66 protein-coding genes (2 of these 66 running past the window's edge) are annotated in these 53,477 nt (G+C 61.1%); 18 read left to right on the top strand and 48 right to left on the bottom strand.

The features are described from left to right. Positions 1 to 721: the final stretch of an ArnT family glycosyltransferase gene (locus F550_RS0113580; RefSeq protein WP_018149120.1), read on the top strand. Its footprint begins 1,088 nt before the window's first position; 721 of the gene's 1,809 nt are visible here — the last part of the coding sequence; its start codon lies beyond the left edge, outside the window; its stop codon occupies positions 719 to 721. Between the two features lie 3 nt (positions 722 to 724). Here F550_RS0113580 and F550_RS0113575 read toward each other — a convergent pair whose 3' ends face one another. From F550_RS0113575 to F550_RS0113520, 13 genes are all read right to left on the bottom strand, one after another. Further along, positions 725 to 1,087 carry a hypothetical protein gene (locus F550_RS0113575; RefSeq protein WP_018149119.1) on the bottom strand — a complete coding sequence of 121 codons (363 nt, stop codon included), beginning with the start codon at positions 1,085 to 1,087 and terminating at the stop codon, positions 725 to 727. 51 nt (positions 1,088 to 1,138) lie between these two features. After that, complete coding sequence (locus F550_RS0113570; protein ID WP_018149118.1) at positions 1,139 to 2,815, bottom strand: formate--tetrahydrofolate ligase; 1,677 nt, start codon at positions 2,813 to 2,815, stop codon at positions 1,139 to 1,141. Positions 2,816 to 2,939: 124 nt separating this feature from the next. Continuing rightward, positions 2,940 to 3,158, bottom strand: a complete 219-nt coding sequence (locus tag F550_RS0113565) for a hypothetical protein (RefSeq protein ID WP_026180780.1) — start codon at positions 3,156 to 3,158, stop codon at positions 2,940 to 2,942. Between the two features lie 201 nt (positions 3,159 to 3,359). Beyond that, positions 3,360 to 3,734, bottom strand: a complete 375-nt coding sequence (locus F550_RS0113560) for a hypothetical protein (protein WP_018149116.1) — start codon at positions 3,732 to 3,734, stop codon at positions 3,360 to 3,362. Positions 3,735 to 3,909: 175 nt separating this feature from the next. After that, positions 3,910 to 4,374: a phage tail protein gene (locus F550_RS0113555; protein ID WP_018149115.1), complete on the bottom strand. Its 465-nt coding sequence runs from the start codon at positions 4,372 to 4,374 to the stop codon at positions 3,910 to 3,912. Positions 4,375 to 4,718: 344 nt separating this feature from the next. Further along, complete coding sequence (locus tag F550_RS0113550) at positions 4,719 to 4,943, bottom strand: SlyX family protein (protein ID WP_018149114.1); 225 nt, start codon at positions 4,941 to 4,943, stop codon at positions 4,719 to 4,721. A gap of 69 nt (positions 4,944 to 5,012) precedes the next feature. Then, complete coding sequence (locus F550_RS0113545) at positions 5,013 to 5,453, bottom strand: hypothetical protein (protein WP_018149113.1); 441 nt, start codon at positions 5,451 to 5,453, stop codon at positions 5,013 to 5,015. Between the two features lie 709 nt (positions 5,454 to 6,162). After that, positions 6,163 to 6,219, bottom strand: coding sequence for a hypothetical protein (locus F550_RS19230; RefSeq protein ID WP_233349063.1), 57 nt, complete (start codon positions 6,217 to 6,219; stop codon positions 6,163 to 6,165). A gap of 222 nt (positions 6,220 to 6,441) precedes the next feature. Continuing rightward, entirely contained in the window at positions 6,442 to 7,392 is a 951-nt protein-coding gene (locus tag F550_RS0113540; protein WP_156807944.1) for a hypothetical protein, read from the bottom strand. Positions 7,393 to 7,403: 11 nt separating this feature from the next. Further along, complete coding sequence (locus F550_RS0113535) at positions 7,404 to 7,958, bottom strand: DUF6932 family protein (protein WP_156807943.1); 555 nt, start codon at positions 7,956 to 7,958, stop codon at positions 7,404 to 7,406. Between the two features lie 67 nt (positions 7,959 to 8,025). Continuing rightward, a complete protein-coding gene (gene thiC, locus F550_RS0113530) occupies positions 8,026 to 9,966 on the bottom strand; it encodes a phosphomethylpyrimidine synthase ThiC (protein ID WP_018149110.1) in 1,941 nt (646 codons plus the stop codon). Next, complete coding sequence (locus F550_RS19225; protein ID WP_156807942.1) at positions 9,963 to 10,544, bottom strand: hypothetical protein; 582 nt, start codon at positions 10,542 to 10,544, stop codon at positions 9,963 to 9,965. The genes thiC and F550_RS19225 overlap by 4 nt, the downstream gene beginning before the upstream one ends. A gap of 256 nt (positions 10,545 to 10,800) precedes the next feature. Then, on the bottom strand, positions 10,801 to 11,184 hold the full coding sequence (locus tag F550_RS0113520) for a hypothetical protein (RefSeq protein WP_018149108.1): 384 nt from the start codon (positions 11,182 to 11,184) through the stop codon (positions 10,801 to 10,803). Positions 11,185 to 11,248: 64 nt separating this feature from the next. On the opposite strand from F550_RS0113520, the gene F550_RS17915 reads away from it, so the two are divergent. Further along, on the top strand, positions 11,249 to 12,121 hold the full coding sequence (locus tag F550_RS17915; protein WP_018149107.1) for an arylamine N-acetyltransferase family protein: 873 nt from the start codon (positions 11,249 to 11,251) through the stop codon (positions 12,119 to 12,121). Here F550_RS17915 and F550_RS0113510 read toward each other — a convergent pair. Continuing rightward, on the bottom strand, positions 12,118 to 12,840 hold the full coding sequence (locus tag F550_RS0113510; RefSeq protein WP_018149106.1) for a hypothetical protein: 723 nt from the start codon (positions 12,838 to 12,840) through the stop codon (positions 12,118 to 12,120). The genes F550_RS17915 and F550_RS0113510 overlap by 4 nt on opposite strands. Before the next feature lie 120 nt (positions 12,841 to 12,960). Here F550_RS0113510 and F550_RS0113505 point away from each other — a divergent pair, with 120 nt between their 5' ends. Then, positions 12,961 to 13,947: an acyl-CoA thioester hydrolase/BAAT C-terminal domain-containing protein gene (locus F550_RS0113505; protein WP_018149105.1), complete on the top strand. Its 987-nt coding sequence runs from the start codon at positions 12,961 to 12,963 to the stop codon at positions 13,945 to 13,947. On the opposite strand, the gene F550_RS17910 is transcribed toward F550_RS0113505, so the two are convergent. Continuing rightward, positions 13,944 to 14,648 (bottom strand): aspartate/glutamate racemase family protein, encoded by a 705-nt coding sequence (locus F550_RS17910; protein WP_018149104.1) that lies wholly within the window; start codon positions 14,646 to 14,648, stop codon positions 13,944 to 13,946. The two genes, F550_RS0113505 and F550_RS17910, sit on opposite strands and share 4 nt — an antisense overlap. A 47-nt stretch (positions 14,649 to 14,695) precedes the next feature. Next, positions 14,696 to 15,130: a DUF1801 domain-containing protein gene (locus F550_RS17905; protein WP_018149103.1), complete on the bottom strand. Its 435-nt coding sequence runs from the start codon at positions 15,128 to 15,130 to the stop codon at positions 14,696 to 14,698. Positions 15,131 to 15,192: 62 nt separating this feature from the next. Between F550_RS17905 and F550_RS0113490 the strand changes: the two genes are divergently transcribed. Further along, positions 15,193 to 15,954, top strand: a complete 762-nt coding sequence (locus tag F550_RS0113490; protein WP_018149102.1) for an SDR family NAD(P)-dependent oxidoreductase — start codon at positions 15,193 to 15,195, stop codon at positions 15,952 to 15,954. A 110-nt stretch (positions 15,955 to 16,064) separates the two neighbouring features. Here the strand turns inward: F550_RS0113490 and F550_RS0113485 are convergent, their stop codons facing one another. After that, a complete protein-coding gene (locus F550_RS0113485; RefSeq protein ID WP_018149101.1) occupies positions 16,065 to 16,817 on the bottom strand; it encodes a dienelactone hydrolase family protein in 753 nt (250 codons plus the stop codon). Between the two features lie 147 nt (positions 16,818 to 16,964). On the opposite strand from F550_RS0113485, the gene F550_RS0113480 reads away from it, so the two are divergent. Then, entirely contained in the window at positions 16,965 to 18,689 is a 1,725-nt protein-coding gene (locus F550_RS0113480; protein ID WP_018149100.1) for an alpha/beta hydrolase, read from the top strand. Here the strand turns inward: F550_RS0113480 and F550_RS0113475 are convergent. From F550_RS0113475 to F550_RS19345, 3 genes are all read right to left on the bottom strand, one after another. Continuing rightward, positions 18,686 to 19,123: a hypothetical protein gene (locus F550_RS0113475; protein WP_018149099.1), complete on the bottom strand. Its 438-nt coding sequence runs from the start codon at positions 19,121 to 19,123 to the stop codon at positions 18,686 to 18,688. The genes F550_RS0113480 and F550_RS0113475 overlap by 4 nt on opposite strands. A 123-nt stretch (positions 19,124 to 19,246) precedes the next feature. After that, positions 19,247 to 19,795 (bottom strand): pseudouridine synthase, encoded by a 549-nt coding sequence (locus F550_RS0113470; protein WP_018149098.1) that lies wholly within the window; start codon positions 19,793 to 19,795, stop codon positions 19,247 to 19,249. 100 nt (positions 19,796 to 19,895) lie between these two features. Continuing rightward, on the bottom strand, positions 19,896 to 20,669 hold the full coding sequence (locus F550_RS19345; protein ID WP_026180777.1) for an EF-hand domain-containing protein: 774 nt from the start codon (positions 20,667 to 20,669) through the stop codon (positions 19,896 to 19,898). Between the two features lie 170 nt (positions 20,670 to 20,839). Here F550_RS19345 and F550_RS17900 point away from each other — a divergent pair, with 170 nt between their 5' ends. Next, positions 20,840 to 21,232, top strand: a complete 393-nt coding sequence (locus tag F550_RS17900) for an MAPEG family protein (RefSeq protein ID WP_018149097.1) — start codon at positions 20,840 to 20,842, stop codon at positions 21,230 to 21,232. A 13-nt stretch (positions 21,233 to 21,245) separates the two neighbouring features. Here the strand turns inward: F550_RS17900 and F550_RS0113455 are convergent, their stop codons facing one another. Next, complete coding sequence (locus F550_RS0113455) at positions 21,246 to 21,590, bottom strand: ArsC/Spx/MgsR family protein (protein WP_018149096.1); 345 nt, start codon at positions 21,588 to 21,590, stop codon at positions 21,246 to 21,248. Between the two features lie 171 nt (positions 21,591 to 21,761). Between F550_RS0113455 and F550_RS0113450 the strand changes: the two genes are divergently transcribed. After that, positions 21,762 to 21,974, top strand: a complete 213-nt coding sequence (locus F550_RS0113450) for a hypothetical protein (RefSeq protein ID WP_018149095.1) — start codon at positions 21,762 to 21,764, stop codon at positions 21,972 to 21,974. Here F550_RS0113450 and F550_RS0113445 read toward each other — a convergent pair. From F550_RS0113445 to F550_RS0113420, 6 genes are all read right to left on the bottom strand, one after another. After that, complete coding sequence (locus F550_RS0113445) at positions 21,971 to 22,183, bottom strand: helix-turn-helix transcriptional regulator (protein WP_018149094.1); 213 nt, start codon at positions 22,181 to 22,183, stop codon at positions 21,971 to 21,973. The genes F550_RS0113450 and F550_RS0113445 overlap by 4 nt on opposite strands. Beyond that, complete coding sequence (locus F550_RS0113440; protein WP_018149093.1) at positions 22,176 to 22,613, bottom strand: hypothetical protein; 438 nt, start codon at positions 22,611 to 22,613, stop codon at positions 22,176 to 22,178. The genes F550_RS0113445 and F550_RS0113440 overlap by 8 nt, the downstream gene beginning before the upstream one ends. A 70-nt stretch (positions 22,614 to 22,683) precedes the next feature. Next, positions 22,684 to 22,923 (bottom strand): DUF2164 family protein, encoded by a 240-nt coding sequence (locus F550_RS0113435; RefSeq protein WP_018149092.1) that lies wholly within the window; start codon positions 22,921 to 22,923, stop codon positions 22,684 to 22,686. Then, positions 22,920 to 23,648: a phosphodiester glycosidase family protein gene (locus tag F550_RS0113430; protein ID WP_018149091.1), complete on the bottom strand. Its 729-nt coding sequence runs from the start codon at positions 23,646 to 23,648 to the stop codon at positions 22,920 to 22,922. The genes F550_RS0113435 and F550_RS0113430 overlap by 4 nt, the downstream gene beginning before the upstream one ends. Positions 23,649 to 23,819: 171 nt before the next feature. Further along, on the bottom strand, positions 23,820 to 25,700 hold the full coding sequence (locus F550_RS0113425) for an ABC-F family ATP-binding cassette domain-containing protein (protein WP_018149090.1): 1,881 nt from the start codon (positions 25,698 to 25,700) through the stop codon (positions 23,820 to 23,822). Between the two features lie 32 nt (positions 25,701 to 25,732). Next, positions 25,733 to 26,614: an acyl-CoA thioesterase gene (locus tag F550_RS0113420; RefSeq protein WP_018149089.1), complete on the bottom strand. Its 882-nt coding sequence runs from the start codon at positions 26,612 to 26,614 to the stop codon at positions 25,733 to 25,735. A gap of 137 nt (positions 26,615 to 26,751) precedes the next feature. Here F550_RS0113420 and F550_RS0113415 point away from each other — a divergent pair, with 137 nt between their 5' ends. Further along, positions 26,752 to 28,536, top strand: coding sequence for a long-chain-acyl-CoA synthetase (locus tag F550_RS0113415; protein ID WP_040501114.1), 1,785 nt, complete (start codon positions 26,752 to 26,754; stop codon positions 28,534 to 28,536). Positions 28,537 to 28,662: 126 nt separating this feature from the next. Here F550_RS0113415 and F550_RS0113410 read toward each other — a convergent pair whose 3' ends face one another. Further along, the gene (locus tag F550_RS0113410; RefSeq protein WP_026180776.1) at positions 28,663 to 29,895 is read right to left on the bottom strand and encodes a polyhydroxyalkanoate depolymerase; all 1,233 of its coding nucleotides are present in this window, start codon (positions 29,893 to 29,895) and stop codon (positions 28,663 to 28,665) included. Between the two features lie 67 nt (positions 29,896 to 29,962). Then, entirely contained in the window at positions 29,963 to 30,607 is a 645-nt protein-coding gene (locus F550_RS0113405) for an SCO family protein (RefSeq protein WP_018149086.1), read from the bottom strand. Positions 30,608 to 30,696: 89 nt separating this feature from the next. Here F550_RS0113405 and F550_RS0113400 point away from each other — a divergent pair, with 89 nt between their 5' ends. Both F550_RS0113400 and F550_RS0113395 read left to right on the top strand, forming a co-directional pair. After that, entirely contained in the window at positions 30,697 to 32,094 is a 1,398-nt protein-coding gene (locus F550_RS0113400) for an ActS/PrrB/RegB family redox-sensitive histidine kinase (RefSeq protein ID WP_156807939.1), read from the top strand. 2 nt (positions 32,095 to 32,096) lie between these two features. Next, positions 32,097 to 32,669 (top strand): ActR/PrrA/RegA family redox response regulator transcription factor, encoded by a 573-nt coding sequence (locus tag F550_RS0113395; RefSeq protein ID WP_018149084.1) that lies wholly within the window; start codon positions 32,097 to 32,099, stop codon positions 32,667 to 32,669. A gap of 147 nt (positions 32,670 to 32,816) precedes the next feature. On the opposite strand, the gene nth is transcribed toward F550_RS0113395, so the two are convergent. Next, positions 32,817 to 33,539 carry an endonuclease III gene (gene nth / locus F550_RS0113390; RefSeq protein ID WP_018149083.1) on the bottom strand — a complete coding sequence of 241 codons (723 nt, stop codon included), beginning with the start codon at positions 33,537 to 33,539 and terminating at the stop codon, positions 32,817 to 32,819. A 79-nt stretch (positions 33,540 to 33,618) separates the two neighbouring features. Here nth and F550_RS0113385 point away from each other — a divergent pair, with 79 nt between their 5' ends. Together F550_RS0113385 and F550_RS0113380 are read left to right on the top strand one after the other, a co-directional pair. Then, positions 33,619 to 34,104 (top strand): DUF2244 domain-containing protein, encoded by a 486-nt coding sequence (locus F550_RS0113385; protein ID WP_018149082.1) that lies wholly within the window; start codon positions 33,619 to 33,621, stop codon positions 34,102 to 34,104. A 103-nt stretch (positions 34,105 to 34,207) separates the two neighbouring features. Beyond that, complete coding sequence (locus F550_RS0113380; RefSeq protein ID WP_018149081.1) at positions 34,208 to 35,539, top strand: cytochrome P450; 1,332 nt, start codon at positions 34,208 to 34,210, stop codon at positions 35,537 to 35,539. A 79-nt stretch (positions 35,540 to 35,618) separates the two neighbouring features. On the opposite strand, the gene F550_RS0113375 is transcribed toward F550_RS0113380, so the two are convergent. From F550_RS0113375 to F550_RS17890, 3 genes are all read right to left on the bottom strand, one after another. Then, positions 35,619 to 36,389, bottom strand: coding sequence for an SDR family NAD(P)-dependent oxidoreductase (locus tag F550_RS0113375; protein WP_018149080.1), 771 nt, complete (start codon positions 36,387 to 36,389; stop codon positions 35,619 to 35,621). 60 nt (positions 36,390 to 36,449) lie between these two features. Next, positions 36,450 to 36,617 carry a YdcH family protein gene (locus F550_RS17895; protein WP_018149079.1) on the bottom strand — a complete coding sequence of 56 codons (168 nt, stop codon included), beginning with the start codon at positions 36,615 to 36,617 and terminating at the stop codon, positions 36,450 to 36,452. A 117-nt stretch (positions 36,618 to 36,734) separates the two neighbouring features. Continuing rightward, complete coding sequence (locus F550_RS17890) at positions 36,735 to 37,436, bottom strand: GGDEF domain-containing protein (RefSeq protein WP_018149078.1); 702 nt, start codon at positions 37,434 to 37,436, stop codon at positions 36,735 to 36,737. Positions 37,437 to 37,544: 108 nt separating this feature from the next. Here F550_RS17890 and purE point away from each other — a divergent pair, with 108 nt between their 5' ends. Both purE and F550_RS0113355 read left to right on the top strand, forming a co-directional pair. Next, a complete protein-coding gene (purE, locus tag F550_RS0113360; protein WP_026180775.1) occupies positions 37,545 to 38,036 on the top strand; it encodes a 5-(carboxyamino)imidazole ribonucleotide mutase in 492 nt (163 codons plus the stop codon). Then, positions 38,033 to 39,106, top strand: coding sequence for a 5-(carboxyamino)imidazole ribonucleotide synthase (locus F550_RS0113355; RefSeq protein WP_018149076.1), 1,074 nt, complete (start codon positions 38,033 to 38,035; stop codon positions 39,104 to 39,106). Before purE ends, F550_RS0113355 begins: the two co-directional genes overlap by 4 nt. 34 nt (positions 39,107 to 39,140) lie before the next feature. On the opposite strand, the gene F550_RS0113350 is transcribed toward F550_RS0113355, so the two are convergent. From F550_RS0113350 to F550_RS0113340, 3 genes are all read right to left on the bottom strand, one after another. Further along, positions 39,141 to 39,596 (bottom strand): helix-turn-helix domain-containing protein, encoded by a 456-nt coding sequence (locus F550_RS0113350; protein ID WP_018149075.1) that lies wholly within the window; start codon positions 39,594 to 39,596, stop codon positions 39,141 to 39,143. Positions 39,597 to 39,742: 146 nt separating this feature from the next. Further along, positions 39,743 to 40,681, bottom strand: coding sequence for a DUF481 domain-containing protein (locus F550_RS0113345; RefSeq protein ID WP_018149074.1), 939 nt, complete (start codon positions 40,679 to 40,681; stop codon positions 39,743 to 39,745). A 41-nt stretch (positions 40,682 to 40,722) separates the two neighbouring features. Continuing rightward, on the bottom strand, positions 40,723 to 41,358 hold the full coding sequence (locus F550_RS0113340) for a COQ9 family protein (RefSeq protein ID WP_018149073.1): 636 nt from the start codon (positions 41,356 to 41,358) through the stop codon (positions 40,723 to 40,725). 77 nt (positions 41,359 to 41,435) lie between these two features. Here F550_RS0113340 and rpsU point away from each other — a divergent pair, with 77 nt between their 5' ends. Next, complete coding sequence (gene rpsU, locus F550_RS0113335) at positions 41,436 to 41,693, top strand: 30S ribosomal protein S21 (protein ID WP_051076837.1); 258 nt, start codon at positions 41,436 to 41,438, stop codon at positions 41,691 to 41,693. 292 nt (positions 41,694 to 41,985) lie between these two features. Here rpsU and F550_RS0113325 read toward each other — a convergent pair whose 3' ends face one another. Together F550_RS0113325 and F550_RS0113320 are read right to left on the bottom strand one after the other, a co-directional pair. Further along, a complete protein-coding gene (locus F550_RS0113325) occupies positions 41,986 to 43,443 on the bottom strand; it encodes an ABC transporter permease (protein WP_018149070.1) in 1,458 nt (485 codons plus the stop codon). Next, positions 43,440 to 44,402 carry an ABC transporter ATP-binding protein gene (locus F550_RS0113320; protein ID WP_018149069.1) on the bottom strand — a complete coding sequence of 321 codons (963 nt, stop codon included), beginning with the start codon at positions 44,400 to 44,402 and terminating at the stop codon, positions 43,440 to 43,442. The genes F550_RS0113325 and F550_RS0113320 overlap by 4 nt, the downstream gene beginning before the upstream one ends. A 102-nt stretch (positions 44,403 to 44,504) precedes the next feature. Between F550_RS0113320 and F550_RS17885 the strand changes: the two genes are divergently transcribed. The 3 genes from F550_RS17885 to F550_RS0113305 all read left to right on the top strand — a co-directional run bounded on the left by F550_RS17885 (position 44,505) and on the right by F550_RS0113305 (position 46,471). Then, entirely contained in the window at positions 44,505 to 44,759 is a 255-nt protein-coding gene (locus tag F550_RS17885; RefSeq protein ID WP_156807938.1) for a TraR/DksA family transcriptional regulator, read from the top strand. Positions 44,760 to 44,789: 30 nt separating this feature from the next. After that, the gene (locus F550_RS0113310) at positions 44,790 to 45,209 is read left to right on the top strand and encodes a GFA family protein (protein ID WP_018149067.1); all 420 of its coding nucleotides are present in this window, start codon (positions 44,790 to 44,792) and stop codon (positions 45,207 to 45,209) included. 152 nt (positions 45,210 to 45,361) lie between these two features. Continuing rightward, a complete protein-coding gene (locus tag F550_RS0113305; protein ID WP_018149066.1) occupies positions 45,362 to 46,471 on the top strand; it encodes an HPP family protein in 1,110 nt (369 codons plus the stop codon). 10 nt (positions 46,472 to 46,481) lie between these two features. Here F550_RS0113305 and F550_RS0113300 read toward each other — a convergent pair whose 3' ends face one another. The 10 genes from F550_RS0113300 to F550_RS0113255 all read right to left on the bottom strand — a co-directional run. Next, on the bottom strand, positions 46,482 to 46,802 hold the full coding sequence (locus F550_RS0113300; protein WP_018149065.1) for a DMT family transporter: 321 nt from the start codon (positions 46,800 to 46,802) through the stop codon (positions 46,482 to 46,484). Between the two features lie 97 nt (positions 46,803 to 46,899). Further along, positions 46,900 to 47,862 (bottom strand): acetyl-CoA carboxylase carboxyltransferase subunit alpha, encoded by a 963-nt coding sequence (locus F550_RS0113295; protein WP_018149064.1) that lies wholly within the window; start codon positions 47,860 to 47,862, stop codon positions 46,900 to 46,902. 33 nt (positions 47,863 to 47,895) lie between these two features. Next, a complete protein-coding gene (locus tag F550_RS0113290; RefSeq protein ID WP_018149063.1) occupies positions 47,896 to 48,444 on the bottom strand; it encodes a GNAT family N-acetyltransferase in 549 nt (182 codons plus the stop codon). Continuing rightward, complete coding sequence (locus F550_RS0113285; RefSeq protein ID WP_018149062.1) at positions 48,441 to 48,818, bottom strand: nuclear transport factor 2 family protein; 378 nt, start codon at positions 48,816 to 48,818, stop codon at positions 48,441 to 48,443. The genes F550_RS0113290 and F550_RS0113285 overlap by 4 nt, the downstream gene beginning before the upstream one ends. Before the next feature lie 58 nt (positions 48,819 to 48,876). After that, positions 48,877 to 49,311 carry a hypothetical protein gene (locus tag F550_RS0113280; RefSeq protein ID WP_018149061.1) on the bottom strand — a complete coding sequence of 145 codons (435 nt, stop codon included), beginning with the start codon at positions 49,309 to 49,311 and terminating at the stop codon, positions 48,877 to 48,879. A 35-nt stretch (positions 49,312 to 49,346) separates the two neighbouring features. Continuing rightward, on the bottom strand, positions 49,347 to 49,913 hold the full coding sequence (locus F550_RS0113275; RefSeq protein WP_026180771.1) for a TonB family protein: 567 nt from the start codon (positions 49,911 to 49,913) through the stop codon (positions 49,347 to 49,349). Positions 49,914 to 49,976: 63 nt separating this feature from the next. Continuing rightward, entirely contained in the window at positions 49,977 to 50,531 is a 555-nt protein-coding gene (locus F550_RS0113270; protein WP_018149059.1) for an energy transducer TonB, read from the bottom strand. A gap of 107 nt (positions 50,532 to 50,638) precedes the next feature. Continuing rightward, positions 50,639 to 51,880, bottom strand: coding sequence for a cation:proton antiporter (locus F550_RS0113265; protein WP_018149058.1), 1,242 nt, complete (start codon positions 51,878 to 51,880; stop codon positions 50,639 to 50,641). A gap of 145 nt (positions 51,881 to 52,025) precedes the next feature. Beyond that, positions 52,026 to 53,081 carry an HpcH/HpaI aldolase/citrate lyase family protein gene (locus tag F550_RS0113260; protein ID WP_018149057.1) on the bottom strand — a complete coding sequence of 352 codons (1,056 nt, stop codon included), beginning with the start codon at positions 53,079 to 53,081 and terminating at the stop codon, positions 52,026 to 52,028. 84 nt (positions 53,082 to 53,165) lie between these two features. Further along, on the bottom strand, positions 53,166 to 53,477 hold the 3' portion of the coding sequence (locus tag F550_RS0113255; RefSeq protein ID WP_018149056.1) for a YceI family protein. 321 nt of this gene lie beyond the right edge of the window; only the last 312 of its 633 coding nucleotides appear in the window; the start codon falls outside the window, past its right edge; the stop codon is at positions 53,166 to 53,168.

Raw genomic sequence — 53,477 nt, 5'->3', positions numbered from 1 at the left:
GGTTTCGCGCTATCTCTCCACCGCGCTCTTCCTGATCGGCGGCGTTGCGCTCGTGCTGTTCACCTCTCCATGGGCGGTCGAACTGCTTCAGGCCGACAAGGCGGGCGATTTCCGCACCACAACCGAAGAAACCGTCATGGCGCAGTGGCAGGGCGCAAGCGACTTCCCGCTTTGGCTCTGGGCACCCGGCGCATTGCTCGTCTTAGTGGCAGCAGGCGCGATGATCTTCCGCAAGATCGGAATTGCGATTGCGGGCGGGGTTCTCGCCGCCCTGCTCCTTGGCTGGCAGGCACGGATTTTTGTCCTGCCGACGCAGACCTGGATACAGGCAACCGAAACCGGCAAGCTCGCGCTCGGTGAAGTCTGCGGCATCCCCCGCAGCGATTGCGGCGACACGCAAGCGCCGGACCGTGTGCTGGCGCTGGGCTATGCAGAGCCGTCCTATGTACTCACCCTCGGGACGCAAAATTTGCATCCACCGGAAACCCCAACTGAGTTGCCTGCGGACGATGCTGCCTATCCGGTCGTCTACCTCGTCAATTTCGAGGATGAGGGCGCAGCGGCAGATTTCAAGGCTGTGCAGAAATCGGCTGAAGACATGGGCCGGTGCGAGACGCGGTCTGAGCCCTATTACGCGCTCAACTATTCGAATAACGACCCAGTGGCGTTCATTGCGGTGCGGTTCGAGGCGAGCTGCGAAGGCGCTCCTGCCCCGGAATAAGGCTCAGCCCTTTTTCTTCGGTCCGGCATAGCCTCTCTTGCGTTCATCATCGCTGAGGCTCGCCCACCAGTCGGAATAGCTCGACTCCTGCGGCGCCTTCATCGTCTCGTCCGGCGCGCCATCATCCCACCAGACGGGGCCGCGCTCGCCAAGGGCTTCCTTGGCGGCGTTCACCTGCCTGCGGGCAGCTTTCAACTTGGCCTCATTATTCTGGACTTCCTTCACCTTGCGGCGGGCCGCCCTCAGCCTCGACGTCAGGCCTTTGAGGCCAGCAGGCGTCAGGCGCGGGTCAGAGCGGCGCCAGAGCTTTCCGGCGGCAACGAAATAGCGCCCATCGGGCGTCTGGGGATAATCCTTGGAAGACATGGATTGGCCAAGTGGGCGCGGGAGGCCGATCCGTCAAGGCGGCCTCAGCCGTCAGGACAGCCCCTCGATATTGCCTTCCGCATCTAGCCCGATCGATTCCGCAGCCGGCACGCGCGGCAGGCCGGGCATGGTCATGATCTCACCGCAAAGGGCGACGACGAAACCTGCGCCCGCCGAAAGACGCACATCGCGAACCGGCAGGACAAAGCCGCTCGGCGCGCCGCGAAGTCCAGGATCCGCCGAAAAACTGTTCTGCGTCTTCGCCATGCAGACCGGCAGGTGACCATAGCCATCGGCCTCCCACCGCTTCAGCCTCGCATGAACCGACGGATCGGCGGAGACGGCGCCTGCACCGTAAATTTCTGTGGCGATCGTTTCGATCTTGTCCATAAAGCCTAGCTCGTCGCGGTAGATTGGCGCGAAACTCGCTTCTCCTGAATCAGCGAGGGCGACGACTTTCTCAGCGAGCTCGAGCGTGCCTTTGCTGCCGTCAGCCCAATGTGTGCAGACGACGGCTTCGGCGTCTTTGCCCGCAACGTATGCCCGGATCGCATCAATTTCGGCATCTGTATCGCCGTGGAAATGGTTGATGGCGACAATCACCGGCACGCCGAACTTGCGCATATTGTCGATATGGCGGCCGAGATTGGCGCAGCCCTCAACGACAGCGTCCGGGTTCTCAATCGGCAGATCCGCCAGCGTCACGCCGCCATTGAGCTTCAGCGCGCGGCTGGTCGCGACGACGACGATGGCAGACGGCGACAGTCCCGCCTTGCGGCATTTGATGTTGAGGAATTTCTCCGCGCCAAGATCTGCGCCAAAGCCCGCCTCGGTGACGACGTAATCAGCGAGCTTCAGCGCCGTCTTCGTCGCGATGACCGAATTGCAGCCATGCGCGATATTCGCGAATGGGCCGCCATGGACGAAGGCCGGATTGTTCTCCAGCGTCTGGACAAGATTGGGCTGCAACGCATCGCGCAGGAGTGCCGTCATCGGCCGATCCGCCTTGATGTCGCGGCAGAAGACCGGTGAGCGGTCGCGCCGGTAAGCGACGATGATATTGCCGAGGCGCTTTTCGAGGTCTGCGAGGTCTTCGGCAAGGCAGAGGATCGCCATGACTTCGGAGGCAGCCGTGATGTCAAAACCCGCCTCTGCCGGAAAGCCATTGCCAGGCCCGCCGAGTGAGGTCACGACCGAGCGAAGCGCCCGATCATTCACATCGAGCGCGCGGCGCCAGCTGATCCGGCGTGTATCGATGCCGAGCTCATTTCCCCAGTGGATATGGTTGTCGATCATCGCCGAGAGGAGGTTGTGCGCCGCCGTGATGGCGTGAAAGTCGCCGGTGAAATGAAGGTTCATCTCCTCCATCGGCACAACTTGCGCATAGCCACCGCCAGCCGCGCCGCCCTTCATCCCGAAACAGGGGCCGAGCGAGGCTTCGCGGATGCAGATCGCGGCTTTCCTGCCAATGGCATTCAGACCATCGCCAAGGCCAACCGTGGTGGTCGTCTTACCCTCGCCAGCGGGGGTCGGATTAATCGCCGTGACGAGGATCAGCTTGCCATCCGGGCGCCCATCAAGAGAGCGGATAAAGTCCCGCGAGACCTTGGCCTTGTCATGGCCGTAGGGGATGAGGTCGCCCGGCGGGATGGCGAGCTTCTCACCAATGTCCTGGATGGGCCGCTTCTTCGCGGCACGCGCAATCTCGATATCGCTCTTGTGGCTCATACGCTTTCAAGGCCCTCCCCGGCTCGCGCCTCAGTTAGGGCGCAAGAGGCGCCGCGGCGAGGCGCGTGACTGTTTTTGCTCTCCTATCAGAAGCTTCGTCGAGGGAAAGGGCAGATGCGTGCCTCTAGTGCGGTGTCTCCATTTTTGGCCGCGCGCGTCCCATCGTCCAGTTCGACTGGCCGCGCACTTTCGGGTTCGGCGCGCACCAGATTTCGCCGGTCGCGGTGATCATCGTTACCCAGATGAGATTATGCTCCTGGCCGTAATCAATGACGCCGATGGCAAAGCCGTCCCCCTTGTCGGTCACCGTCATCGGGATGGGGGGATTGAGCTGGGTAAACATCTGGAATGCTGCGCTTTCTGCATGGGAGTCCGAGAACAACAGCGCGGCGCGAGATTTGGTTGCCGTGTCTGAGCATCGACAAATCGAGCGACCACCCGCGCGATAGCATCGATCATGCAGAGGCGCGCCAGCACGGGCGCCCGCAAGCCCGGATGGACTGCGGCGGAAACGCAATTTGCGATGCAGCTGGCGCCCAGCCAGCTAGGAGGGCGCGAAGGGCCGCAAGAGTGTGTGGCGGGTGCACCGGCGGTGTTCTGGCGGTGTCTGGGCGGTGTTCTGGGAATCCCCGCGCGCGGCGGCGAGCGACGGGGCGGCAGAGGCCCCGGTTTCGAGGCGGGACCACGGCGCGCAGGCCGCGTGCGCGGTCAGGCTCGCCGCGCTTCCCCGCGCGGCCGGATAATAACCGTCGAGCATGATCCGGCCTTGCGGGGTGACGCCGAAGACGAGCATTTCGCCTGGCGCGACCGGGCCGGTCTCCAGCCATGTCTTCAGCGCATAGAGCTCTACCAGAAAGACCGGCCACCAGTAGACTGGCAGCTGGCTGAGAATCTTGAGGACCCATTGGCGCGTAATCATGGCCTTCAGGAGAGCATGGCACGCGCCGGGGGCGGACGGATTTCTTTTGTCCGTCGGTTTTCGACGGCGTCATCCCGGTTTGTGCGTCAGTGCAAGACCGAGACCCAGCCCATGCCTTGCGCTTCGCTTTAACTGGGTCCCGGCTCTCCCCCGGCCCGCCGGGATGACGAAAACCCTAGTTGCGCGAGGGGAAAATCCCTTGTGCCACAACACAGTGTTTCACAGCGAGGTAGGGCGGCATGGTGCTGGCGCCTTCCGGCACTTCGTTGCGCAGGCCCGCGCCCTCTCCGGCGAGTTTGCTTTCAGTCTTGAGCGCCTCTGCCCCGCCGCGCGCGCCCTGCCTGCGGGGTGTGAGGCCCGGCCCGTCGCCTGCCCCGATCATGGTCCGGCCGCGAAGGTCCGGCAGGGCGAATGTGGAACGGCCATCGCCGCCATAGGTCGTGCCGAGCAGCGAAAAGAGCGCGCTGTTCTCACTGATGGCAAGGATGCGGCCATCCGCCTCCAGCGTGCCGCGCGGACAGTATGTCGACGCCATTGTGACGATCTCGCCGAGATACTCATCCGGCCCGGCATAAGCGGCGGGCGCAGCGGTCATCGCAGTTGCGGCGAGTGCGGCGGCGGTTGTCGATATTTTCAGCATGGCAGTGTCCCCTCTGGTTCTGAAGACGGCAGCTTAGGCAGGCGGGAAAAGGCGGCAAGCTAAATCCTTCTCCCTTCTCCTTGGGGAGAAGGTGCGAAGGACGAAGCATCGCACTGCGATGCGCCGGAGCACGGGATGAGGGGGCGCAATGCTGCGGCAGGCGGTGATGTCTCAGCGACCCAATGCCGTCATCCCGGTTTGCGCGTCAGCGCAAGACCGGGACCCAGCCCATGTCTTGCGCTTCGCGTCAACTGGGTCCCGGCTCTCCCTCCGGTCGGCCGGGATGACGAAAATAGGAAAGGGGTCGCGCTCAAGCTTCTCTGCGGCCGGGCCGCGAGTGGGTGTCAATAATGCGGCGGGGGCCTGTTCACGGGGTCCGCTTGCCCGGCGGCCTGTTCGCTGTCGGCCACCCGTTCGCCGAGTCGCGTGACACGGGCCTCCAGCCGCTCGATCAGCTTCCATTGCGCCGTGATGGCGGCGTTCAGGTCCTCAATCGTCTGGTCCTGATGGGCGATACGGATTTCAAGCTCATCGAGGCGGGTGGAGTCGTCTGGTGCGCTGTCGGTCATGGGGGCGGGATATAGCGGGCATTTGCGGGAAACAAAGGGGTTTGTCTGTCGCCGGGCCGCGCCGCTTCGCTAGTCTGCCTCCGTCGCCGTCACCGGCCCGGTATTGCTCGAAAGGTTCGTCTTTCGCGCGCGGAAGAAGAACGCTAGGGAGCCGACATAGGCGGCAAGGGTCATGGTCAGCACCATTTTGGGGATGAAATACATCGGCTCTCCCCCCACCGCGACCGGGCCGAACCAGCCGAGATCACTGTCCGGCAGCTGGCCGCGCTCGGCCAGCAGCAGGCCGAGGCGGGCAAAGTCACTATAGGACTGGAAGATCTCATTGCAGAAGCCGAGCGCGAACATGGAATAGATGATGAGCGCGATCCACATCATCACGCGGTCGAGCCGGTGGGCGGCGAGATAGCTGGTGACCAGCATGCCGAAGACCAGCGTCATGTAATTCGCCATCGTGCCATTACCGACCTGGATGGCCTCATAGAAGAGATAGGTGAGTTCGTAATTCGTCATGCGTGTCCCCCGCGGCGTGACTGGCCGACGGGGAGCTTAGGCGCAATTGCGATGCGGGTGAAGCACGCGGGCCCTGGTGGCGGTATGGGGCTGTCGTCTGGGTGAACCCGGAAAGGTACCCGGCCTCTCGTCCTTCGACTTCGCTCAGGATGAGAGGCCGGGATCCATCGTGCCATCCATCACTGCACGCTGACGGTTCCGACGAAGCCCCATGGAGCCCAGTTTTCACGAGGGGTCTTCGGACATCCTGCGTGAAGGTTGAAACGGGGCGCCTCACCGTGGCTTGACCACGGTGCCCATCTCCTGACGTTGCACCTGGTGGCGCGGGCGGGAGATGGATCCCGGATCACGTCCGGGATGATCGGATGAATTGAGAGGGCGGCGAGTTTGCGCCCCCTTCTCCCGATTGCGGGAGAAGGGCCGGGGATGAGGGCTGGAACACTTCAATGACCCGTGACGCCTCGCCAAACACAAACTTCGGTGCCCTCACCCCTACCCCCTCTCCCGTAATCGGGAGAGGGGAAAACGCGAACTGCCAAGGCGGCGCGTGTCCGATCCTCTTTTTCCAGTCAAGGGCGCGTCGCGTCCGCAGGATTACACCCTTGACTGGAAAAAGAGGATCGAAACAGGCTGGCTATGGCCAAATGGCAGAACCTGCCATTTGGCCTGAAGGTACTTACGGATAGCGCTCCAGCCGCCCGATCAGCTTTCACTGCGCCGTGATGGCCGCGTTCAAATCGTCAATCGTCTCATCCTGAGGGGCAATACGGATTTCAAGCTCATCGAGGCGGTTGGAGTCTGTCGGGGGCGCTGTCGGTCATGGGGCCGGATTAGCGGTGGGGGTGGGCAATGGAGCAATGATTTAGCATTAGTCGCACCTCTATCGCAGGGCCCGGCAAACTCATCAGGTCTGAATGCTCTAGTGAGCTGCGCCGAGTATCGGTAAGACGTCAGTCCTCCGACAACAAAGGCTGCAATCCAAACTTTCCTAAAATTGGCCCGCTTCGGCGGCGTCATTCAGTCTTTTCAAAGTGTAGCTTTCGCGTACGACAGCGCCATTGCGCAGTATTTTTTTAGTTTCAATCTGAGCGAAAACTTGCGAGTTGGTGAAATCTCTATTGAAGCGCTGGATATCATTTGAGGATAGCTCTGGGTCGATACGGCCCGTCATCAACTCTTCGTTCTCGGCTAGTTTCAATTCGAATCTGTGAGATTCCGGCAGACCGCCCAAAAATATGGCCTCTACGGTATTTATTTCTAGCTCAACTCGCGATTCTTTAGCCCGCTCAACTGCACGCTCAATTGCAGCTGATCCGTAGCTGTTGTCGCTATTGCCAGCGACCAATCTAAACGTTGCCCCGCTCTTTTGAATAAGGTCGAAAAAACCTGCTGCCGCTTCCAATACACGCTGGTCGACCTCTTCTAATTGGGCTGCAAAGTTTTCGTCATCTTCGGACGAATATGCGGACAGTAGTTTTGCAGCACCACGAACAGTATCTGAAAGAAGCGTCGGCACCATCTCTCGTTGTTCCGCTGCTTGCTCGAAAAGAAATCCGAAAGACCCACGAACAACGTTAGTGATATGAAGAGTGGACTCTTCTTTTCGGGGCACGACCCCGCGCCTACCTAACTGCCCTACAGATTGTGCTGCGAACTTTGCAATCAGGTCTTGGAAGCTTCGAGAAATTTCGCCAGCGAATTCTGCTTCGATCCCTCGGTCAGCAATTACCGGGCGACCGCCGAAAAATAGCGCAGCCGACGCCGTCCCATCCTCGACCCGGTCATCATACTGAGCCACCTGATCCAGAAGCTCATCTCGTCTCTGCTGAAGAGTAGCTCTTGAAACAAAATCGCTATCTGAAAGCGCAGCCAACATTTCGTCGACGTTGGCTAAGTCTGCCAACGTACGATCACGTTCCATTTTTGCTAGCATACCCATGGAAAATCTAGTCAGCCAATCTGGTTAAGAAAGTTTAGTGCAGCGTCATCGTTGTCAGCCGCACTCAATGACACCTGCAACATTCCTTTCCAAATAATATCACCCCTCCGATGAGAGAACAAACCAAGAAAGTATCGTGATAAATCAATTATACTCTCCGGCGTTCCCGCCAAGTCTACCGGCAGAAAATCTAATCGGAATGCCGCTCTAATTTCCGCTCTAGAGAGCACGTTCGGATTGTCACGCATCAACCGCAGGAAGCCGGCTTCATCGTACCTGTCTTTGACGTACAAAAATCCTGCAATATCCAAGTCATCTGGTTCCTTATCCTCTAAGAAGGAACCATCAAGCCATTGGAACCCCCTATCGAAACCTAGCGCACGGAGCTCTTGTCGATGCCGTATCCAACCTTTTAAAATTTCTATTCTATTGGGCGTCGACGCGAAGTGATGCACAACCTCCATTGCGGAGACCTTGTAGGGGCTCATCGACGAGGGATCGCCGCCGGGTGACGGTCCAACATATGGAGGCAGCACCCCCTCATGATTAAAGTGTGGAATCGGCATGAATCAGCTCCCGAGCACATACATTTCAGATTGAAATGCCATATTCATGCCAGATCAATACCGGTGACTACTCCCGCTCCACATAAAGCTTCCGCCCCATCGCTTCGTACTCTGCAGACTTCCGCGCCATGCCAGCTTCGGCCTCTTTCGCCTGGCGTTCGAGGTCTGCTTTCTCATTATCCGTCATGCCCGAAGCGTATTCCCGCACTTCGGCGGTGATCTTCATGGAGCAGAATTTCGGGCCGCACATGGAGCAGAAGTGGGCGACCTTGTGGGCTTCTTTGGGGAGGGTCTGGTCGTGGTACTGGCGGGCGGTTTCGGGGTCCAGGGAGAGGTTGAACTGGTCTTCCCAGCGGAACTCAAACCGGGCGCGGCTTAGGGCGTCGTCGCGGACCTGCGCGGCGGGGTGGCCCTTGGCGAGATCTGCGGCGTGGGCGGCGAGCTTGTAGGTGATGACGCCGACTTTGACGTCGTCGCGGTCTGGCAGGCCGAGGTGTTCTTTCGGGGTGACGTAGCAGAGCATGGCCGTGCCGTACCAGCCGATCATCGCCGCGCCGATGCCGGAGGTGATGTGGTCATAGCCGGGCGCGATGTCTGTGGTGAGGGGGCCGAGCGTGTAGAACGGCGCCTCGCCGCATTCGCGCAGCTGCTTGTCCATATTGATCTTGATCTTGTGCATCGGGACGTGGCCCGGCCCTTCGATCATCACTTGGCAGCCTTTTGCATGGGCAATTTTCGTGAGCTCGCCGAGGGTTTCCAGCTCAGCGAACTGGGCCGCATCATTGGCGTCCGCGATGGAACCTGGGCGCAGGCCATCGCCGAGGCTGAAGGAGACATCATAGGCGCGCATGATGTCGCAGATCTCATCGAAATGGGTGTAGAGGAAGCTCTCTGTGTGGTGGGCGAGCATCCATTTCGCCATGATCGAGCCGCCGCGCGAGACGATGCCGGTGACACGCTTTGCGGTGAGGTGGATATAGGCGAGGCGCACGCCCGCATGGATGGTGAAATAGTCCACCCCCTGCTCTGCCTGCTCGATGAGGGTGTCGCGGTAGACCTCCCATGTGAGGTCCTCGGCGACGCCGTTGACCTTTTCCAGCGCCTGATAGATCGGCACGGTGCCGATGGGGACGGGGCTGTTGCGGATGATCCATTCGCGGGTGTTGTGGATGTTGCGGCCGGTCGACAGATCCATGACATTGTCGGCGCCCCAGCGGGTCGCCCAGACCATCTTGTCGACTTCTTCCTCGACAGATGAGGTGACGGCGGAGTTGCCGATATTGGCGTTGATCTTGACCAGGAAGTTGCGGCCGATGATCTGCGGCTCAAGCTCTGGATGGTTGATGTTGGCCGGGATGATGGCGCGGCCCTTTGCGATCTCGTCGCGGACAAATTCCGGCGTGACGAAGGACGGGATTTCGGCGCCGAAGCTCTCGCCCTGCGCGATCTGCGCGTCGGCGTTTTCGAGCGCTTGCTGGCGGCCGAGATTCTCGCGCTCTGCGACGTAGATCATCTCCTTGGTGATGATGCCGGCGCGGGCGAACTCATACTGGGTAACGGGCTTGCGGTTGGCCTCGCGGTCGGCACTGGTCTGCGCCGGATCGGGCGAGAGCGTGCCGGTCGGGTCGAAGTCCATCGCCTTGAGCGGCTTATGGCGGGTCGGGAACTCACGGGCGAGATGCTTGCCGCTGACGCCGCCATTGTCCTCAGGGCGCACATCGCGGCCAGTATATTCCTCGACGCCGCCGCGTTCGAGCACCCAGTCGGTGCGCGGGCGGGCAAGGCCTGCCTCGACGTCTATGGTGACCGACGGGTCGGAGTATGGGCCCGACGTGTCGTAGACCGGCACTGGCTCTTCATTGGCGGACGGGTGGAGGTCGATCATCCGGCGCGGGACGCTAAGCGACGGGTCGGCCACCGGGTGGGTGTAAACCTTGCGGCTGGCAGGCAGCGCACCGGTGGTGACGGTCGGGGTCTGGAAGGCGGACTGGTTGGTGGGCTTGTTCATGCTGCGGTCCTTTCAGGAACGGAATTGAGGACGCGGGCTTCGATAAGAGCGCGGACCTTGTGGGGTTCGGGGATGTTGGAAAGCCGGGGCGGATTTTGCTGAAAAGGGTCCCAAAGCCAGAACGGAGATTGATCAAGAACGACCGTTCCGCCCGTGCCTTTTGTGGGCTTCTCAAAAGAGACCAGACCCCTGAGCATATCCGGCGTGTAAATGTTCAGGCAGATGGGCGACAGGCTGTTCATGACGAACACGCGCTGGTTCGTCACCGCATAAGCGAAACGATTTGTTCGGAGAAAGAACCAGACAAGGCAAGTAACTCCCGGTCCGAATAGCAAGGGTGCGATAAACCAAAACGAGGGCGATCCCAGAACTCTCTTCAAAGCTTCGAAGGAAAATTCCTGAATCCAGCCTGCCCATATAAGTATCGTAAATAATACAATACCGACGAGACCAACCCAAGTCGCAAAACGATAACCGCCAGACGCTCGCGCGTTCTCATAGGACCATAGCACTTCCTCGCCGGGCTTCAGCCGGTAGAAGAAGGTCTCGTCCAGATTTCGGTTTTCGAATACCGACACGCACGCGCTCCGTTCCTACGCCGGGTTGGGGACAGTCCCCGCCGGATCAGGTTCTAAGGGTGCTCAGGCGGTGCGGTGTGCTGTCTGCTCGTCCTTCGACTTCGCTCAGGATGAGCAGACTTGAACCTTCAGCCCGATCTCAGCGCTTTCCGTGACGCGCCCCTCGGATTGGGGGACCGTAGAGGAAAGCGGCGCGTTCGGAAAGGGGGCGATCAGGACATCCGGCAGCGCAAAAGGCGCTGCGGCCCGCAGAGGTTCAGGCTGAAAGCCCGTACCAGATTGTGAGGATGCCAAGAAGGATGATGACCAACCCCATGCCGCGCGTCAGCCTATCGCCGCGATAGAAGGGCTTCGCCATCGACATCAGCGTCTTGGGCATGGCCATCATGAGCCAGCCTTCCAGCAGGATGCCCCCGCCGACCAAGGTGGCCAGACCCCGGGCGAAGGTCGAAAAGTCGTGGTAGGTGAGGAGGATTGCGGCCCCGGCTACGCCCATGGCTGCCCCCGTGACATAGGTCGCGAAGGGCACCTTATCCATGCTGTCGACAATCGTGGTCACCCGGCCTGGATTGAGGAGGAGCGTGGAGCCACCGCCAACAAGATAGACGCCAAGAAGCAGGATGATGTGGTGCTCGGTCATGCGCGTATCCTGCACCCTTCGGCCGCTTCGCGAAATAGCGGACAATACCTAGATCGGCGTCACCGTGAAGGCGTGGCTTGCCTGGCTTGCCACGCTCCTGCATCTCTGCGCGATGACGCTTGATCTTGCTGCCTATCTCAAACGCATCGGCCATGATGGTCCGGTGCGGGCCGACCTCGAGACGCTGAACGCGCTGCACGCAGCGCATGTGAACGCGGTGCCGTTTGAGAACCTCGATGTGCATGCGGGGCGGCCAGTCTCGCTGTCGCTTGAGGCGGCCTATGAGGAGATCGTCGCCCGCGGCAAAGGCGGCTGGTGCTATGAGATGAATGCCGTGTTCGGCTGGGCGCTCTCTGAGATCGGCTTTGAGGTCTTGCGGCTCGGCGCGGGTGTGCGGCGCGCCTCCATGGGCGACGAGGCGCTGGGCAACCATCTCGCGCTTCTGGTGCGGCTGGAGCGCGACTATCTCGTCGATGTCGGGTTCGGCAGCTCACAGGTCAGCGCCATACCGCTGGAGGAAGGCGTGACGAACCATGCACCGATCCGCATGGCTTTGGCGCGCGCCGATGATGGCTATTGGCGCCTCTTCGAGGGCGGGCCGGGCGCAAGCTTCAGCTATGACTTCAGGCCCGAACCGGCCGATGAGGCGCTGCTGGCCGCGCGTCATCAATGGCAGATCACCGACCCGAACAGCATCTTCTGCAAGACGCTGAGCGCCAAGATCCGGCGCGGGACGAGCTATTACATCCTGCGCGGGCGCATGCTGGAAACGCAGATGCCGGGGCGGAGTGAGCAGCGCACTCTGGCCACGCCGGACGAGCTCTCAGACGTCCTCAGCGAGGTCTTTGGCCTTGTGGAGCCAGAGCTTGAGACGCTCTGGCCGAAAATCTGCGCGCGTCACAAGCAGCTCTTCCCGCATGAGAGCGGCAGGCTTTAGGCATTCGCCTCGAACTGCGCCGTATCTACGGCGAACCAGAGCGTGTCGGCATGGGCGAGGAGGGTGCCGTCCTTGGTGTAGAGCGCGGTGCCTGCGGTGTGCTTGCGGCCTTTGCCGCCGGTGCGCCATGAGGCGATGATCAGCGGCTCACCCACGGGCGGGCGCTCAAGGATCTGCGCGTTCATCTCCCCCAGAAGGGCACGGTCGACATCCGGCAGGGAGAAGCCACCGGGGCAGTCGAGCGCGCTCCAGATGATTTCCGGGCGGACCAGACCGTCTTCATCGGCAAACGTGTCAAGCGGCGTCCAGATCGTCGCCGCTGTTTCCGGATCATCCAGCTGGCCGCAGAAGATGCGCAGGCCCTCGCCCGGCTCACGGCCACGTCCGCAGACAAAGCAGACAGACAGCTCACCGGCGCCGAAGGGGCGTGGGTGCTCGCTGGCCTTTTTCGCGGCCTCGAAGGACGGGGCGGGGCGCGGTTCGATGCCTGGCGCCTCTGGGCGTGCTGTCATGATCAGCGTGTCGCCAGCAAGCAGGGTCGTGTTGCCGCCGTCGCGCGCGATGGTCAGCGGCGTTTCCAGCGGGATCGGGGCATTGAGGCGGATCGTGTGCGGGCCGTCCAGATGCTGGGCGAGCAGCCCGGCCGAATAGCCGCCATTGCCGCTGCCGGGCGGGCCGTTGAACTGGCTTGGGATGGTGATCGTCTCTCGCACAGTCATGGCCGGGCTCCTCTGTCGACGGGACGGCGCTATCCACAATTGCTTGCGCGTGCAAGTGGACGCCTGAGGCAGGCTGTGCGAGGCGACGACCGTAGATGCCGCCCGATGGAGTGCCCCACCATGCCGTTTTCGTTCCGTCCGCTTGGCGCAGCCGCCTGTCTTGCTCTGCCCCTGATCCTGTCATCCTGCCAGTCCGCGCCCGGGACGCCGATGAGCGCCGCACAAGCCGCGCGAGCGGCCATCCCGGACGAAGTCATTGGGCTGCGCGAGCCAGGCCTCATCGCACACTTCTATCCCGCCACAACCACCGACGCGCCCGGCCCGGCCATCCTGATCTTTGGCGGGTCCGAAGGCGGACTGAGCGAGGGTGTCGCGCGCGATGCAGAAGCGCTGCGCGCGGAAGGCTTCAGCGTGCTGCAGATGTCTTTCTACCGCTTCGAGGGGCAAGAGCAGAACTTTGAAATGGTGCCGCTGGAACGGTTCGACCGCGCCCTCGACTGGCTGCTGGCGCGCGGAGAAGTGGACGCAGGACGCATCGGCATCTTCGGCACATCGAAGGGCGCGGAAGCGGCACTGATCGCGGCAAGCCGCCGGCCGGAGATCGCGGCAGTTGTGGCAATCGTCCCCTCAAGCGTCTCGTGGACCGGCATCAACTGGGACTTTGACGGCCGGGCGCCGGAAGCCTCCTGGTCACTGAATGGCGAGCCCTATCCCGCGCTGCCCTATGGCGCGTTCGACTATGAGACAGGCCTCTATTCGCTCTATGCCAATGGGCTGAAGGCTGTCGGCGAGCATGAAGAGGCGGTGATCGCCGTCGAGGAGAGCGAGGCACCGATGTTGCTCATCTGCGGCGGGTTGGATGCGCTCTGGCCGAGCTGTCCGATGGCTGAAGCCATCGGTGCGCGGGCCGAGGCGATGGGCGGGCCCGAGGTGACGGTGCTTGCCTATCCGGAGGCCGGGCACGGCGCAGGCGGCCTGCCGTCCGAGACGCTGGACCCGGAGACCGCCGACGAGCCGCTCGACTGGGGCGGCACACGCCGCTCAAACCGGGCCGCGCAGCAGGACAACTGGCCGAAGACGGTCGAGTTTCTGAAAGAGACGCTCTAGGCGCGGCCTTTCCCGGTCATCCACGCATTCACGGCTTCGGCGTGGATGTGCGTCGTCGAGAACACCGGCAGCGGGCCATCGCCGTCCGACAGGATCATGCAGAGCTCGGTGCAGCCGAGGATGACGCCGTCGGCGCCCTGATCGGCGTAGCGAGCGATCATCGCCGTCAGTTCATCGCGGGAGGCGTCCCTCACCACACCTTCGACGAGTTCTTCGAAGATGAGGCGGCCAACCATGTCCCGGTCTTCGGTTGACGGAATGATGGGCGTGCCGGGAAAACGCTGGGCGAGCGCAGGGGCGAAGAAATCCCCGCTCATCACCCATGGCGTGCCGAGGAGGAGTGGGCTGGCAACGCCGCACGCCATCATGGCCTCCGACAGGCTGTCGAGCATATGGATGACCGGAAGGCCGGTCGCCTCGGCGACGGCATCTGCGGCAACATGGGTGGTGCCCGACGTAATCGCGATGGCCTCAGCGCCAGCGGCCTTGAGCGCTTCGGCACCTTTCACGACCTCCGCCTTGAAGGCCTCCCAGTTCTCATCATGATAGTGGCCGATCATCACGCCGTAATCGAGCATGAAGAAGACGCAGCGCGCCGAGTGCTGGCCGCCATGGCGCGTGCGGGCATGCGCGTTCAGCAGCTCATAATAGATTTTTGTGGCTTCGGGGCTGACCCCGCCAATGAGACCGACAAGTGACATGGCGGACGGTGTAGCAGACCTGCCCGCGGTGATAAGGACCGGGCGCCTTATTTTCTGCGCTTATAGGTCAGCGCCATGGCGATGCAGTGAGCCACCGCTTCACGCGGCAAAGGGCTTGCGATGTCGAGCAGGATAGCCCGCGTGCCTTCGAACTGAAGCGTGTCGGCGTAGAGGGCGCGCCACTCGGCAACGAGGCTGGTCTGGCAATGGACCAGAAGTTTGACGGTGCCGGGCGTCGCCGGTTTCCAGCCGAGGCGAATGGGCGTGCCCCCTGGCATTGAATAGGATGGCTCACCCCATTTCAGGCTTTCGGTGAGAGCGCCTTTGCCGCCTTGTTCGTCTGCGACGCCCTGTATGATGGCGCGCAGCTGCAGCCACACGCCGCAGACGCCCGGAGGAACTGCCGCGAAGGCCGTGCGTACTTGCGGCGGAAGCTGTGCGAGCGCGGAAGCGTGTTTCGGCGCGGCAATTGATGAAGGCATAGGTCGCCCCCTCCCCGTTCAGACCTTGCCGCCTCTTCTAGCAGATACTGGAGCAAGATCGAATGAGTGATGCAAAAACGGTCATTATAACGGGTGCAGGCTCAGGTATCGGTGAGGCCGCGGCCAGACGGTTTTCAGCCGATGGCTGGAATGTTGTCCTGAACGGACGCACCAAGGAAAAGCTCGACGGTGTGGCCGGTGACCTGCCTGAGGAGCGCACGCTGGTGATTGCCGGCGACGTTTCGAATTCGAATGACGTTGCTCACCTCATCTCCGAAACCGTATCGCGGTTTGGCAGCATCGACTGCCTCGTCAACAATGCGGGCGTGGCGCAAACCGGTGAGCCGGGCGATCTCTCGCTTGAGGATTTCGAAATGATGATGTCGATCAACGTCACCGGCATCTTCAAGACCGTGACAGAAGCGGTGCCGCACCTGAAGGCGTCGAAGGGCTCTATCGTCAATACGTCTTCGGTCTCCGGCATAGGCGGGGACTGGCACATGTTCGGCTACAACACGTCCAAAGGCGCGGTCAGCAATATGACACGGGCCATGGCGCTGGACCTCGGCAAGGATGGCGTCCGGGTAAATGCGGTCGCGCCCAGCGTGACGCGCACGCAGATGTCGGCAGGCATTCGCGAGGATGATGAGAAGCTCGCCATGGTGAAGAACCGCATCCCGATGAAGCGGGCCGCCGAGCCGGAAGAAGTGGCGAGCGTGATCGCTTTCCTCGCCGGGCCGGACGCAGGTTTTGTCAGCGGCGTTATCCTGCCGGTCGATGGTGGGCTCTCGGCCTCGAACGGCCAGCCGAACTTTGATGGCTAGCGTTGCTGGATTTCAGTCAGGCACATATATGGCGTCCCCCCGCGACTTGTTCGCGGGGTCCATCTCCTGAAGACTTCAAACAGGATGCACCGAAAGCCGAACGACAATGCCTAATCGGTATCGCCGTCCAGATAGCGCTCGGTGAAGTCCATGAAGGCATCCCAGCTCTTGGTGTCGGCGAGTTCCTGGTAGCGGTCCGAGCCGAAGACGGTCCAGGCGTGCGGGGCACCGGAATAGATCTGGACCTCATAGGTGATGCCCGCCTTTTCCATCATGTCGGCCGCTTCTGCGGCCAGTGCGTTTGGAATGCCGGTATCTGCGCCGCCATGCATGATGAGGACGGGGGCCGACGTGGCTGCATAGTCTGCGCCTTCGGGGGCATCGAGGCTGCCATGGAAGGTCGCGTAGCCGGCGATATTCTCACCCTCGCCTGAGCGGGCGAGCTCCAGCGTGGCCCCGCCGCCGAAGCAGTAGCCCATGACGATGACGTCTGTTTCGCCGGACGCTTCGCGGGCCTGTGCGATGCCGCCGAGAATACGTGCGCGCATCATCTCACGGTCATTGTAAAGCAGGCCAACCTGTTCCTTGCGGGCGTCGGTCGTGTCGGGGCGATTGCCCTTGCCATAAAGATCGATGGCAAAGGCGTCATAGCCCTCATCGGCGATCATCTCCGCGCGGGTCTGCTCATATCCATCGAGGCCGCCCCAGTCATGGATGATGATGACGAGGCCTTTGGACTCCCGCGTTGCCTCTGCGAGGTAACCTTCATAGGTCGCGCCATCGACGGTGTAATCGACCGTTTCACCAGCATGGGCAGCGAGCGAGAGGGCGGTTGAGGCGGCAAGGAGGGAGAGAAGGCGCATGGGACTTCCTTTCAGGGCGTCGGTTGTGTGATCTGTCAATTAGGTCGCGCGGGCGCTGCGCCAAACAAGGGCCGCTGACGCAATACCGCTTGCCTTCGCGCGCCGGGCAGCAGCATCATGAGTAAGAGGCCTGACTTGTGGGGACAAATGGCTGACACGACATCGCAAGCGCGATACTTCGAGCTGCTGGGACGCGCCTATGAGGTGCCGCTCGAGAGCACCGGCTTTGAATCCTTTCTGGATGCCGCGCATGATTTCTTCTGCGCCGACCCTGAAACAGGGAAAGTCCCCGATGATGTCGTCACCTTTCAGTCGGACGTATTGGACGACCATACGCGGCGGCTGGAGCGGATTTTCGATGTCGCCCTTCGCGCCGAGCGCCAGGACGCCGAGACCGATGCGCATTATCACAGTGTCCTGACAATCATGCCTGGCAGCGACCGGGTTCATGGGAATGCCGCGGCCATCGCGCTGCTTGGCTGCAGCCTGCCGCTGGCGCTGGATGATCTGCCGCTGGACCGTGAGGCGCTGGCGCAAATTTCCGAATGCCTGTCTGCGCCGGGGTCCGATGAGCGGATCATACTCGCGACGGTGGAGGCCGACGAACCAAAGCCCTGTCTGGCGTTGGTCCAGCCGCCCGCAGGTGAAGACAGCGAGGCGCGGATCTCCCTGTCTTTCGTCCACTGGTCGGACGGGCTGATCACACGGCTTGGCCGGGCGCTTGGCCTTACCGAGTCCGAGACAGAAGTCCTGCAGGGGCATCTGGAGAACAGGAAGCCGCGCGAGATTGCGACCGACCGGGGACGCTCGCCCGAAACGGTGAAAGCGCAGGCCAAATCCATCCTCAGGAAAACCGGCTGCGTACGCATGACCGACGTGGCCCGGCTGGCGGCGAGCATTGCCTACCTCTTGCGCAAGATGCCGGACAGCGGCGCGCCGAGCCTCTCTCACTGGACGACACCGGTCGCCAATCTGCACCAGATCATGCGCGAGGGGCGCAAGCTTTCCTATTACAGGCATGGCCACCCCGGCAGCCGCGCGACGGTCCTCTTTTCGCATGCGCTTATACAGGGCCCCTTCTTTGCGCCGGCGTTTCTTGCCCGGCTGGAGGCGGCAGATGTCAGCCTTCTGGCGCCCTCCCGGCCGGGCTATGGCTATACCTCTCCGCCGAAGACGGAGGCAGGATTTGAGAGCGCAGCCATTGAAGATGCGCTAGCTGTGCTGGAGGCCGAAGATGCGGGCGAGGTTCATGTCGTCGGCCATCAGCTGGGCACCAGCCACGCCTTCCGGATCGCCAATGCGCTGGGGCCGCGCGCAAAATCGCTGATCCTGATCAATGGCGGCATCCCGCTGAACGAGACCCATTATGCCAGCATGGACAGGCGGGTGCGGTTTGCCGCGATGGCCACTCGCCATGCCCCGGCGATCCTGAAGATGACCAAGCTGCTGGCTATTCGCAGTTTCCGCAAAAAGGGCATCCGCGAATTCCTTGTCGACCGGTACACCAAGTCTGACTGGGACATGCGTGCCCTCAAGATGCCGGGCGTCATGGAGTTACATGCCCAGGGCACATTCCACGCCTGCGAGCAGGACGGCATTCCGTTCTTCCTGGACGAGGCGTCAAAGCATTCTGACTGGACCGCAGACGCATTGGCGGCCACCTGCCCGCAATTCTGGCTACAGCCGGAGGAATGCTCCATCCTTGATCCGGACGCGGTGCGGACATTCGTGTCTGGGCTGCGCGGCGCCCGGTTCGAAACCGAACCCGGCGCCGGCGCCATCATGCTTTATCAAAGGCCCGAACGCGTCGCCAATTTCATATTGGACGTCATTGGCAACGCGTCAGTCCCGGTCGAGGCAGAAACCGCCTAGCAGCCCTTGCCGGCATAGATCCCCGTCAGCGCTGATCGGCGAAGTTCTGCGGTACGGGCATTCTCGGCCTGGCGCTCTGCTTCGGCCTGCGCGTTTTGCTGTGCCATGCTGCCTGCTGCATTGGCCGCAAATCCAAGGCCCGGGACCCGCCCGAGCGCGCCGCTGTAAAGGGCGGCATTGGTGGCCATGCCTGCTGCGGCGTTCGCCGTGGCACCGGAGGTTTCGGCGTTGCGGGCATTCTGATTGGACTGCAGCATGAGCAGCTCCATGTCCGCGATCTCGGTGCTTATCTCATCGCAGGTCATACTGGAATCGCTGGGCTGGTTGGCGACGAGAAGCGGCGTCAGCTGCTGCGACCCGCCGAGCGACGTGGTGGTGGAGCATGCCGTCGTCGCGAGACCGGCGAGTGGAACGATAATGAAATACTTGAGCACGAAGCCCTCCCTGAACTGCTGTCGCTACAGTAGATCAGGCCGGATTCCACCGCGCATCACCCTGCCGGGTTATGACGTGAAATATCGCAGATCCTGAGAGTGCCAGGACCCTCCTTGCCGGGGCTAAACGGAGACTTCCTGCCAGGTGCCGGGAGCGAGGCCATCCAGCGTCCAGCGTCCGACCCCGTGGCGGATGAGCCGCAGTGTTGGATGACCGATGGCGGCCGTCATGCGCCGGACCTGGCGGTTCTTGCCCTCTCGAAGGCCGATCTCCAGCCAGCTATCCGGCACGGACTTCCGGTAGCGAATGGGCGGATCCCGCTCCCAGACGGCAGGCGGGTCATCGAGCCGGCGGATCGTGGCAGGCCGGGTTCGGCCATCCTTGAGGTCGAGACCTGACCGGAAGACCGCCAGGGAGGCATCATCCGGCACGCCCTCAACCTGCGCCCAATAGGTCTTTTCCATCTTGTGCCTGGGGTCGGCGATCCGCGCCTGCAGACGGCCGTCATCGGTCAGGAGCAACAGGCCTTCGCTGTCGCGGTCGAGGCGGCCTGCGGGATAGACGCGCGGCATGTCGATGAAGTCCGAGAGGGTCTGGCGTCCGCTGCCCGCGTTTCCCTTGTCGGTAAATTGCGAGAGCACGCCATAGGGCTTGTTGAAGGCAATCAGCATGGTTTCCCTATCGCCCGGGCCGGGCCGCGGGCGCAATGAGGACCCGCATAAAAAAAGCCCGCCATTGCGGCGGGCTTTCTATCGTTCAAGTCAGATCAGCTTACGAAGCGTCGTAGGTGCGCATGTACTCGCTAAGCTCGATGTCGCCATCGCTATCGGCGTCGTACTTGGCAAACAGGCCATCGCTGTTGCTCGACGTGTTCTGCCAGTTGTTCCACTCGGCTTGCGAAACGTTACCGGAGCCGTCCGTGTCCATCGACAGGAAGAGCTGGACCGCCATCGACGTGTTCAGCTTGTTGCTTGGCGTGGCGGCAGTGGTTTCACGCACGAAGTCTTCGGTTTCGACTTCCTCATCGGACAGGTCACCCGACATTTCGTCGGTTTCCGTATCCATCGTGGTGGTAGTTGCCGGCGTTGTCGTTGTCGTCGTCTCTGGCGTGGTGGTCGACGTTGTTGCCGGCGCGGTTGTGGTCGTCGTCGTCGCGGCCGGTGCGGTGGTGGTCGTTTCCATCTCATCGCTCATGGCATCGTTTTCCATCGTCGCCGTATCGGCGTCCATGGTGTCCGTTTCCACACCCATATCACCGGTCGTTGTCGTGGTGGTGGTCGTGCCTGGAACCGGCGTTGGCGCAGGTGTCGTATCGACCTGGACGTCCGTGTTCATGTCGGCTTCGGCGTCGGCCTGTACGTCCGTCTTTGGCGGCGTCGGGCTTGTGGACGTGTCGGTTTCTTCGACATCCATGTCCATCTCTGCCGAGGTTTCCATCTCGGCTTCGGCGTCGGCGCTATGGTCCGTTTCCATGTGATTGTCGGCAAAAGCCGGCGCACTGGCGAGGATCGTGGTTGTTGCGAGAGCTGTTAGAAGCTTCTTCATCGTTTATCTCCTTCGAATGATTACGGGGACTCAACGAAGCCTCGGGGCCTCTCGTTCCCAAACAATTGCGCTCCAAAGGCGAATTACCCGCTTCCAACCGTTAATTTTCTTGACCTTGCGGGCTCTCAGGCCGGAGATAGGCGAAAACCTGCTTCGAGGGAGGCAAACAGATGACGCCTATTCAAACGTCAGTTCTTTACACTGGCCTGTTCATTATTCTTTTCATCGTCCTGAAGGGCCTTGTCGGCCGCGTCAGGTCATCCGAAAAAGTCATGTTCGGCGACGGCGCAAATGAGCGGCTGCAGCGCGCACAACGGGCGCAAGGCAATGCGGTCGAAGATGTGCCGGTCACGCTTATCGGTCTTCTTGGTCTAGGCGCACTTGCCGCCCCAGTCTGGCTGATCCACGTGCTTGGCGCAGCCTTCCTGCTCGGCCGCATCCTGCACGCGGTCGGGCTCAGCAATTCAAGCGGCGGCAGCCCGGGCCGGATGTGGGGCACGCTCCTGACGCTGCTCGTCATGCTGGCAACCGGTGGAAGCTGCCTCTGGTTCGCGCTGACCTGACGCAGGCAGACCGCTAGAAGACAGCCTGAACATCTTTGGTCCAGCCAACATAGACGTCTGCACCTGTCTCTATTACCGGGCGCTTGATCAGCGTCGGATTGGCGACGAGCAGGTCTTTCGCCTTGCCCTGTTCGACCTCTGATTTTTCCTCGGTCGAGAGACCGCGCCAGGTGGTCGACCGTTTGTTGACCAGCTGGTCCGGCCCGACCGCCTCGAGCCACATCGGCACTTTCTGCTCAAGGTTGGCGTCCGCGCGGATGTCGACCATGGTGATATCGTGGCCATCGGCGTCGAGTGCGCTCATCGCCTTCTTGCAGGTATCGCAATTCTTCAGGCCATAGAGGGTGAGGTTTGCCATGGATCGGTCCTTTCAAAAACGGAACTTTTCATAAGTATTGAAGCGAAAGTGTACCGGGCGTGTCAAAGTCCAAGCTTGCGCGCCGGAACTATAACGTTAATAAAGGGTTAGGGTGTGGAATGAAGCCGACAGCGGGTGGCTGTGGGCAATCCAACTCGCGAGGGCTACACTATGGGCAGATTTCTTTCCGGACTCATCGTCCTGATCGCCGCTATTTTCCTGATTATCCTTCTCTACTTCCGCATTGCCGAAGGCTCTTTCGAAGGTGCTGGTGAGCGCATGGACGCCCTCCTTGGTGCAGCGGCTGACGAAACTAGCGAAGCGGCGAGCGACATCGCCCGCGGAACCGAAGAAGCGCTGGATGGCGACGACAACGACTACTAGTCGCGCAAGCTGAAAAGATCCTCGACCCGGCAGTCGAGCGCTCTCGCCAGTCGAAGGGCGAGAACGGCTGTCGGGGCGAAAACACCGTTTTCAATTGTATTGATGGTCTTGCGGCTGACCGAGACACGGGCGGCCAGTTCTGCCTGCGTCAGACCGGCAGATGTCCTGTAATCCTTCAGGAATGAGACAAGATCGGGATGGTCAGGCACCCTGACCCTCCAGGCGCGCAAATGCGAACATGGGCGCGACAACCCCTGTCACCAGGATAAGCTGGGCCGCCTCAGTCGCATGGATCTCAAAGAACAGTGAGACGGCGAAGACGATGCCGGCCGCGACAAGCGTCGCGCCATAGCCGAAGGTGAACGCCCTGCCCCTGTTGGCTTTGACCAATTCGTCATTGAGGGCGAGCTGCGCGCCGGGTGAGGCCCCGCGAATTCCCTTGCCCCACAAAAGGCGCGCCAGCGCAAATATCCAGACGGCGAAGGCCAGGATGGAAATGAGGCCAGTATAGCGTCTGTCGCCGCCTGCAAAATCATCGAAGATCCCGAAGCCAAACAGCTGCCAGACAATGAAAGCACAGGCCATTGCGACCAGAAGACGGCGCCGTTTTTTCGAATATTTATCGACTTCGTCTTCCATCTCACTCTCCACTGATGTAACGCGAAGGTGACATATGACAGTCTCGATATGTAACGTCAACGTTACATATTTATTTTTCTGGCTGGACGTAAACCTCGCCTGAGAGATCGTCGAGCTTGCCCTGGAAATGCGCCCTGACATCCTCCACCGCCTGATTATAGACGGTTGGGGCGAGGGTCTTCAGCATGGCATCGAGAACCTCACCGGCGCGAAAGTCGCTCAGCGTTTCATCGAACTGGGTTGAGAACAGGCTCTGAAGTTCGGCAATCAGCGCGGCGCGGCGCTCATTTGACAGCGTGATCGTCTTCATTCCACCACGCCGACAATAGGCCCCATATCCATGCCCTGCTCATCGCGTCCCATGGCGGGCGCGTAGATGCGCGACACCTGCCCATCGAGGAATAGCGCGTCAGGTGTTTCCAGCCGGTCGCGGAAGAGGCTGGCGAAATCGTGGAATGTCACCAGCGTATCTGAAATCGCGAAATAGACCGTGCGACCGTCTTCGCTGACGCCGACACCGTTGCGGCGCTTGCGCGAGGTCCCGTCCGGATTGATGGTCGGATGGATCTCGCCATCAATCACCAGCATAGGCCCCGACTGGGTGGCGAAATCAGGCTCGCGCCCGTCTTCAAGATAGGCCTCGGACACGGAGATGCCTGCCCGTGCACCATCCAGCCAGAAGACGCCGTTCGGCTTCATGTGGAAATTGCCCGGACCTTCATTCGTGTTCACGCTGGCGCGGTCTCCATCCTCGGCGCGCAGATACCCGACGGGCTGGCGATCCTCATGATACATGCCACCATTCATGGCAAAGACCAGCGTCTCGCCGCGCGCTTCGAGATCCGCGACAAGCGTATCGAACTGAAGGTACTGGGCGCCTTCCTCATTGGCATAGAAAAGGCGGATATCGTCGCGGTCGGCGCGGAAGCTGCAAACCGTATAAGGCAGGGACCGGAAGGTGATGGAGCGGCAATAGTCACCGCTTGCTTCGGGCAAGGCGACATCGCAGCCGGGCGCAGCGAACGCCACGAACAATGACGCGCATAATGCAGCCGGCGCTTTTGCTAATCTGCGCAATGTCTGGGCCCTTCTGGCGGCATTGAGACGGGTCTGACCGCCATGATGAAACAGGGTACGGAGCATCGCCCGATGAGAAAAGACTCCAAGTTCAGAACAGGCCTGCACGGCGTGGCCGAATTATGACCTTCAGGCGCTGGCAGCGACCTCATAGGCTTCGCTCGCCTCAAGCCAGCCCTCTTCGGCCTTTTCGAGCGCCCTTGTCAGCCGATCGCGCGTCTTGCCCAACTCAATCGCCTTCTGCGGGTCAGTGTCATAGAGACTGGCATCGGCAAGCTTGGCGTCGGCGGCCGCAAGCTCCTTGCGGATCTTGTCGAGCTCTCGCTCAGCCGCCGAGATGCGCTTGCGGATGTCAGCGGTCGCGCGGCGTATCTCGCTGTCGGACTTTTTGGGGGCCGCGGGTGCTGCCGGTTCAGCCTGCTTAGACGCCTGCTTGTCGGTCGAGCGATCAGCCTGCAGCACAAGCGCGCGATAGTCGGAAAGATCGCCATCATAAGGGGCGGCACGCCCCTCATTGACCAGCCAGAGCCGGTCAGCCGTTGCTTCGGCGAGATAGACATCGTGCGTGATGAGAAGGACGGCCCCTTCATAGTCATTCAGCGCATGAATGAGCGCTTCGCGGCTGTCGATGTCGAGGTGGCTGGTCGGTTCGTCCAGGATCATGATGTGCGGCGACTTCAGCGCCATCAGGCCAAGCAGGAGGCGGACTTTTTCACCACCCGAAAGCTTTTCGACCTTGGTTTCAGCCTTGTCCCGGTTGAAGCCGATATTGGCGACGATAGACCGAACCTGTCCATCGGTCGCCGTGGGGCGCAGGCGCCGGACATGGTCGAGCGCGGTGTCGCCGATGCTCAGCTCATCGAGCTGGTCTTGGCTGAAATAGCCGACTTCGACCTTGGGCGCGGCAACCCGGTTGCCATCGATCAGGCCGAGACGGCCCGCGATAGACTTTACCAGCGTCGACTTGCCCTGCCCGTTCGCCCCGACAATGGCGATCCGGTCATCATTGTCGACGCGCAGATGCACACCGCGCAGGACCGGATTGTCCTCGGCATAGCCAAGGTCAGCCTCATCCAGAACAAAGAGCGGCGAGGCGAGCTGGTCGGGCGCAGGAAATTCGAAAGGGTGCGTGCGCTCTGACAGCGGGATGACGACTTCCTGCATCTTCTCCAGCATCTTGATGCGGGACTGGGCCTGCGTCGCCTTTGAGGCCTTGGCACGGAACCGGTCGACGAAGCTTTGAAGGTGGGCGCGGTCCTTGTCCTGCTTGGCCTTCTGGGCTTCGAGCTGGGACAGCTGTTCAGCGCGCTTTTTCTGCCAGCTATCGTAATTGCCGGGGTGCACGGTGAGCTTTTGGCTCTCGAGCGCCAGCGTATGCGTCACGGCATTGTTCAGAAGCTCGCGGTCATGGCTGACCAGAAGGACGGTGTGCGGATACTGTTTGAGATAGCTCTCAAGCCAGGCCGCGCCCTCGAGGTCGAGATAGTTGGTCGGCTCATCGAGCAGGAGGAGGTCTGGCTCAGCAAAGAGAACGCCAGCGAGCGCGGCGCGCATCCGCCAGCCGCCGGAAAACTCCCGGCAGGCGCGCGTCAGATCTGATTGCGTGAAGCCAAGCCCTGTAAGGATAGAGGCGGCACGTGCCTCGCCTGACCAGCCATCGATGGCCGTCAGCCGCTCATAGACGTTCGCAAGCTCCTGTGGATCAGTGACCGTCTCTGAGTCATGCATGAGCTGCGCAAGTTCGGTATGCGCGCTCAGCGTTTCGGACAGGATGGTGCGGTCGGAGGCTTCGACCTCCTGCGCGACCCAGCCGAGGCGCGCGGCCTTGCCAATCCGGATGGCGCTGTCGAACTCATCGCCGGACTCGCGGATCAGACGCAGCAGCGTGGACTTGCCCGTCCCGTTGCGGCCGATGAGGCCAACTTTCCAGCCAGCCGCCAGCGTCGCCGACGCGTCCTCGAGAAGCGTGCGGCCCTGAATTCGGTAAGTAAGATTGTCAATCGTCAGCATTCGCCCGCTGCTAGGGCGTCAGGCGCGCCGCATCAATCCTTCTTGCGCGGTTTAAGCTTGCGCATCAGGCCTTCCTGCACAGTTGAGGCAACAAGCTGGCCGTCCTGGGTAAAGATATTGCCGCGGTTGAAGCTGCGGCCATTGCCGGCTTTCGGACTGTCCATCGCATAGAGCAGCCACTCATCGGCGCGCACAGGGGCGTGAAACCAGATGGCGTGATCGAGGCTGGCGGTCATCAGGTCCTTGTTGATCCAGTGCAGGCCGTGGGGGCGCAAGCTGGAGCCGAGAAGGTTCATGTCACTTGCCCAGGCGACAAGGCAGTGATGCATGGCCGGAGAGGCGTCGACCTTGCCGTCGGTGCGGAACCAGACATGGTTCACATCCGATTTCGGCTTTGGATTGAACGGGTTGAGACCGCTGATTTCCTTCATCTCGAAGGGCTGGGGACGCATCCAGTGCTTCAGCTGGTCATCTGAAATCTTGTCCTTGAACTGTTCGGCAAGCTGCTGGCGGGACATCAGCTCATCAGGCTGTTTGACGTCCGGCATATCGTGCTGGTGATCCCAGCCATCTTCATGGACGTGGAAGGACGCAGTCATGTTGAGGATCTGCTGGCCGTGCTGGATCGCGACGACACGGCGGGTCGTGAAGCTGCCGCCATCACGCGAGCGGTCGACTTCATAGACGATCGGAATTTTCGGATCGCCGGGCCTGATAAAATAGGCGTGCAGGGAATGACAGTGGCGATCATCGCCAACCGTGCGATAGGCCGAGGCCAGCGCCTGCGCGATGACCTGTCCGCCATAGACGCGCGGCCGGTCGGCTTCATCGTCGGGCGTAAAGCCCCTGAAAAGGTCCACCTCCAGTCGCTCGACATCGAGGAGGTCTAACAAACCGGAAACAGCATCCGTCATATTCGATCTTCTTTCCCATCAGGCCTTAACCAAGCCGCGTCTATCACTGTCACTGGTGACTGAAAACAGGCGCGCGGGCCATAAGCAGCAAACAAAGACTGCACCCTGACGCGCCAGAGGCAAGGGCCTTGATGGTGATGGAACTGATCAAATCTATTCGGCGTGAAGCCAAAACCGTGCGCATCCTGTTGCGGGCGAAGAAATGGCTGGACCCTATTACGAATGAATCGACCGACCTTCTGGCAGATGACCTTGAAGCGGCTGTCGATTCCTATCGCGAAAATCTCGCTTTCATCTTTGAAGGGCGCACGACCAGCTATGGTGAACTGGACGAGCAGGCCAACCGGGTCGCCCATTGGGCCCTTGGGCAGGGATTGAAGCCAGGCGACACGGTCGCACTCTTCATGGAGAACCGGCCGGACTATGTCGCGATCTGGTATGGGCTTTCGAAGATTGGGGCCGTGACAGCGCTGGTGAACGCCAATCTGACCGGTGACGCGCTGGTCCACTCGCTGAAAACGGTTGAGCCAAGGCTGATCATTACCGGCGCCCAGCAGGACGCTGCGATGCGGTCGCTGGAGATGGTGCAAATCCGCCAGCCGGTCTGGACGCTTGGCGGCGAGGTCGGCACGCCGCTCGGTCCTGAACTGGCTGGCCAGTCGTGCGGGCGCCCTGATCGCAGCCACCGCGCACACCTTACCAATGCCGATATCGGCTTTTACTTCTACACCTCCGGCACGACAGGCCTGCCCAAGGCCGCTAAGATGTCGATTGCGCGCGTGCGCAACATGATGCGCAGCTTCATCTCCCCGCTGAATATGGGCGAAAAGGACCGGGTCTATATTACCCTGCCGCTCTATCACGGCACGGGCGGCCTCTGCGCTGTCGGCATCGCGCTCTATACAGGCGCCTCGGTCCTGCTGCGCGAGAAATTCTCGGCCAGCCGCTTCTGGAATGATTGTGCCGACTTCCGCGTAACCACCATCGTCTATATCGGAGAGCTCTGTCGCTACCTGCTGAACCAGCCTGCACATGCCAAGGAGCGCAAGCACAAGGTCCGCAAGGGGTTCGGCAATGGCCTTCGCCCGGAAATCTGGGACAAGTTCAAGTCGCGGTTCAACATCGACACGATGATCGAGTTCTATGGCTCGACCGAAGGCAATGTGAAGCTGATGAATTTCGACGGCGAGACGGGGGCCTGTGGACGCATCCCGCCTTATGCCGCAAAGTATTTCGACCATATCGCCTTCGTGAAGGTCGACCCGGAAACCGAAACGCCGCTGCGCGATGATGAAGGCCGCTGCCTGCGCACGGGTCGCGGAGAAACAGGCGAGGCCCTTGGGCGTATCGGCAATGACATAACGACCCGGTTTGAGGGCTATCACGACAAGCGAGCGTCTGACGCCAAGATCCTGCGCGATGTGTTCGAAGAGGGCGATGCCTGGTTCCGCACGGGCGACCTGATGCGCCAGGGCGACCATGGCTACATCTATTTTGTCGACCGGCTGGGCGATACCTATCGCTGGAAAGGCGAGAACGTCTCGACCAATGAGGTCGCCGACGCGCTGGCCGGGGTGCCAGGTGTCGAGACGGCCAATGTCTACGGCGTTCCGATCCCGGGCACCGATGGCAAGGCAGGCATGGCCTCCATCACAACGAGCGGCTATCTCGACTACAAGGATGTGCTCGACCAGCTCTCCTCCCGCCTGCCGAAATACGCCGTGCCTGTGTTCATTCGCGAACAACAGGAAGCGACCACGACCAGCACGTTCAAGTACCGCAAAAGCGATCTCGTGAAGGCCGGCTTCGACCCGGAAACGACCGGCGAGAAAGTCTGGTATGCCGACCCTGAAACAGGAAAGTATGAGCTGGTCACGCCAGAAACCTACAAGAAGATCGCGGCAGGCGGCGTGAAGTTCTAGCTCCGCGTTTGCGCGCCCGGGCTCACCCCCCCTCGACTTCGCTCAGGGTGAGGTCTTTTGGAGCGATGCTTTCAAGCGAACCCTCATCCTGAGCGAAGTCGAAGGATGAACCGTCGAAACTCGGCTCTAGCCCGCCTTCGCGACGTGCGCCTGAAACTTGATGACCCGTGGCACGATCTGGTTGCGGAATTTTGAGCCGTTGAAGACGCCGTAATGGCCGACGCCCGGCTGGACGTAGTCTTCTTTCAGCTTGTCCGGGATGTTGGTGCAGAGGTCATGGGCCGCCTGCGTCTGGCCAATGCCCGAAATATCATCGAGCTCGCCCTCAACCGTCATCAGGCCAACCGAGCTGATCGCTTCCGGGCGCACGCGGCGCTCATCGCGGTAGCGATACTCGCCCTTGGCCAGCAGCGCCTTCTGGAAAACCCGTTCGATCGTCTGGATGTAAAATTCCTCGGTGAGGTCCAGCACCGAGAGGTATTCGTCATAGAATGTCTCGTGCCTGTCGGCGCTGTCTTCGTCGCCTTCGACCAGATGCGCGAAGAAGCGGTTATGCGCATCGACGTGCCGGTCCCAGTTCATGTGCATGAACGAACTGAGCTGCACAAAACCCGGATAGACCCGGCGGCCAGCCCCTGCCCATGGCAGCGGGACGGTGTGGATCATCTTGGATCGGAACCAGTCGAGGCTGCGCTCTTCGGCCAGAACATTCGGAACGGTCGGCGAGCGCCGCGCATCGATGGGGGACCCCATGAAGGTCATCGTGGCCGGCATCGCCTCAGCCCCGTCCTCTGCCATCATCGAGATCGCAGCAAGCACGGGCGGGCCGGGCTGGCAGACAGCAAGGACATGCGCGCCTGCGCCAAGGAAGCCCAGCATGTCACGGATATGATCGATATAATCATCGAGATCGAACCGGCCAAACCAGACCGGCGCCATGCGCGCATCGGTCCAGTCGGTGATGTAGACATTGTGCGTCGGCAGGAAAGCTTCGACCGTGCCACGCAGGAGCGTCGCATAGTGGCCCGACAGCGGCGCCACGATAATGATATCCGGGCGATTTTCAGGCGCGCCTGCCGTTTCGAAATGCACCAGCTGGCACCAGGGCGAGGACCAGGCCGTTACCGGCGTGACCATGTGCGTTTTCCCTTCGATTTCCGTCGACGGGATCTGCCATTCAGGCTTGCCATAATAGCGGGTCGCCCGCTCAAAGACACTGGCCGCGGCGGCGATGGAGCGCCCCATCTGACTGTCGCGGGCCGGATTGATCGAGGACGTCCAGAATGCTGCGGCCGCCTTGGCCTGCAGCCGCATCGGCGCCATGGCCGCGCGGTTCATCTCTACCAGGGAATAAAGCACAAAATCACCTTCCTCATGTTGCAGCGCAACATAGGCCCCCCGTCCGGTGAATGCAATTGATCAGTTCCTAGCCGATTATCGTCGCCAGGCAGGATGCCATGTCATCGGGGTTGCTGATCGTCTCGGAGAAGAAGGTCTTCAGCTTCCAGTCCGGGCCCATCACATAGATTAGCGAGGTATGATCCATCGTGTAGTCGGCAACGCTTTCGGGGGTTTCGACCCGGTTGAAAGCTGCGCTGAATTCATTTGCGACCGCCTCAATCTCTTCAGGTGTGCCCGTCAGGCCGACCAGCCCGTCAGGAAAGGCATTGCTTGAGACATAGTCGGCAAGCGCCTCCGGCGTGTCGCGCTCTGGATCGACACTGATCAGCAATGTCTGCGGGTGCTCCATGCCTTCGGGCAGTCGCTCATAAGCATTATTGATCGCGACCAGCGTGCCGGGGCAGATGTCCGGGCAATAGGTAAAACCGAAATAGACAAGCGTTGGCTTGCCCATGAAGTCCTGCTCTGTCACCCGCTCACCCGTGTGCATGGTCAGCTCGAACGGGCCACCAATCTCGTCATAGGCGCGGGAGGTACAGCCGGCGACGGGGCCGCCGGCACTGACCTTTTCGCCAGTCTGGGCTGTTTGGGCGGTCTGGGTCTCGTCGCTTGCACTGCCGCAGGCGGCGAGAAGGAAACTTGCAAAGACAATTGTCGATCTAATGCGCATGCGACTACGTATGCTGTGAGCAGTCAGATGTATCAAGACACTGGTACATCGCAACGATGTCGCACGCCAGAAACGGTGCGGAGAACAAGATGGACGATACACACGCCTCTCGCGAAGGCATCGAACAGGCGCTCTACAGCCTGCTGCCGACTGGTCTTGCCGGGGTCGATGCCGCCCGCGGCCGTGCCCGGCTGCGCACTCTCGTCACCCTGCGCTGGCTTGCCGTGGCGGGCCAGACAGCGGCCGTTCTCTTCGTACAGTTTGGCCTTGGCTTTGATCTGCCGCTCGCGCTCTGCCTGACAGTTATTGCGGCGTCAGCCTGGCTCAATGTCTTTCTTTCCTTCGCCATGCGCGACCAGGTCCTCCTCAAAGGCTGGGAAGCGGCGCTTCAGCTCACATTCGACACGGTCCAGCTTGCCTTGCTGATTGGCCTGACAGGCGGGTTGTCCAACCCGTTTCTCCTTTTTCTTCTGGCGCCCGTCACCGTCGCCGCGACCAGTTTGCGGCCACGCTATTCCGCGATTATCGCCATGGTCGCCATCGCGCTCGCGGCCCTCATGCCGGTGCTTGCCTTTGATCTACCATGGCGACCAGGCGATAGCCTCGACCTGCCACCCCTTTTCGAGTGGGGCCATTTCGCCGCCTTCTTGCTTGGTATTCTCTTCTTTGCCATTTCGTCGGTACGCCTCAGCGAGGATGAGGCCCGCCTCGTGCGCGCCATGGATGCGGCTTCCGTCGTCATGGCGCGTGAGCAGAAGCTTTCTGCGCTGGGCGCCATGTCCGCTATGACCGCGCACGAGCTCGGCACCCCGCTCGCCACGATCCATCTCGTCGCCAAGGAACTCGCAAGAGACTTCGAAGAGACCAATCCCTATTTCGACGATATCCGCCTGATCGCGGAACAGGCCGATCGCTGCCGTGACATCCTCGGCCAGCTCAGCCGGTCCCGCGAGGCGCAGGATATCGTCCACGCCAATATGCCGCTATCCAGCCTGGTCGAAGAGGCCGCTGCCCCGTTCAAGGGCCTCGGCGTCGCGCTCAACGTCACCTGGTCTGCCGGTGAAAATGGAGAGGCGCGTGTTCCGCTTATACGGCGCAGCCCCGAAGTGCTTCACGCGCTCGGCGCCTTCATCGAGAACGCGGTGAGCTTCGCAGACAGCCAGGTGAAGACCGTTGCCAGCTGGACCGACAAGCAGTTCATGGTCACCGTCAGCGATGATGGCCCGGGCTTTGCGCCAGATGTCATGCCCAAGCTTGGTGAGCCCTATGTGTCCCAGCGCGGCGAGGCACATTTGCACGGCGGCGACATGGGGCTCGGCTTCTTCATCGCGAAGACTTTGATCGAGCGGACCGGTGGGCGAATTGCCACACGCAACAGGACTCCACCAAGAAATGGGGCAATTGTGCAGGCGGTCTGGCCAAGAAAGGCACTAGAAAGCTTGGAATCGGACCGGATGCAGATAAATAGCTCATCATTGGAGACTTGAGCATGGACTATAACGTTACCGTCAAACTTCATGATGCCCTGAAGGACGTCGAGGACCGCACCTGTCTTGTACTGGATGATGACGGTCCCTTCTTGCAGCGGCTCGCGCGCGCCCTGACGCAGCGCGGCTTCCTCGTGTCGGCTGTCTCGACCACATCAGAGGCGAAAGACGTCGCCCGGATGAACCCACCCGCTTTCGCGGTGCTGGATCTTCGTCTTGAAGACGGATCGGGCCTCGATGTTGTCGAAACCCTGCATCAGTACCGCCCGGACGCGCGCGCCGTCATCCTGACCGGCTACGGCGCCATTGCGACCGCCGTTGCGGCTGTCAAAGCAGGCGCCGCCGACTATCTCGCCAAGCCCGCAGAGGTCGAAGATATCATCCGCGCGCTGGTCAACAAGGGCGACACCCTCCCAGAGCCACCGGAAAATCCGATGTCGGCAGACCGCGTCCGCTGGGAACACATCCAGCGCGTCTATGAGCTCTGCAATCACAATGTGTCTGAGACGGCCAGACGTCTGAACATGCACCGGCGGACATTGCAGCGCATCCTCGCCAAACGCGCGCCGCGTTAGAAAGACACGCCAGAAGCTCGTCCTTCGACGTCGCTCAGGATCAGCTTTTTCGCGGTCGCATCCAACAGACTCGGTGCACTGCAAGGCTAGACGCGCTCATCCTGAGCGAAGTCGAAGGACGAGCGCGGGCGGTGCCTTCCCGATGGCCTATCCGCCCTTCGGCCCCAGATCGGCTTCCGTACGCGCGGGATCCGGGGTCTTGTTCTTGAACTTGCAGATATCGTTGATCGAACACATCCAGCATTTCGGCTTACGTGCCACGCAGGTGTAGCGCCCGTGCAGGATCAGCCAGTGATGCGCACCCTTCTTGAACTCGGGCGGCGTGACGCGTTCGAGCTGGTCTTCCACCTCATCGGGTGTCTTGCCCGGCGCGAGACCGGTGCGGTTCGAGACCCTGAAGATGTGCGTATCGACGGCGATGGTCTCGTGCCCGAATGCTTCGTTCAGCACGACATTGGCCGTCTTGCGCCCGACCCCCGGTAGCTGCGTCAGCTCATCACGCGTCTGCGGCACCTCGCCGTCGAACGCGTCGATCAGCATTTGGGACAGCGCGATCACGTTCTTTGCCTTGTTGCGCCAGAGGCCGATCGTCTTGATGTGTCTGGCAACGCCCTCCTCGCCGAGGTCCAGCATCTTCTGCGGCGTATCGGCGATCTCGAACAGCTTCTTCGTCGCCCTGTTGACGCCGACATCGGTGGCCTGCGCCGATAGAGCCACAGCAACGACCAGCGTGAAGGGATTATGATAGTTGAGCTCTGTCTCGGGTGCCGGGCGGTCATCGGCCAGCGCGGCATAGAGCCGGGCGGTCTTTTCCGGGCCAAGCGTCGGGGATCGGCGCTTCCTGCGCGTTTTTGTCGGGGTCTTTGCCATGGGTTGATGGGTGTAAATGCCGCGCCCCGCCAATCAAGCGCCAACTTGTCTCAACCGCCTGCAGACTTATTTTCCGCTCATGGCAGGCACGCCCGCAACCGTCTATTTCGATGCCACGCTGACGCCGAACACGGCGCTCAGCCCCCGGGCCTTTCTCGTCATCATGTCGCTTGTCGGCCTGATGAGCTTTGTCGGCGGGATCATGTTTCTTTCGATGGGCGCATTTCCTGTTCTTGGCTGGTTCGGCCTTGATGCCCTGGCGATCTGGTTCGCCTTCCGCAAGAACTTCCAGAACCTCAAACAGGCCACCCGTATCGAGATTACGGCGGAGACGATTTCCCTGTCTCATTCACGCCCCGGCAGCGACCCGAAGCAGGTTCGGATGCCGACCGGCTTTGCCCGTCTCAGCCTCGATTACCCCGAGCGCCGGCCAAGTGAGCTGAAGCTCGCGCATGGCAGGGAGGCCTATGTTATCGGCCGTTTCCTGACACCCGGCGAGCGAAAATCCCTCTATGCCGCTATCAACTCTGCCATCGCGAAGGCCCGCGCGGAACGCTACGCGTAAAAAAATGACGCAGGCGTCATAGTTTTTTCATCCTCGCTGTGGTACAAAAGGGAAGACGCAACAGATTTCTTACCGGAAGACCGGGAGAGCAGGAGGCACGCACATGGCTGATACAGCGACAAAAATCGCCCACAATCTTGAGCGCCCGGTGACAACCGGCCGCGAGAAACTCATGGAGTTTCATCTCGACCGCGATGCGCCAATCCCATCGCCTGAAGATGTCGACATGAAGACATTCGACATTCTGGACCCGGAGCTTTGGCGCCGTGATGCGCACTGGGACTTCTTCACCTGGATGCGCAACAATGACCCGGTCCATTACACGCCGGACAGCTTTGCTGGCCCTTACTGGTCGGTGACGCTTTATGACGATGTCCGGGACGTGGATATCGACCACAAGCGCTTCTCTTCTTCCTGGGAATATGGCGGCATCACCCTCGGCGAAGGCTTCGAGGATTTCGAACTGCCAATGTTCATCGCCATGGATGAGCCGCGCCACTCCGAACAGCGCAAGACCGTGTCGCCGGCTGTCGCACCGAACATGCTCAAGGATTTTGAGCCGCTGATCCGCTCGCGCACGCAAGGCCTGCTGGATTCGCTGCCTGTCGGTGAGCCCTTCGACTGGGTCGATACCGTTTCGATCGAGCTCACCACAATGATGCTCGCAACCCTGTTCGACTTTCCGTTCGAAGAGCGCCGCAAACTGACCCGCTGGTCGGACGTGGCTGTGAACCCGCACAATCCGGACATCTGCCCCGGCGGCTTCGATCAGTGGAAACAGGAACTGATGGAATGCCTGACGACCTTTATGGGTCTCTATCAGGAACGTCAGGCCCAGCCGCAGAAGAATGACCTGATCAGCCTGCTCGCCCATGGCGAGAAGACAAAGAACATGACGCCGATGGAACTCCTCGGGAACGTCATCCTGCTGATCGTTGGCGGCAATGACACGACGCGGAACTCGATGACCGCTTCGGTTTATTCGCTGAACAAGTGGCCAGAACAGTATGACAAGCTGAAAGCTGATCCCTCGATCATTCCGAACATGGTGTCGGAAGTGATCCGCTGGCAGACCCCGCTTGCCTATATGCGCCGCACCGCGCTCGAAGATGTCGAACTGCGCGGCAAGACGATCAAGAAGGGCGAACAGGTCGCCATGTGGTACGTTTCCGGCAACCGTGACGAACGGTTCTGGGAAGAAGACCCATACAAGCTGATCATTGATCGCAAACAGGCGCGCAATCATCTGTCTTTCGGCTTTGGCATTCACCGCTGCGTCGGTAACCGTCTGGCTGAACTTCAGCTTCGCATCCTCTGGGAAGAGCTGATGGAGCGCTTCGAGCATATCGAAGTTCTCGACGAGCCAGAGCGCACCTCGCATTCCTTTGTGAAGGGCTACACCTGGATGCCGGTTATCCTGCACCCGAAAAAATAGATTTCCATCCTCCCGGAAACGATAAGCCCCGCAAGCCTCAAGGCCTGCGGGGCTTTTTCATGTGTTCGGACCTGGACGCTCAGTCGTCGAAATCGTCGATCAGGCCGCTGAGGCGGGAGCGACCGCCATCCATGGTCAGCGTTTCGCCCGTGATGATCGCAGACTTTGCAAGCGACAGGTAAAGCGCCGCATCGGCGATTTCATCTGCGAGACTGGCGCGGCCAAGCGGGGTCCGCTTTTTCAGCCAGGGGTCCTCATTCTCGGCCCGCGGCCGGAGCGCGCAGATCGCATTGACGCGAATACCCTTCGAGGCGAGATCCACGGCGCCGGAGCGCATAACGCCCAGTATCGAATGCTGGACGACCGCGTCGGCAAAATCGCCCTCATTCACCTGCTGGGCAGAGAGCGACAGCACAAAGGTCACTGAGCCGAGCTGCTTCCTGCGTCCGAGCGTTTCGCCAGCTTCCTCGACGCGCTTGGCCACATGTCTCTCAAACATCTGAAGGGTCAGGATAGACGTGCGCAGGGCCTTTGAATGGACCTTCTCGAACTCGGCGAGATCAAGCTCTACAAAGGGGGTTTTGGGTGGGATCGGCGGGACGGCAACGATATGGTCGACCTTGCCATAGGCTTCCAGCGCGGCGGCCAGCGCATTCTTTACGCCGATACGCGTGTCGAGGTCTTCCTGGTGGACGATCGCCCTGTCGCGAAGGCTGTCAGAGAATTTCTCGACGCGCTTCAGGCTTGGGTCGCATGCAATGACGGCGTGGCCTTCATCGGCAAACCGTCGTGCAACGGCCTCACCGGTCATCTGACCGAGGCCGAGAATGAGAGTAACGGGCTGATCCATCTGGGCTCCTGAACCGGCAGGTAGCGTCCCGCCGGATCAGGTAACGCCAGACAAGCCGGTCTAGTTCGTTTTAAGGTTGGAGAGCTCTTCCTTGATCCTGAGCTTGCGGCGCTTCAGATCGTGAAGCCGGATTTCGTCGGCGGCAGGGCGTTTGTGTTCCTGCTCGATTTCCTCATCAAGACGCTGGTGGCGGTTAGAGAGTTCGGTGATACGTCCTTGAAGTGACACTGTATCATGCTCCTTTCTTGCTGAAGAGAAAACTGTGCTTTTCTGGTCACAGTAAATCACAACTTAAAAGGGCGGTCACTAGGGCCGGACCAAAAATCGCTTCGCATGAAGAGGATTTCATTCAGCGGCTTTTTTGCGGGCAGCCTTTGCACGGAACATGGCCTCATCGGCCGCCGCAATCAGCGTGTCAGGCCCCATCTGGCCGTCCCACTGGACGATCCCGCATGAAGCGCCGAGCGCGACCGGTTCGCCGGTCTGGCCTTCAGGCGCGCTGATCACCAGATCGCCGATACATTCGCTAAGCTGCGCCGTCTTCAGCTCGGCGTCGCCTTTCAGCGCATGCGAGAGGATGACGCCGAACTCGTCCCCGCCCAGCCGTCCAACAATATCGGTTTCGCGAATGCTCGCCTCGATCAGGCGGCAGACCGATTTCAGCGCATGATCGCCTGCAGGATGCCCGAACCGGTCGTTGACCAGCTTGAAGCCATCAAGGTCGATATAGACGAGGCAGAGCGAGGCGCCGTGGCGCCGCGAAAGCGCCATTTCGCGCGACAATTCCCGCGTAAAGGCGCGGCGATTGAAGACCGGGCAGAGCGCGTCGCGGTCGGCAAGAGCCTCGGCAACGGCGAGCGATCGATTGAGGCGTGCTTCCTGTCCGCGCAGGAACAGAACCTCTTCGGCGAGGGCCCGCAGCGCCGCCGCGGTCTTCGTATCGCTGTCTGCCGGGTCAACCGCCAGCGCCTCAAGCAGCCGGTCCGCCGGTCCATGACGGCGCGCATCCGTCTTCTCGCGCATCTTGGTGTCAGAAGCCTTGTCCATGCTGCGACTATAAGGCCAGCGGGCCGTTTTCACCAGAAGAAGACACGGCTTGACGCATAAGGGGCCGTGCCTATGTTGTGCCGCTTCCTCAAGGACGGGAGCCGTTGGATGAGCGCATCCCCACCAAGCGTCGGCGTAATCATGGGCAGTCAGTCAGACTGGCCGGTGATGAAGCTTGCCTGCGAGACGCTGGAGGCACTCGGCGTCGCCCATGAGGCACGCATCGTCTCTGCCCACCGCACGCCCGACCGGCTGTCGGAATACGCCAAATCAGCCAGGGATCGCGGCCTGAAGGTCATTATTGCAGGCGCAGGCGGCGCAGCCCACCTTCCCGGCATGACGGCCGCCATGACGCCGCTGCCTGTGCTCGGCGTCCCGGTCCAGTCGAAGGCCCTGAAAGGCATGGATAGCCTTCTGTCCATCGTTCAGATGCCAAAAGGCGTGCCTGTCGGCACGCTTGCCATCGGCGAATCGGGGGCCATCAACGCAGCCCTGCTGGCGGCGTCCATCATTGCCCTGCATGATAGCGAGGTCTCCACGCGCCTTGATGCTTACCGCAAGGCCCAGACCGACAGCGTTGGCGAGGCGCCGGAGGGATGAGCCCGCTGCCCGCTGGATCGACCATTGGCATCCTCGGCGGCGGCCAGCTTGGCCGCATGCTTGCGGGCGCCGCGGCGCGTCTCGGGTTTGACGTGGTCATCCTCGTCCCCGGCGAAAGCCCACCTGCCGCGCGTGTAGCTGCCCGCCACATCGACGCAGATTATGAAGATGAAGACGCGCTCAAGATGTTCGCCGAAGCGTGTGACGTCATCACCTATGAGTTCGAGAACATCCCTGTCGCCTCGATCGCGCATCTGACAACCCTCGGCGCGGACGTCCGGCCCGGCATCAAGTCGTTGGAAGTCTCCCAGGACCGCCTCTCGGAAAAGCAGTTCCTCAACGTGATCGGTATCGAGACAGGCCGCTTTGAGCCGGTCGACAGCGTCGAACAGCTCAAGACCGCACTTGAGGCGATCGGCGGAGACGGCCTCCTGAAAACGCGCCGTGACGGCTATGACGGCAAAGGTCAGGTCCGCGTTAGAAGCGTAGACGACCTGGCAGCGGCGTATTCCCAGATCGGCGATGCGCCCGCCATCCTGGAAGCGCTCGTGCCTTTTGAGCGGGAGATTTCAGTTGTCATTGCCCGCGGCGTCGATGGTCAGATGGCCGCTTACGACCCCAGCCGCAATGAGCACGAAAGCGGCATTCTCAAACGGTCCACCGCGCCATGCGGCCTGCCTGACGATGTCATCTCCCGCGCCATGGATCTTGCGGGAACGCTGGCCCGTGAGACGGGGCATATCGGTGTGCTCGCACTGGAGCTCTTCGTGCTGGAAGACGGCACATTGCTCGCCAATGAAATGGCCCCGCGCGTCCACAATTCAGGTCACTGGACCCCCGAAGCCTGCGCCACCGGCCAGTTCGAACAGCACATCCGCGCCGTCGCCGGCTGGCCGCTTGGGCCGGTAACGCGCCACTTCGATGTCGAGATGGAAAACCTGCTCGGCGAAGAAGCCCTCGCCCCTCCGCAAAGCTTTGCCGAAGGCACAATCCTCACCCTCTACGGCAAGCGCGACGCCAAACCCGCCCGCAAGATGGGCCATGCCGTCAGGCGGACTGGGCGCGCTTAGCGGCCCCTCGCGCTGGGTTCGGAGCAGCTTTTCGCTAAGCCGGGCCCCGCTGTCTCTCATAGTGGCCGGCAAGTGCGACGATCATGACGGCGAGGGCATGTCCCGCTAGACCGACAGTCCACCACATCGCCGGGACGGCCATGACAAACAGGTTCTGCTGGGTGACCCCGATCGCAAGGAAGATCAGCATGCCCAGTCCCCAGCTTCCCAGGTGAATCCAGAAGGAGAGCTTGAGCGCCGCAAGTCCCTCTGCGTGGGTTCGGACAGCCGCCTCCGCGGCTTCGGACTTCGCATCCACCGTCAGCGTCATGGCATCGACGTTGAAAGCAGCCGCCAGTGCCTTGATCGACTCACCAGAGGCCTGCTCGCCTTTCTCGATGCGCTGAACAGTGCGAAGACCAATCCCGGCAAGTTCAGCCAGGTGTTCCTGCGACCAGTGACGTTCCTCGCGCCAGCGTTTTATCTTCTCTGCATCGGCTTTGAACTGCATGATGGTCTCCCTCGCGGTTCCCTGTGTTTAAGCTGAACCGCAGTAAAGCCAAAACATGCTGCGTCAGGCCACGTCACCCGGCCGCCAGTTACCCGCCAGAGGCATGACAGCGCGACGCCATTTCAAAGACAGTGCGCGGGATGAGCCTAGTATTTGTACTTCACATTGAACCGCAGGATCCTGTCGAGGCTTTCGCTCTTCAAGGGCGGGTTGGACTCGTAGCGCACATCATAGGAAAGCCCCGCCTGTACATGGTCTGAGACATCCGTATTCATGCGCAGCGTTGGGTGCACAGTAGAGGTCGGCCCCGAGAAGTTGACCTTCGTATCGAGCTCCAGCGTCCAGTCTTCATCAATGAGCCAGTCGAACTCCGCCGCGCCATAAAGACCTATGGAGCCGACCGTGCCGTCCTTCTTCGCAATATCGAGAAACCGGTAACCCGGACCGAACTCACTGCGCAGCGTCATGGCCGCGCCTTGTATCAGGTACGCGCCCGCCCCGACGCCCGCAAATGCGTCAGTCTTGAACCCGGCAAAGTCATCACGCGCGAACGACCCGCGCACATAGCCGAAATAGGCATCGGTCCAGAGCGTATCGAGCTGGTAGGATGCGCCCCAATTGTTCTGGCTGTCGACCCCATTGGCCTCTGCCATGTTCGCATATGTCTCGAGCCGATGGATCTGCGAGCGGCGCTTCAGGTTGAGCTTGCCCTGCAGCCCGAGAAATAGCGTATCGGTATTGCCACTGGTTTCTGCTGCGCTCAGTGAGATCTCACCATTGCGGTCTTCCCAATAGTCTACCCGCTCGAACCGTGCCGGCTGCGGCGCTGGCACAACGACCGGCTGGATCCGCATTGGCTCAACCGGCAACTTCAGGTCTTCCACGATCGCATCGATTTTCTCGGCATGCTGCGGATAGGCCATCTTCGCAGCCGCCGTCACCGCCTCCAGCTGAACCGGGTCCTGCGTGTTCATCGCTGCTGATATCATCCGGTGAACAGCGCGCGGCAGCTCTTCAGCTTCGGGGCTGAGAATGGCCGGGGCGGCGCCGCCTGCGATTGCGGGCGCGAGAAAGAGGTCGAACATGCCTTCGATCCAGTGGTCTGATTGGGACGTTTCGGGCCCTCTTACCCGGCGTCTCCCCGCCCGCGCAACCTGTCCAGCAGCTCAAGACCCGGCTTCGCGATCTTCGAACCCCACTTGCCGAAGGTCATCGCATTCTCGAGGCGCTTCGCGATAAACGCGTCGAGGTCGGCTTCATCGGGCTCATTCTGCCAGTAGAGCACAATAGTCGGCAGCACCGCAGACAGAAGGCCGCGCTTGGTTTCCCGGTTATAGTCCGTCGCCGTGTCACCCGCCGCCGTCCAGATCGCATCGGCTGTCTTCCACGTCCGCTGGGCGGCGTCTGGCGCGTTCCATGGCAGGAAACCACGCGCAGCCGCACGCCTGACCGCCTCGCGGTGCGGCTCCAGCGCGCCCAGCCAGGCCCTGATGCCGGCTGCCACTTTCTCATGGGTGCGAAGCGCCGAGAGGTCCTGGGCCTCCAGCGCTGCCTGCATGTCCTCCTCGGCCCGGTCGAAGAAGCGCTCAAGCAGATCGCTGACGCCATTTGGGGCCGCCAGTGCGGTTTCTTCGGAACTTAATCCGGCCTCGCGCGCTGCTAGAGTAACGGCCTGATCCGTCCACCCCATGTCAGCCACATGCGGAAGCAGCGTATCGAGCCACTTATCCTGTAGTCGTATCGACGGGCGTTGTGCTGTCATTGCTGGCTCCGGGAGTAGGCAAGCTCAAAAATTGGTGTTATAGGCGCGCCTTCACAAGTATCTGATCACGCCAGACTATGTCTCAGTTGGCTCTACCGGCTGGGAAAACAAATGGAGATTTGAACATCGTACAGATCGTCGTCCGCGACAACAATGTCGAACAAGCCCTTCGCGCGCTGAAAAAGAAAATGCAGCGTGAAGGCCTCTTCCGGGAAATGAAATCCCGCACGCATTTCGAAAAGCCTTCCGAAAAGAAGGCTCGCCAGAAAGCAGAAGCTGTGCGCCGCGCTCGCAAACTTGCTCGTAAGCGCGCCCAGCGCGAGGGTCTGGCCTAGACACCAGCCCGCCTATCTGGCGTGAAATTGACCCCTTCGGCCCCGCCGGAGGGGTTTTTTCATGGGCGGCATATGTGGCTGTGACTCATGGTTCGACTTCGCTCACCATGTCGGCAAACACAGCGCGACATGGTGAGCGAAGTCGAACCATGGACTGGCTATTCATATCCGAAGCTCAAACCGGTCGTCGCTCTTGCGGAGATGGCTGGCGATAGACCCTCAGACCGCTGCGCGGTCGAGGGTGACGCCTTTATTGCGACGTAACTCAGTGCGCGCGAAGCGCGCTTCACCCTCAAGCCTTCGACTTCTTCCCCGGTATGATCTTGCCAATCCATTTGCCGATATCGCCGACACCTGCGCCGTGCACCGCGCCAGCCATGTAGACGCGCGCCGCGAGCCACAGGACCAGAAGCGACGACGCGATCATCAGCACAAGCAGGCCCGTAATCTCCCAGAGGGGGAGCACGGTCGGAATGCGCAGGATGAGCAGGAAGGGCGTGAAGACGGGCACCCAGCTCATGACTGAGATGATCGGCGACTCCGGGTCGGAAATCGCCACCGTGATCATGAACATTGGCACCATCAGCATGACGATCAGCGGGGTCATCAGCGTCTGGGCTTCCTGGATCGTGTCGCAGAGCGAGCCGAGCGCCAGGAAGATCGCGCCATACATGAGATAGCCAAGCACAAAGCTGAGCAGCGCCGGGATCAGAAGCTGGATATCGCCCACAGAGCCAAGCACCGTAAAGAGCGGCCCGCGAATACCCGGATCGATCATGTCGCCAAACACGGTTGCCATGATCGCGGTGCCAATCGCCCAGACCCCCATCAGCGTCAGCGCCACAGCCAACACGGCGAGCAGCTTGCCCGCCAGCATATGCGGCAGCTTCACCGATGTCAGAAGGCTATCAAAAATCTTGTTCGACCGCTCCTCTATCGTCCCCATGAGCAGATAGTTCACGACCGAAAAGATCAGGAACCAGAGCATGAAGGCCATCAGCACCGACGCATAGAAGGGCGCCCTGTCGTCCATCGTGACCTGCGACCCGGCTTCGGCCGAGGCGGGGCGGGCCCGGCGCTCGGTAATCGGGCGGGTGTCCTGCTCGGCCTGTCGCAGCAGAGCCGGATTGACACCAGCTGCCTCGAAGACCCGCCGCTCGGCCAGCGTCTGCTCTGCCGACTGGGCCCGGCGCAACAGCGTGTCGGAGGTGACATTCTCGCTCCAGTACTGGATCTCGCCGTCGCCGTCCGGAACGAAGATCGCGGCGAAAAGCGGCTGCGGGCCCTCGGGCGTCTCGATCTCACTGTCACCGAGAAGATAGGGGGTCAGCGCCTCCTGCGTGCTGGCGGGCGGGTCGATATAGACAAATCCAGCCTGCGGCAGGTCGATCGCCGGCGCCCCGGCACGTTCCAGGGCCTCTTCGACTGAGGCGCCCTCATCCAATGCCTCATCGAAGGTGGTGAGCGCCTCATTCGGGTCGCTTCCGCCAACAATGCTTGCCGGATCGAGGCTCAGCCTTGCGGTCGCGGCGCGCGTCTCATCCACCTCTGCACGAAGCGCGGTGGAGAAGGCATTGCCGGTTTCGACGACAGTGTAATAGCGCGTTGGCTGTGAGTTCTCAGCCCAGCTTGGCGCCATGATGCCCGCCGTCAGCAGGAGCGGCGTAAGAAGCAGGCCAAGCCAGAATCCCCAGGCCTGCACATAGCCAAGATAATCACGGCGCGCGACGAGATAGATGGAACGGATCATGCGGCTTTCCTTGCTGCATCGGCGGCAAGTGACTGGCGAAGGTCTTCGGCCTCTGCCTCGGAGACGAGCGAGACGAAGACATCGCGAAGCTTGGCATCTTCCGGCCGGAAACTCGTGATCGGCGCGCCCGCATCAATGGCGGCGCGCAGCGCATCCTGCGCATCCCTGCCCGCAGGCAGCCTGACCCGCCAGATATCGCCGCTGCGCTCATTGATCTCGAAACCTTTCGGCTTCAGTGCGGCATCAAGGTCAAACCCATCGGACACCCCGATCAGGACTGCTCGGCCAAGCGCCCCGAACGCCTCATCAAGTGTCCCGTCAAATACCTTCCGGCCGCGCGCCATCATGACGATGGAATCGCACAGCCTTTCGGCATGCTCCATGACATGAGTTGAAAACAGGATCGTGGCGCCGCGCTTGTGTTCCTCGATGATCATGTCTTCGAGGCCCTGCTGGTTGACTGGGTCGAGGCCGGAGAACGGTTCATCGAGGATCAGGAAATCAGGCTGGTGGGCAAGCGAGGCGAGGATCTGCACCTTCTGCGACATGCCTTTGGAGAGTTTTGACACACGTGACCGTGCAAATTCGCCAAGCCCCATTCGCTCCAGCATCTCATCGGCCCGCTTGCGGCTTTCGCTGGCGCCCATGCCTTTCAGGCGCGCGAAGTAGGAGATAATCGCCCGCGGGCTCATCTTCTTGTAGAGGCCGCGTTCTTCCGGAAGGAAGCCGACATGGCGCAGGCTCTCAATATTGGGCGGCGCCCCAAAGAGGTTCACCTGTCCCTCATCGGGGCTGAGCACGCCAAGCGACATGCGAAGACTGGTCGATTTGCCTGCCCCATTCGGGCCGAGAAACCCGACAATGCTCCCCTTCGGCACGCTCATGCTGAGATCGCGGACGGCCGTGAAGCTACCGAAGCGCTTCGTGACGGCGTCGAGTTCGAGTGGCGCAGGCCCCATAATCCCTCCAGGAAGCGAAGACTTCTCGACAATCGATAATCCAAGCGCCCGTTTCTTGGCTACCCCTTGCCAAGACTTAAAACAGCGCGCAGGCTCAATTCCATGAAGTCACCAATGGGGTTTTGGCACAATCAATTAAAACCGCGACACCGCACCAATCAGTTGATTGGGGGGGATCAACCAGTTTGTGATCCAGCCCAAGAGGCCGGCGTTGACCTCAACCGTATCGAGGCGGCGCTGAAGCGTCTCGACTTTGGCAAGTTCGGCTATTGCCTCTATTGCGGCGACGAGATCGGCTTTGGCCGACTCGATGGTGACCCCACCATTGAAAGCTGCGTGGACTGTTCGGACGCCTGAAAAGGCTCCGCACCGGAAGAAAGATTATCAATGACCTCGACCTGTTTCTGTGGCGGCGTAAGCGTCACGATCGACCGCAAGCCTGACTTCATTTTCGACTGTAATTGCAGCCTCTGTCGCAAGTCGGGCGGGGCATGGGGCTATTTCCCGCCAGCCTCGCTAACCACGAGCGGTCCGACCACCTCCTTCACCCGTACCGACAAACCGCTCGCCGCGGTCGAAGTCCATTCCTGCAAATCCTGCGCATCGACGACCCACTGGGTGCGGACGGACGCGTTCAAGCGCGAGCACGGCACTGACGACATGGTGGGCGTGAATATGCGCCTGTTCGACCCTGACGACCTGAAGGGCATCGAAGTCCAGTTCCCGGACGGCAAAAGCTGGATCGGTGAAGGCGCGTTCGATTTCAGGCGATCCGCTATCGCCATAAGTGATGGCGAACGCTGGTAAGCGCGCACGAGACGCTGCAAATGAGCGTTCCTTGCAACAGGTAGGCATGCCTGCACCCGACGCACGTTCCAGCCAGGCCTCTTGACCCCAATCGTATTTGACGATCCAGCGTCGTTGAGAAAGGCGTCACCGGGCTGGCGAGGAGTACAAGCATGTCTTTTGGGCAACGCGCGGCGGCACTCTTCCGACATTTTCTGCCTGCCCTTCCACCGGCCAGAAAGACAGAGGCGCTACGTGCATCCTTCGGCGCATTCGTGGGGATCGGGGTTTGCACCTTGTTCACCCTATTGCTGCCCGCGCCCTGGGATTTGCCTCTCTATCTCATAGCACCGCTGGGGGCATCTGCGGTTCTGGTCTTTGCCGTGCCGAACTCGCCGCTGGCACAGCCATGGTCTGCCATCATCGGAAATGTGGTGTCCGGACTTGTTGCTGTCGCCGTTGTCCTGCTTGCGCCGCCGGCCTGGGCGCCCGCACTTGCAGTCGGGCTGACCATTCTTTTCATGTTCCTGACAAAAAGCCTTCACCCGCCCGGAGGAGCCGTGGCTCTCCTCGCCGCAGTCGAACGCACAACGATTCTCGAAACCGGTTTCGCGTTTGCCTTCATCCCGGTAGGCGCCCTGACCGTGGCCCTGGTGCTGACCGGCATAGTCTATAACCGACTTACGGGGCGCGTTTATCCCTTCAGGCTTCCGCCAGAAAACAAGACCCGTGAGCTGCGTCTCGGACTATCGAGTGCGGAGCTCGCCGATCTGCTTCAACGCTTCAACCAGTCGCCCAATATGGGCATCGCGGATCTCAGCCGGTTGCTGGCAGCCGCCGAAGAAGAGGCGGCGCATCATCGTTTTGACGGCGTCAGCTGCAGAGATGTCATGTCCACCCCGCTTATTATGGTCCGTCCTGACGATCCACTCGAACAGATTATCAGGCTTTTCCGAACCCATGGCCTGAAGAGCCTGCCCGTCATTTCGGGTGATGGCCGTCTGACTGGCAATATAAGGGAAAGCGATCTCATTGAGGCCATTACTCAAGTAAAGCGCCCGAGCCGGTTGAAGAACGCTCAGGTCAACGCGGGTAGCCTCATGAGGAGACCAGATCCAACCGCGCCATCCTCAGCGCCTGTGGGCACACTGCTCAACCGCTTTGCGAAGAATGGCATTCAGAGCATCCTCATCACCGATGGCGATAAACCCGTCGGGATCCTGACACGCTCGGATATTATCGCTTTGCTATTGTCGGGCGCAGAAGAACGGGCGGAAGCCTGACAAGGCAAACTCAGCTGGTGGCCGAAAGCCGCATCAGCACCAGGCCAGACAGGATCAGCAGCGCCGCCGTCAGCCGCATCAGGTTCAGGCTTTCGCCCAGAAACATGACACCGAGCGCAAACGCCCCGACGGCCCCGATCCCCGTCCAGACCGTATAGGCGGTCCCGAGCGGCAGGACGCGCATCGACCAAGACAGAAGCGCAAAGCTGCCAGTCATCGCCGTCAGCGTGATGACGCTCGGCCAGAGCCGGGTGAACCCGGCCGACTGTTTCATGAAATAGGCCCAGACCACCTCAAGCAGTCCGGCAATAAAAAGGATGATCCACGCCAAGACATGCCCCCATCAGAAAAGTGCCGGGCCGTCCCGGACTTGTCTCCCATGAGGGCGCGGACGTGGCCTGCCTTTGTCGATTGTGGACGCGTCGATCCTAGTTCAGGCCTTCGCGTCCGATCGCGTAGAAGCGCTCACGCCGTTGGCGCTTCAATTCTGCAGGCGAGAGGCCTTCCAGGTCGCCGAGCGCTTTTTCGATTGTCTTGCCAGCCTGGCTGACAGCCCGCTGCGGATCGCGGTGCGCCCCGCCGAGCGGCTCTTTTACGACTGCATCGACGATTTTCAGCTTCAGAAGGTCTTCCGACGTGATCTTCATGGCTTCTGCCGCGTCGCGCGCCTTGGCAGAGTCGCGGTAGAGGATCGATGCGCAGCCTTCAGGCGAAATCACTGAATAGATGGAATGCTCCATCATCAGCACCTTGTTGGCCGCCGCAATGGCAATGGCCCCGCCAGAGCCGCCCTCACCGATAATCAGCGAAACCATCGGCACGGTCAGCGTCAGGCAGCGTTCGGTTGACCGCGCAATCGCTTCGGCCTGGCCGCGTTCTTCGCCGGCCTTGCCGGGAAATGCGCCTGCCGTATCGACGAAGGAGAGAACCGGCAGCTTGAACTTGTCGGCCAGATCCATGAGGCGCACCGCTTTGCGATAGCCCTCCGGATGCGCCATGCCGAAATTATGGCGCAGGCGGCTTTCGGTATTGCGGCCTTTTTCGTGGCCCATGATAACGACGCTCTGGCCGCGGAAAGTCGCAAGACCCCCGATAACCGCCTCGTCATTCCCAAAGACACGGTCGCCGGCGAGCTCCTGGAAGTCGTCGAACAGATGCTCGATATAATCACTGAAGTGCGGGCGTTCCGGATGGCGCGCAACCTGCGTCTTGCGCCATGGCGTCAGCGAGGAATACGTGTCCTTCAGCTGCTTGGCCGCCTTGTCCTTGAGCTTCTTCAGTTCATCGGAAATCGACGGACCTTCGCCCTGCTGGGACACCGCTTCAAGCTCGGCAATCTTGGTCTCAAGCTCGGCAATGGGCTTTTCAAAATCGAGATATGTCGTTGGCATGACGTTGAACCTAGTTCTGATTTGAGGCGATTCCTAGGCTGTGAAGCCGCCCTTGGCACGCTCGAAATACATCACATCCTCGCCATTGAAGCGGACGGTGCCTTGCTGGACATAGCCCATCTTCCCGGCAATCCTGATCGAGGCGGCGTTGTCATGGTCGATAATGCAGCAGCATTTCTCCTCGCCAGAGGCCTCATCCAGCCAGTCATGCGCCGCCTTCACGGCCTCGCTGGCATAACCCCTTCCGAACCGCTCCGGCGAAATCACCCAGCCACATTCCGGCACGCCCCAGAAGCTCGGCTCGGTCTCGCGGTGAAAGTCTGCAAAGCCGACCTCGCCGACAAAAGCTCCTGTCCGGCGCTCCTCAACCAGCCAGTAGCCATAGCCGAGCACCTCCCAGAGCCCCCGGTTGCGCAGCACATTGCGCGACCAGACATCCTGCTCGGAACGGGCCGTGCCGCCGATAAAGCGGATCGTCTCCGGGTGGCTCCAATGGGTCGCCAGCGCCCTGAAATCCGACGCCTCATGCGCGCGCAGCTTCAGTCGCTCAGTCAGGATGACCGGTACGGGCCGCGCGATCACCGGCGCGCGCCCTTCATCTGCTCCAGCATCGCCTTCATCGACGCGTGCACCGTCTCGATCGCCTTGAGGGGCCGCACCATGACCTTGAAATCGGTGATGAGACCATCCTCATCCCACTCGATCATGTCGATGCCGTTGACGTGCACCCCGTCCATCTCGGTTTCGAATTCCAGCACGGCCTTGTCACCGCAATCAAAGACCCGGACATAGCGAAAATCATCCCCGCCCAGCGTCTGCCCGGCTGCACCAAGATACATCATGGTGATCGCCTTGCCGCGCTGGGGCGTATGGACGATCGGGCTCTGGAAGACGACATCATCATGCAGGATGGCGTCCAGCGCGGCGGCGTCATGGGGACCATGAAAATAGTCCATCCAGCCCTGCAGGTTTTTCGAATACCCCGTCTTTGTGACCACGCGCTTGCCCCTTTATCTAACCACCCGTGACCGGACGCCCGATCAGGAATTCCGAATAGTCGTCGAAACAATAGCCCCGGCGCAAGACCCAGCTTGAAGGAACACCCGGATCGACGAAGATCATCTGGATCCGCCCCCATGTCTGGCGCGGTGTTCCTGTCTCCGGATCGGTGATCGAAAAGTCGCAGGCTGGCGCGCCAGACCCGTCAGGCTCTATCCAGAGACCGTAATAGACACCGCGCCCCGTCTGCTGCCCGGCAAGCTCCGGAATGAAGGCCACGCCGCGCTGCGCGCTGCCCGCAATCGGAAAGGTCAGCACCGCCTCGCCATTGGGCGTCTCATGGTCATAGACGACGGTGCCGATCTCGGTGCGCCACACCTCGCTCTGCTGGGCATGAGCAAAAGATGCAAGCGAAAGGGCCGCCAGCGCGGCCGGGAGGATGTGTTTCATGCGCTGCTCCAGGAGGCTGGCGGTCCGACTCCCCTTTAGGGGTTCAGACAATATGTGACCGGATAGACGACATTGACCAGCCGTACAGACCGACCGCCTTCCCGAGGCGGAGCAAACTGCAGACGTGTCGCTGCCTGATACGTCGGCGCATTGAACTGGGGCGCAGAACAAGCCGTCAGAATGTTCTGCGGCAGGCCAGACGTATCGACATTCATCAGGATCTCGCAGCGTCCTTCCTGGCCAGCGGCCTCTGCCCCGGCCGGATAGACAGGCTGCGGCGGTGCCAGCGGCTCTGCATCTGGCGCCGCAACCGCATCCGGCTCCGGCACACCGCCCAGCAATTCATCACCGCCGCTGCTCCTCGCCGAAGGGGCTTTTGCAAGACGGGCCTGCCAGCCATCTGGATAACGCAGCGTCGCCTGCGCCGCGCCCGGATGACCACAGGCTGCAATCTGTCCGGCCTGCGCAATTGGCGTTTCAGGCCGAGGATCGCTCATGACAGGGGCTGGACCCGGTGCGGGGCCATAGGCATTCGGATCAACCGCGCAGGACGAAAGTCCCGCCAGGATAAACGCGCCGGGCAGGATATGATGGAATTTCATGATGGGTCCTTTGTAGAAGGGTATCCGGGCCATCCTGATGAGACGGCCCAGCAGCTCAAACGATTATTCGCCCGGCCCCTCGGCCCCTTCGAGGCAGAAATTCATCGGCAGCAGGATATCAGCCGTCTCGGCCGTGTCCTGACCTTCAGCCGGCTCAAACTCGAGCGCTTGCAGCACCTCCGTCGCAGAGGCCGCAAATTGCGGCAGCGTACAGCTTGCCAGCACATCTTCGGTTTCACCTGCCGCGCTGACACTGAAAATGGTCTCACAGGCGCCCTCAATGCCAAGCGCATTGTAGAGCGGCGGATATTCGGGCGCGAGCGGGCCTGTCGGGACCGGCATGACGACATCGCCGCCCACCGGATTGGAAATCTCTACCCGCGCGTCCCAGCCTTCAGGCGCCAGCATTTCGACGACGGACCCGCCGCCGCAGGCCTCGATGTCGCGGTGCGCACTGAGAAGTTCCAGCTGCTCGCTGGTCAGCGGCTCATTGATGCGCTCATTCAGGGCATCGACCGTTTCCGGGTTGAAGCCGTGATAGTCCATCTGCGCGCTCGCAGCGCCTGCAAAGGCGGCGCCGGCGACTGTTATTGCAAGGATTTTTGATAGTTTGGTCATGCGGTGCACTCCGTGATTGCTCTTGGATACACCCCCGAGCCTAGCCCGAAGCGGACGCTTTTGCCAAATCCGGGTCCTTGCCGGCTACGTAATCGCGTGAGCGGCCATCAACTTCGCTTTCGGTCCAGCCAGCCCATTGCAGGCGTGGCTGTGATACCATGAATGATGACGGACATGAGCACGATCAGCGCGGCGATGGCCCATAGCCGCTCACTTGATCCGAACTCACCGTGATTGATACCGTAGGCGATGTAGTAAAATGATCCGATGCCGCGAATGCCGAAGAAGGAGATGAGGCCGCGCTCTTCGGCGCGATGTCCGGACCCGATCAGTGAAATCCATGCCGCCACTGGCCGGATCAGAAACAGAATGACAATCGCAACGAGATAATCGGTCCAGATGAGGCTATCGAGAAGCCCCGTTGTAATTGCGCCACCAAACAGGACGAGCACCAGCATCATCAACATGCGTTCAATCTGCGCGGAAAAGTCATGCAGGGCTTCATGAAATTCGTGATCGCGTTCGGTATTGCGCAGCACAAGTGCGGCGACAAACACAGCAAGAAATCCATAGCCATGGGCCAGTTCGGCGCCTGCATAGGCCACAAAAGTGGCGCCGATGGCGACAAGCCCGTCGCGTGTCACCGACAGTTTAGCGCCTGACCTGCCGAAGGTCATCCAGCCAAGCCCTCGTCCGATCAGCCAGCCGACGCCGATCCCCGCGCCAATCCGCCAAAGCACATCTTCCAGGAACCAGCCGCCCAGCATCGACGGGTCAGGCCAGCTCGACGCAGATGCCGCAGCCAATGCGAAGACCAGCGCGAGATGCACAAATGGAAATGCCAGACTGTCATTGAGGCCCGCTTCGGATGTCAGCCCGAACCGGACCTCGCCCCTGTCTCCCTCGCGGGGCTTTTCAACCTGTACATCTGAAGCCAGGACAGGGTCCGTCGGCGCCAGGGCCGCGCCAAGCAGCAACGCCATTGCCACCGAAAACCCCAGCGCATGGACGCCAAGCAGCGTCACGGTGAGGATCGTGATCGGCATCGCGATGCCAAGCAGCCGCCAGGTTGTCATCCAGGACCGCAGGCCGATCTTGCGATCTATCTTCAGGCCGGCGCCCATGAGGGAGATAATGACAACCGCTTCGCAGAGCTTTTCCACGATGGTGTCATAGGTGCGGGGATCTGGATTGAACCCGAGCCATCCGAATCCGAAAAGGGCGGCCCCCAGCGCCACACAGACGAGGGCGGCCGATAGGGGTATTAATTTCAGCGCCTGGGGAAGCCATGCCACCAGGAGCACGACAATACCCAGCCCCAACAGGAAGGCGATGTAGGGGTCAAACATATGGCACCTTCCATGCGTGGGGCCGGACCACCTTCATCGCATACACGGCCGCCCTCAGCAGGGCGGGCGAATGCTGGTGGACAGCAGTACTACCTGTTGTTGCCGATGTTTGTTCCCTGGGGGTGCCCGAAGCGTTCCGCGCGCCCTAACCCGCATAGGCTGCGGCGAGGTCCGGATCCTTGCCGGCAACCAGATCAGCGAGGTCGGAGATGACCTTGGCCTGTTTCCAGGTCGCGTCATCCTGCATCTTGCCGTCCAGCATCGCGACGCCTGTTCCGTCCGGCATCGCTTCCAGGATGCGGCGAGCGAACTTCACCTCATCCGGCGCCGGGCTGAAGACGCGTTTGGCGATCTCGATCTGGCTTGGGTGCAAACTCCACGTGCCAGAACAGCCGAGCAGGAAGGCATTTCGGAACTGCTGCTCACACGCCTCGGCATCGCCAATATCGCCAAACGGGCCATAGAACGCGTTGATCCCGGCCATGCGGCAGGCATCCACCATGCGCGCAATCGTATAGTGCCACGGGTCCTGCTGCGCGCTTTCGCGCTTGGAGCCGTCCTCATTGGGGTCGTCGACAACGCGGTAATAGGGGTGGCCGCCGCCAACGCGCGTCGTCTTCATCTTCCGGTCAGCAGCAAGGTCCGCCGGGCCAAGCGAAATGCCCTGCATGCGCGGAGAGGCCAGTGCGATCTCCTCGACCAGCGCCATACCTTGCGCGGTCTCCAGAATGGCGTGGAACAGGATCGGGCGCTTCAGGCCTGCCTTTGCTTCAAGCTGGGCGACATACTGGTCGGCAAAGTGGATATCCCATGGCCCTTCGACCTTGGGCAGCATGATGACATCAAGCTGCTCACCGGCTTCCAGGACCAGACGCGAGACGTCTTCCTGAAACCAGGGCGAGTTCAGCGGATTGACCCGGCTCCAGAAGCCCGTCCCCTTGGCCTGCCAGTCGACCATCTTGCCCATTTCGATCGCGCCATCACGGGCGGCATCCTTGGCATCGGCAGGAATGGCATCTTCAAGATTGGCCAGCACCACATCGGCTTGGGTCGCCATTTGCGGCACCTTTGCGCGGACCTTGTCGAGGTGCGGCGGCACGAAATGGATCATCCGCTCCAGCCGGACCGGCAGCTCCCGCATGGGGTCTGGCGCGCCGATGGCGAGCGGTTTGAAAAAATTCCGCGGTGTTTTCTGGCTCATCTTCATCCTCCTGTTGCGGCGCAACATATCCCGGCATGAATTGAGGTCAATTCAGCCGGGATAATCTGTGTAGAGGATGAAAGTCTATTCGGCGACTTCCGGGCCGAGGAGTTCAGTTTCGATGGCCAGCTCAAGCTCATCGGAAACCGCTGGCGTGGCATAGCCCATGCCCCAGTTGGAGCGCATCATCGTGCCGCTGGCCGAAAAGCCGGCCTTCTTGCGGCCCTGTGCATCCCCCACCTTGTTCAGCGTCACATCCAGCGTCACCGGGTGCGTCGTGTCCTTGATGGTGAGGTCGCCGGTCATCGTGCCGGTCTCGCCATCCTCTGTCTCAAAGGATGTGGCAACGAAGGTCGCTGTCGGGAAATCGGCAAGATTAAAGAGGTCTCCGGAGGC

The sequence above is a fragment of the Henriciella marina DSM 19595 genome (assembly GCF_000376805.1).
GTDB classification, from domain to species: domain Bacteria; phylum Pseudomonadota; class Alphaproteobacteria; order Caulobacterales; family Hyphomonadaceae; genus Henriciella; species Henriciella marina.
Note: the sequence above shows the minus strand (reverse complement) of the source record. Positions and strands in the feature narration are given on the sequence as shown.

Excerpts from the sequence above, each read along its gene's own strand:
- F550_RS0113575 (WP_018149119.1), bottom strand. The coding sequence starts at position 1,087 with ATGTCTTCCAAGGATTATCCCCAGACGCCCGATGGGCGCTATTTCGTT.
- F550_RS0113570 (WP_018149118.1), bottom strand. The coding sequence starts at position 2,815 with ATGAGCCACAAGAGCGATATCGAGATTGCGCGTGCCGCGAAGAAGCGG.
- F550_RS0113565 (WP_026180780.1), bottom strand. The coding sequence starts at position 3,158 with ATGTTTACCCAGCTCAATCCCCCCATCCCGATGACGGTGACCGACAAG.
- F550_RS0113560 (WP_018149116.1), bottom strand. The coding sequence starts at position 3,734 with ATGATTACGCGCCAATGGGTCCTCAAGATTCTCAGCCAGCTGCCAGTC.
- F550_RS0113555 (WP_018149115.1), bottom strand. The coding sequence starts at position 4,374 with ATGCTGAAAATATCGACAACCGCCGCCGCACTCGCCGCAACTGCGATG.
- F550_RS0113550 (WP_018149114.1), bottom strand. The coding sequence starts at position 4,943 with ATGACCGACAGCGCACCAGACGACTCCACCCGCCTCGATGAGCTTGAA.
- F550_RS0113545 (WP_018149113.1), bottom strand. The coding sequence starts at position 5,453 with ATGACGAATTACGAACTCACCTATCTCTTCTATGAGGCCATCCAGGTC.
- F550_RS0113540 (WP_156807944.1), bottom strand. The coding sequence starts at position 7,392 with ATGGGTATGCTAGCAAAAATGGAACGTGATCGTACGTTGGCAGACTTA.
- F550_RS0113535 (WP_156807943.1), bottom strand. The coding sequence starts at position 7,958 with ATGCCGATTCCACACTTTAATCATGAGGGGGTGCTGCCTCCATATGTT.
- thiC (WP_018149110.1), bottom strand. The coding sequence starts at position 9,966 with ATGAACAAGCCCACCAACCAGTCCGCCTTCCAGACCCCGACCGTCACC.
- F550_RS0113520 (WP_018149108.1), bottom strand. The coding sequence starts at position 11,184 with ATGACCGAGCACCACATCATCCTGCTTCTTGGCGTCTATCTTGTTGGC.
- F550_RS0113510 (WP_018149106.1), bottom strand. The coding sequence starts at position 12,840 with ATGACTGTGCGAGAGACGATCACCATCCCAAGCCAGTTCAACGGCCCG.
- F550_RS0113505 (WP_018149105.1), top strand. The coding sequence starts at position 12,961 with ATGCCGTTTTCGTTCCGTCCGCTTGGCGCAGCCGCCTGTCTTGCTCTG.
- F550_RS17910 (WP_018149104.1), bottom strand. The coding sequence starts at position 14,648 with ATGTCACTTGTCGGTCTCATTGGCGGGGTCAGCCCCGAAGCCACAAAA.
- F550_RS17905 (WP_018149103.1), bottom strand. The coding sequence starts at position 15,130 with ATGCCTTCATCAATTGCCGCGCCGAAACACGCTTCCGCGCTCGCACAG.
- F550_RS0113490 (WP_018149102.1), top strand. The coding sequence starts at position 15,193 with ATGAGTGATGCAAAAACGGTCATTATAACGGGTGCAGGCTCAGGTATC.
- F550_RS0113485 (WP_018149101.1), bottom strand. The coding sequence starts at position 16,817 with ATGCGCCTTCTCTCCCTCCTTGCCGCCTCAACCGCCCTCTCGCTCGCT.
- F550_RS0113480 (WP_018149100.1), top strand. The coding sequence starts at position 16,965 with ATGGCTGACACGACATCGCAAGCGCGATACTTCGAGCTGCTGGGACGC.
- F550_RS0113470 (WP_018149098.1), bottom strand. The coding sequence starts at position 19,795 with ATGCTGATTGCCTTCAACAAGCCCTATGGCGTGCTCTCGCAATTTACC.
- F550_RS19345 (WP_026180777.1), bottom strand. The coding sequence starts at position 20,669 with ATGAAGAAGCTTCTAACAGCTCTCGCAACAACCACGATCCTCGCCAGT.
- F550_RS17900 (WP_018149097.1), top strand. The coding sequence starts at position 20,840 with ATGACGCCTATTCAAACGTCAGTTCTTTACACTGGCCTGTTCATTATT.
- F550_RS0113455 (WP_018149096.1), bottom strand. The coding sequence starts at position 21,590 with ATGGCAAACCTCACCCTCTATGGCCTGAAGAATTGCGATACCTGCAAG.
- F550_RS0113450 (WP_018149095.1), top strand. The coding sequence starts at position 21,762 with ATGGGCAGATTTCTTTCCGGACTCATCGTCCTGATCGCCGCTATTTTC.
- F550_RS0113440 (WP_018149093.1), bottom strand. The coding sequence starts at position 22,613 with ATGGAAGACGAAGTCGATAAATATTCGAAAAAACGGCGCCGTCTTCTG.
- F550_RS0113435 (WP_018149092.1), bottom strand. The coding sequence starts at position 22,923 with ATGAAGACGATCACGCTGTCAAATGAGCGCCGCGCCGCGCTGATTGCC.
- F550_RS0113425 (WP_018149090.1), bottom strand. The coding sequence starts at position 25,700 with ATGCTGACGATTGACAATCTTACTTACCGAATTCAGGGCCGCACGCTT.
- F550_RS0113420 (WP_018149089.1), bottom strand. The coding sequence starts at position 26,614 with ATGACGGATGCTGTTTCCGGTTTGTTAGACCTCCTCGATGTCGAGCGA.
- F550_RS0113415 (WP_040501114.1), top strand. The coding sequence starts at position 26,752 with ATGGAACTGATCAAATCTATTCGGCGTGAAGCCAAAACCGTGCGCATC.
- F550_RS0113405 (WP_018149086.1), bottom strand. The coding sequence starts at position 30,607 with ATGCGCATTAGATCGACAATTGTCTTTGCAAGTTTCCTTCTCGCCGCC.
- F550_RS0113400 (WP_156807939.1), top strand. The coding sequence starts at position 30,697 with ATGGACGATACACACGCCTCTCGCGAAGGCATCGAACAGGCGCTCTAC.
- F550_RS0113395 (WP_018149084.1), top strand. The coding sequence starts at position 32,097 with ATGGACTATAACGTTACCGTCAAACTTCATGATGCCCTGAAGGACGTC.
- nth (WP_018149083.1), bottom strand. The coding sequence starts at position 33,539 with ATGGCAAAGACCCCGACAAAAACGCGCAGGAAGCGCCGATCCCCGACG.
- F550_RS0113385 (WP_018149082.1), top strand. The coding sequence starts at position 33,619 with ATGGCAGGCACGCCCGCAACCGTCTATTTCGATGCCACGCTGACGCCG.
- F550_RS0113380 (WP_018149081.1), top strand. The coding sequence starts at position 34,208 with ATGGCTGATACAGCGACAAAAATCGCCCACAATCTTGAGCGCCCGGTG.
- F550_RS0113375 (WP_018149080.1), bottom strand. The coding sequence starts at position 36,389 with ATGGATCAGCCCGTTACTCTCATTCTCGGCCTCGGTCAGATGACCGGT.
- F550_RS17890 (WP_018149078.1), bottom strand. The coding sequence starts at position 37,436 with ATGGACAAGGCTTCTGACACCAAGATGCGCGAGAAGACGGATGCGCGC.
- purE (WP_026180775.1), top strand. The coding sequence starts at position 37,545 with ATGAGCGCATCCCCACCAAGCGTCGGCGTAATCATGGGCAGTCAGTCA.
- F550_RS0113355 (WP_018149076.1), top strand. The coding sequence starts at position 38,033 with ATGAGCCCGCTGCCCGCTGGATCGACCATTGGCATCCTCGGCGGCGGC.
- F550_RS0113350 (WP_018149075.1), bottom strand. The coding sequence starts at position 39,596 with ATGCAGTTCAAAGCCGATGCAGAGAAGATAAAACGCTGGCGCGAGGAA.
- F550_RS0113345 (WP_018149074.1), bottom strand. The coding sequence starts at position 40,681 with ATGTTCGACCTCTTTCTCGCGCCCGCAATCGCAGGCGGCGCCGCCCCG.
- F550_RS0113340 (WP_018149073.1), bottom strand. The coding sequence starts at position 41,358 with ATGACAGCACAACGCCCGTCGATACGACTACAGGATAAGTGGCTCGAT.
- rpsU (WP_051076837.1), top strand. The coding sequence starts at position 41,436 with ATGTCTCAGTTGGCTCTACCGGCTGGGAAAACAAATGGAGATTTGAAC.
- F550_RS0113325 (WP_018149070.1), bottom strand. The coding sequence starts at position 43,443 with ATGATCCGTTCCATCTATCTCGTCGCGCGCCGTGATTATCTTGGCTAT.
- F550_RS0113320 (WP_018149069.1), bottom strand. The coding sequence starts at position 44,402 with ATGGGGCCTGCGCCACTCGAACTCGACGCCGTCACGAAGCGCTTCGGT.
- F550_RS17885 (WP_156807938.1), top strand. The coding sequence starts at position 44,505 with ATGAAGTCACCAATGGGGTTTTGGCACAATCAATTAAAACCGCGACAC.
- F550_RS0113310 (WP_018149067.1), top strand. The coding sequence starts at position 44,790 with ATGACCTCGACCTGTTTCTGTGGCGGCGTAAGCGTCACGATCGACCGC.
- F550_RS0113305 (WP_018149066.1), top strand. The coding sequence starts at position 45,362 with ATGTCTTTTGGGCAACGCGCGGCGGCACTCTTCCGACATTTTCTGCCT.
- F550_RS0113295 (WP_018149064.1), bottom strand. The coding sequence starts at position 47,862 with ATGCCAACGACATATCTCGATTTTGAAAAGCCCATTGCCGAGCTTGAG.
- F550_RS0113285 (WP_018149062.1), bottom strand. The coding sequence starts at position 48,818 with ATGGACTATTTTCATGGTCCCCATGACGCCGCCGCGCTGGACGCCATC.
- F550_RS0113280 (WP_018149061.1), bottom strand. The coding sequence starts at position 49,311 with ATGAAACACATCCTCCCGGCCGCGCTGGCGGCCCTTTCGCTTGCATCT.
- F550_RS0113275 (WP_026180771.1), bottom strand. The coding sequence starts at position 49,913 with ATGAAATTCCATCATATCCTGCCCGGCGCGTTTATCCTGGCGGGACTT.
- F550_RS0113270 (WP_018149059.1), bottom strand. The coding sequence starts at position 50,531 with ATGACCAAACTATCAAAAATCCTTGCAATAACAGTCGCCGGCGCCGCC.
- F550_RS0113265 (WP_018149058.1), bottom strand. The coding sequence starts at position 51,880 with ATGTTTGACCCCTACATCGCCTTCCTGTTGGGGCTGGGTATTGTCGTG.
- F550_RS0113260 (WP_018149057.1), bottom strand. The coding sequence starts at position 53,081 with ATGAGCCAGAAAACACCGCGGAATTTTTTCAAACCGCTCGCCATCGGC.